Here is a 56,617-nt window from a genome sequence, read left to right as displayed (position 1 = left end):
TGGCCGCCCGCCCGTACGGGATCTTGGCGGCGTCCACGACCCGAACGTTCGGCGGCAGCTCGTCCAGCAGTTGCATGGGGCCGAGCCGGTCGACCACGACGACGTCGGCCAGCGACAGCAGCCGACGGCCCCGCACGGTGATCAGCTCGGGATCGCCGGGACCGCCGCCGACCAGGGCGACGCCGCCCTCCCGGGGCTTCTCGGGGAGATCGGCCACGGACCCGGTGCGCAGCGCGGTGAGCACGCCGTCGCGCACGGCGGCGGAGCGCCGGGGCTGCCCGCCGGACAGCACACCGACCAGCAGGCCGTCGTGCTCGCCGACGGCCGGCGTGACGGCGCTGCCCTGGTTGCCGGCGTCGGACCGCACGCAGAAGATCCGGCGGCGCTCGGCCTCGGCGGCGACGGCCTCGTTGACCTCGGTGACCTGGGTGCAGGTGACGACGTACCAGGCAGCGTCGAGGTCGCCGTCGGCGTACGGCCGCTGGTGCCAGGTCAGCTCGCCGGCGTCGGCCATGCCCTGCACGGCCGGGGTGACGTGCGGCGCGATCACCTCGACGGCGGCGCCGGACGCGACCAGCCGGGGCAGCCGGCGCTGTGCCACGGTGCCACCACCGACGACGACCACGCGTCGTCCGGTGAGGTCGAGTCCGACCAGGTAGTGCTGCTCAACGGACATGGCTGTCAGCCTGCCATGCGTCGACCAGCGCGTTGACCACGGAACCGGCGATGGCCGCCCCGCCCCGCTCGGTGGCCGAGCTGGCCGCCGGCAGCCCGGAGCGCCGCAGCGCCGCCTTGGCGTCGACCGAGCCGACGAAGCCGACCGGGATGCCGATCACCAGCGCCGGCCGCAGCTCACCGACGGAAGCCAGCCGCAGCACCTCCTGCAACGCGGTCGGCGCGTTGCCGACGGCCCACACCGCGCCGTCGGGAAAAGCCTTGGCCGCCAACCGAATTCCGGCGGCGGACCGGGTCGTGCCCGCGGCCTTGGCCAGCTCGGCGACGCCGGGCAGGTCCAGCCCGATCACGGCCTCGCGGGGCGCGACGGCGGCGGCGAGCATGCGCACGTCCACGATCAGCGGCCCGCCCGTCCCGAGGGCGTCCCGGCCGGCGGCCAGGGCCGCCTCGTCCAACACCAGGTCCCCGAGCCAGGTCGGGTCGGCCGTGGTGAGCATCACCCGCTCCACGACGGCGCGGGTCAGCGGCGGCAGGTGCCCGGTGTCCACCCGGGACCGCAGTACTGCGAGCTGGTCGGTCACACAGCCCAGGATTTCACGACGATCAGGACTTCACGACAATGTGGGCGGCCCGGGGGTGGTTGAAGCAGGAAGCGCCGACTGTGCCGTAGCCCTCACGGATGTACACCGTGCCGGCGTGCTCGATGGAGCCGTCGGCGCAGGTGACGTCCATCGAGAACGTCCCGGTGCCGCGGCACCAGCCGGTGGCCGAGGTGGCGTCGATCCGGGTGCCGCAGTCGTGCAGTCCAGTGGCCCCCCAAGCCATCTCGGTGGAGCCCACTCCGGCGGAGGCCAGCATCAGGGCGGCGACCATCAGCGTCCTCACTCCGCCTCCATCTCCACGAGCTTGCGCTCGCCGGTGGGCTCGGGCGCCGGCTCGGCGGCGGCCCGCGCGAACAGGCTGGGCCGCATCACGAACACCACGGCGGTGATCGCCGCACCGGCCACGAAGGACACCAGGCACAGCACGAACATCTGGCCGAACAACCACATCATCAGGCACTCCTGGTCTTGTCCACGACCACGCCGTTGCCGAACAGCCGCTGCAACAGCTTGGCGGTGTTGGACTTGTGCTGGGCGTCGGGCAGCACGCCCTCCATCACCACCTGACCGTCCACAACGGACACCTTGACGTCCGCGCCCGGCTCCAGCGTCAGCACGGAGACCAGGGCGGCGGCCGCGGTGGTGGTCATCGCGAAGTCGGTGCCGGGGCTGGTCGAGGTGTGGTCCACCAGCGGGCGGCCGTGCGCGTACTCCCCGACCACGTGCAGGAACTGCTTGCGCCAGGTGTCCTGCTGCGTGGTGCCGGCGATCACGACCTGCTTGTCGTCCACCGAGATGGTCAACGGCCCCAGCGCCGGCTCACGGGCACCGACCGTCCGCACGCCGGGCAGCGCCTGCACGGTCTTCTCGGCGTCGGGGATCCGCTCGAACGGCACCCCGACCAATGTCACGTCCCGGCCGCTCACCACCACCGTGCCGTTGCCGGCCAAGGCTTTGGTCGACTCGGCGGAGATCTGCCGCTCGATGTCGCCGCCCTGCACCACCAGGCCGACCAGGGCCAGCACGGCGGGGACGGCGACGGCGGACGTCAGCCAGTACCGGGTCCAGGGGCGCACAGTCCGTGTTTACCGTCGACCGGACGCCGCCGGGCCCAGGCTGGCCGACAGTTCACCCGGCCGTGCGACGCTACGGCCGGATCCGCGCCGCCGCCACAGTGACGTTGTCGCTCTTGGCCTTGGGCACCACGAGTTCCACCGCCCGGCCCTCGGCCATCTGGGTCGCCGCGTGCAGCGCGGCCGCCTCGGCCACGCTGGGGGTGCCGGTCTCCCGCTGCACCACCGGGCTCGGGTTGGGCACGGCCACCGTGGACAGCGTCTCGGCCGGATAGGTGAGCAGCTCCGGCGGGTCCTCACCGACGCTGCCCTGGCCGTGCCAGAAGTTCCAGTCCTCCAGGGCCTGGAGCACGCCGGCCTCATGGGCCTTCAGGTCGATGCTGGCGAACGCCCGCACCGCCCGCAGGTCCAGCCCGAAGTCCCACTCCAGCATGGACAGCACCGAGGTGACCTCGTCGCCGGACACGCCCTTGGACGCGCCCAGGCCGACCACCAGGGTGCGCGGCACGATGCGCAGGATCTCGCCGTCGGTCACGTGGCCGCCGACCCGGTCGTCGATCACGACCGTCCACCGCGCGCCGCCGCCGGCCTGGCCGACGTTGTCGGGCATCGACGGCAGCTCAAAGCCCATCGGGTTGAGCAGCCGGATCGGCTCCCCGTTGAGCATGGCCGCCGCGCACTCGGCGATGTCACCGTCCACAGTGGCGTCGAGCTGGTCGACCAGCTGCTCCAGCACCGTGTCGCCGGTGTTGTCGCTGCCGGCGGACTGCACCATGGTCACACCGAGCACCTCGGCGATCCGGTCGGCCAGCGCGTTCGCGCCGCCGGAGCTGCCGCCAGCCAGCACCACGACAAAGCCCTCGGTGACGCAGACGACCGCGGGCGAGGACTCGTCCTGCACCAGCATCGGGGCGATGGTCCGGACCGCCGCGCCGGTCGGCATCAGCAGCACGGCCGAACCCATCCGGTTCCACATCCGGTGCACGGCCTGGTGCACCGGGCCGTCGGCGACCACGGTGTCCCGGCCGAGCCGCGCCGACAGCTCGACGGCGACCTGGCGCTGCTCCTCGTCGATGGCGAACAACCCGATCATGACCGCACTCCCCACACCACCGTCACCGGGTTGACGGCCGACAACCGGCTCGACCCGTCGGGCAGGTCGGCCAGCCGGGAGGCCGACAGCTGCACGCCCTCGACCCGGTAACCGCTGTCCCGCAACGCGTCCCGCGCCGGCGCGACCCGGTCCACCGCCGCCAGCGACACCACGATCCGCGGCGCGCCGACGCTGGCCGCCGCCCGCACCACCTTGGTCCCGCCGCCGCCGACGAAGATCGCGTCGGGCAGGGGCAGGCCGTGCACCGCGGCCAGGAACTCCGCCTCCACCACCCGCACGTCCACGCCGTGCGTGGTGACGTTGGCGATGATTCGCACGCACTGCACCGGATCCCGCTCCACCGCGACCACCGCCGCGCCGAACCGAGCGCACTCCACCGCCACCGAGCCGGATCCCGCGCCCACGTCCCAGATCAGGGTGCCGGGCGCGGGCGCGAGCCGGGCCAGCGCCACCGCGCGGACCTCGGCCTTGGTCACCATGCCGTCGCGGTGCGCGAACTCGTCCTCCGACAGCGCCCAGCCGGCCGTGCCGGGCAACGGCTCGCCGCCGGCCAGCCAGCCGCGCGGCGCGACGGTGTCCGGATCAGCAAGGCACAGCACGACATTCGGCTCGCGCCAGGTCCGCTTCGCGGCGTCGGCGGCGTCCACAGTGGACACGACCTCGTCGCCGCCGATGTCCTCGGCCACGACCAGGGTCCGCCGCCAGCCGCCCAGCCCGGCGCCCAGCTCCGCCGGCCCCGCACCGGGCGCGGTGAGCACCGCGACCGCCGGCCGGGCCCGGCAGACGTTGAGCGCCTGCCGCAGTCCACGGCCGTGCGCGCTGACCACGGTGATGTCGTCCCACGGCCGGCCGACCAGCGCGGCCAGCCGCTGCACGCTGGACGGGGCCGGCACCACCTGCGGCCGAATTCCCTTGTCCCGCAACGCCCTGAGCACCCCGAAGTAGCCGGGGTCGCCGGAGGCGAGCACCACCGCCGGCCCATGCTCGGCGGTATGCGCGGCCAGCGCCTCCAGGGCCTTGCCCAGCGCCCCCAGCTCGATGGTGGTGGCCCCGTTGCGGACGTGCAGATCCAGGTGCCGACGACCGCCGACGACCAGGGTCGCCTTGTCCAGCAGTGCCTCGCCGCCCGGCGGCAGCGCGGCCCCGTCCACCCCGATCACGGTGATCGTCATCAGTTCACCCGCTCTTGCGTGTCCTCTTCGCCTGCGTGTTACGTGCCTTGGCCGCCGGCTTGGCCGCCGAGGGCTTGTCTGGCCCAAGCTTGTCAGCACGGGCGGTGGTCCGCGGCGGCTGCTTGATCGCGGCCGGGGAGACGGCCACCTTCTCCGGCTCGGGGGCCGGCATGTCCAGCGTCGTCTGGTCGACGTCGGGCTTGGCCACGGTCTTCGGTGCCGCCGGCGCCTTGGTCCGGGCGTCGGCCTGCCAGCTGTGCACGGCCCGCCACGCGGCCTGCGAGGTCTCCCCCGTGGACTGCGCCGGCACTTCGCTGCGGGCCGCGGCGATGCGGTTGGTGCGGCCGGCCCGCGCCGACCACGACGTGCGGCGGGCGGCGCGCTCGCCGGTCGGCTCCGCGGCCTCCTCCACCGGCTCGGCCGCGTTCTCGGCGCGGCGGTAGCGGGCCTTGGTGCCCGGGGCCATCGCCTTGCCGACCAGGAACAGCGTGTGCCGCCACAGCTTGCGCTGCTTGACGGTCGCCTCCAGCTCGCCGAGCGTGGTGTTCAGCAGCAGCTCGTCCGGCCAGGTCGTCTTGTACGCGACCACGACCGGGGTGTCCTCGGCGTAGCCGCCCTCGGTCAGCTCCTCGACCAGCTGCCCGGTGCGGGCGGCGGCGACAAAAACACCCAGGGTCGCGCCGTGCCCGGCGAACGCCCGGATCTGGGTGGCGTCGGGCAGCGCGGTGGCGTCCACCCGGGTCAGGATCAGCGACTGGTCGCTGTCGGTCAGCTCGCGGCCGACCGCGGACACCGCCGCCGACACCGGCGACACGCCCGGCACAATCTCCGTCTCCACGCCGATCCGCCGGCAGGCGTCCACCTGGTCCCGCACCGCGCCCCACAGCACCGGGTCGCCGGTGATCATCCGGACCACCTTGAGCCGATCCCGCGCGGCCCGGCGGAACAGCTCCACCAGATCGTCGGAGGCGGCCCGGGACAGGTCGATCAGCTCCGCGTCCTCGCGCACGTGTTCGCGAACGCACTCGGCGTCCACCAGGCTCGGGGCCCAGACGACCACGTCGGCGTCGGCCAGCCGGCGCGCGCCGCGCAACGTGATCAGATCGGCGGCGCCCGGACCCGCGCCGACGAAAGACACCAAGCCCGACTTCACAGTTGCTCCCCTCTTCCGCCACGGGGCGGAAGGATCACCACGGTGGACAAGTACGGCGCAGCAACCGACCCGTCCACTTCAGACAGGGGGAGCACCCGTGCCTGCTGTGTGCCGAGATGCTCGGCGTACACCGAGCGGTCCAGCGCCCCGGCGGCTTCGATCTCGGCGCGCAGCTCGTCGAGTCGTCGTCCGCCCTTGTAGGCGACGACCGTACCGCCACCCCGCAAGGCGGCCCGCAGCCCGGTCACCTCTCGGGTCACGGGCACCAGCGTGAGCGACTCGGCGCCCTCCACCAGATGGAGTCCGGCGGCGCTGGCGGCCGCCTGCATCGCGGTGATTCCGGGGCTGAGGACCACTTCCACCTCGGGCAGCAACCGCCGAACGGTGGCCGCCAGATAGGTGAAGGTGGAGTAGATCGTCGGGTCGCCGATGGTGGCGAACACCGCGCTGCCACCGGTTTCGCGCAGGTGGTCGGCGACCGCGTGCCCGGCGGCGTCCCACAGTTCGTTACGACGTTGTTGTGAACCGCGCACGTCGTCGTTCAGCGCGAACACCAGTCGTGCCACCGGGGCGTCGGCCGGCAGGTGCGCGCGGACCACGGCCTCGGACCGACCCTCCTCGTCCGGCGACATGACCGGCACGAAGACCTTGCTCGCCGCCTGGAGCTCCCGGAGTCCGGCCAGCGTGAGCAGTTCCGGGTCGCCGGGCCCGACACCGAGTCCGACCAGTCTCACTTCGTGCACCTTTCGACGAACCGGCGGATGGCCTGCGGGGCGGCGGCCGGGTGGGTGTGCAGGTAGGACGCGTGCACGCCGCCGTGCACGAATCCCTCGGGCTCCGCGCCGCGCCAGCGCCAGGCCGGCTGGACGCCGTGCCGGGGCGTGACGGCCGTGCGGTGGAACTCGTGGCCGGTCACCCGGTCCCCGATCGAGTGCAATGTTGACTCGACCGGGGCTAGAGCATCCCGGTAGCCGAGGGTGAGTCGGGAAGTCATGGCCGCGGTGGCGTCGAGCACCCCACACATGGGACGACCGTCCAACTCCTTGGCCAGATAGAGCAGCCCGCCGCATTCGGCGTGCACGGGCGCGCCGGCACGGGCCAGGTCGGCGACTTCCCGGCGCAGCGAGTCGTTGGCCGACAGCTCGGCGGCGTGCTGCTCGGGAAAGCCGCCCGGCAGCACCAGTCCGGCGGTGCGGTCGGGGAGTTCCTTGTCCCGCAACGGATCCACCACGGCCACCTGGGCACCGGCGGCGGCCAGCAACTCCACGTGTTCGGCGTACCCGAAGGTGAAGGCCGATCCCCCGGCCACGGCGACGACCGGATTTCCCCGCACCGGCTCGACCTCCGGCCGCCACGGCTCGGCGGTCACTTCCGGCGCGGTGGCGGCCAGGGCGCTGATGGCATCGAGGTCCACGCTGGCGGCCACGGCGTCAGCCATCGCCTCAACTGCTTGCACAGCAACGGATCCGTGCTCGGCTGCGGTAACGAGGCCGAGATGTCGGGAGGGGACGGCCAACCCGTCGGATCGGCGGATCACCCCCAGCACGTCCAGGCCGATCTCACCGCACGCGTCAGTGAGCACTTCCTCGTGCCGCTCGGAGCCGACCTGGTTGAGGATCACCCCGGCCAGCCGGATCTTGGCGTCGTAGCTGCGAAATCCGTGCAGCAGCGCGGCCAGGCTGCGGCCCTGCCCCCGGCCGTCGACCACCAGCACCACGGGGGCTTGCAGCAGCGCGGCGACATGGGCGGTGGAGCCGAAGCTCACCGAAGACCCGCTTGCGGGGTCGAGCATCGATCCGGTGCCGATGCGGCCGTCGAACAGGCCCATCACGCCCTCGATCACGGCGATGTCCGCGCCCCGGGAGCCGTGCCGGAACAGCGGGGCGATGCGCTCCTCGCCGACCAGCACCGGGTCCAGGTTGCGGCCGGGCCGGTCAGCGGCCAGCGCGTGGTAGCCCGGGTCGATGTAGTCCGGGCCGACCTTGAACGGGGCCACCTTGGTTCGGGCACCCCGACCGCCCCGCTTGCGCAGGGCGGCCATCAACCCGGTGGCCACCGTGGTCTTGCCGCTGCCCGAGGACGGGGCCGCGATCACCAGCCTGGCTACCACTCGATCCCCCGCTGGCCCTTCTGGCCGGCGTCCATCGGATGCTTGACCTTGGTCATCTCCACCACCAGGTCGGCCGCGTCCACCAATGCCTTCGGGGCGTCCCGGCCGGTGATCACCACGTGTTGGAAGCCGGGCCGGTCGCGCAGCGTGGACACCACCTCGTCGACGTCGATCCAGCCCCACTTCAGCGGGTACGTGAACTCGTCGAGCACGTAGAGGCCGTGCTCCTCGGCGGCCAGCCGGCGCGCGATCTCCCGCCAGCCCTCCAGCGCCGCTGCGGCGTGGTCCTCGTCAGTTCCCGGCTTGCGGGTCCACGACCAGCCCTCGCCCATCTTGTGCCACTGCACCGGCCCGCCCTGGCCGGTGCGCTCGTGCACCTCGCCCAGCGCCCGGAACGCGGCTTCCTCCCCGACCTTCCACTTCGCCGACTTCACGAACTGGAATACGCCGATGGACCAGCCCTGGTTCCAGCCGCGCAGGGCCAATCCGAAGGCGGCGGTGGACTTGCCCTTCATCACGCCGGTGTGCACGACCGTCAGCGGCCGGTTGCGGCGCTGCTTGGTGGTCAGACCGTCGGCCGGGACGACTTCCGGCTTTCCCTGTGGCATGTCAGGCCGCCCTCGTCGCTCGCACCACACCGGCCATCTGCTCGGCCGACAACTGCTCCAGCCGCAGGCACACGCCGCCCAGGGCGGAGGCCAGCTTGTCGGCGAGGCCGAGCCGCACCGGCCCGTGCTCGCAGTCCACCACCACCGCGGCGACGCCGTCGGCCGCGAGCATCGCCGCCGCCTTGAGCGAATCCTGCACGGGGTCGTGGCCCGGGCGCGCGGAGGTGGCGCGGCCGTCGGTGACGACGACCAGCAGCGGCCGCCGCCGCGGGTCCCGTAGCCGCTCGACCGTCAACACCTTGTGGGCCTTCAGCAGTCCGTCGGCCAGCGGTGTGCGGCCGCCGGTGCGCAACTGGCGCAGCCGCGCCACGGCAGCGTCTACGGAGGACGTCGGCGGCAGCGCGACCTGCGCGTCGGTGCCGCGGAACGTCACCACGCCGACCTTGTCCCGGCGCTGGTAGGCGTCCCGCAGCAGGGACAGCACCGCGCCGCTGACCGCCGACATACGCTGCCGCGCGGCCATCGAGCCGGAGGCGTCGACGGCGAACAGGACGAGGTTGCCCTCCTTGCCCTCGCGCACGGCCAGCCGCAGGTCCTCGCCCTTGAGCCGCAGGCCCGCGCCGTCACGGCCGCGAGCGCGCTGGTGCGGGGCAGCGGCCGTCACCGTGCCGACGAGGTGCAGACCGTGGCCGTCCACAGTGGATGAACGGACCGTGCGGCCGCTGTGCGCCCGCGCACGGGAGCGCCGGCCCGGCGCACCCTCGCCAACGCCGGGCACCTGCAACAGGCGGGCCTTGAACGCCGGCGACGGGGCGGACGGGGCCTGCTCCTTGGGGGCCTTGCCCTCGCCCTGCTGCTGTTGCGATTGTTGTTGCGGTGCCTCGGAATCCGGTGGAGTCTCGCCGCCGTCCGGGTCGTCGTCGGGGTCGTCGTCGAGCTCCGCCGCCGCTTGTTGCATGGCGTCCTGGAGCTGCTGCTCGTCCATGCCAGGCTCGTCGAACGGGTCGCGCCGGCGGCGGTGCGGCAGCGCGAGCCGGACCGCGACCTCCACGTCCTCCTCCGTCACGGTGTTCGCGCCGCGCCACACGCAGTGCGCGGTGGCCGTACGCGCGACCACCAGGTCGGCCCGCATGCCGTCCACCTCGAACGCCGCGCAGACGGCGGCGATCCGGCGCAGCTCCGTGTCCGGCAGCACCGCGCTCGCCAGCTCCGCCCGCGCCTTCACGATGCGTGCGGCCAGCTCCGCGTCGGCCTCGGCCCAGTCGGCGGCGAAGCCCGCGGGGTCGGCCTCGTAGGCCAGCCGGCGGCGGATGACCTCCGTGCGCGTCGCCACGTCACGTGAGGCCAGCACCTGCACCGTGAGGCCGAAGCGGTCCAGCAGCTGCGGCCGCAGCTCGCCTTCCTCGGGGTTCATCGTGCCCACGAGCAGGAACGACGCTGCGTGCGACACCGACACGCCCTCGCGCTCCACGTGCGCACGCCCCATCGCCGCGGCGTCCAGCAGCAGGTCCACGAGGTGGTCGTGCAGGAGGTTGACCTCGTCCACGTACAGCACACCGCGATGCGCCGCGGCCAGCAGGCCCGGCTGGTACGCGCGTACGCCCTCGGTCAGCGCCCGCTCCAGGTCCAGCGAGCCGACGAGGCGGTCCTCGGTGGCCCCCACCGGCAGCTCCACCAGCCGCGACGGCCGGCGATCGCTGGCTGTTCCGTCTGACCTGGACGCATGCGGGCCGTCCGGGCAGTCGGGGTCGGGGTTGGCCGGGTCGCAGCCGAAGCGGCAGCCCGGCACGACGTCCAGGTCCGGCAGCAGTGCGGCCAGCGCCCGCACGATCGTCGACTTGGCGGTGCCCTTCTCGCCGCGCACGAGCACGCCGCCGATCGCCGGGTGCACAGCGTTCAGCAGTAGCGAGAGCCGCAGGTCTTCGTGCCCAACGACGGCAGAGAACGGGAAGCGAGGCGCCATGCCAGGTCCTTCCTCGGGTGTCCACGCCCGGGTCGGTCGGACGAGGGGCCGAGTTCCTGGCTCCCGGGCAGCGGCACTGAAGAACCGCGGCCAGGTCACAGTGGCGGGACCGTCCCGGACTCGCACCGGGTTCCTCGCGCACACCTCGCTGTCGGCGGGCAGTCTAGTTGGATCCCCGCCGGCAGCGAGGTGCCGAATCAGCCGTTGAGCAGGGCGTGGGCCAAGTCCGTGAGGGTGCTCACACCGGCCGTGGGCCCGTCCGGCGTCGTAGTCGTCACGGACCGGTCGACGCCCAGCACGCCGGCGATGATCGCCGTCTCACCGACCATGGCCGCCTTGCGCGGGTGGTAGGGGGCGGCGGCCAGCAGGTCGAGCGACTGCCCCTGGATCCACGCGTTGCCGCCGGCGCACGCGTCGTGCCCGAGCGACGGCCCGTACGTGTCGACGAAGGTCGCGCCGACGGCCCTGGCCGCGTTGGACGCCGCCGTGTTGAGGGCCCGTTCGATGCTGTCCAGGTACGCGTAGTCGCCGTCGGCGAACGGCAGCACGTCCGGGCAGGTGCCGGTGGCCGGCGCGATCCGCGGGTAGCCGATGACCAGCACCTTGGCGTGCGGGGACCGCTGGTGGATGCCCTGCGCCACCGCGGTCACCTTGGTCTGGGTGTCGGCGATGTCGGCCAGCAGGGTGTCCTGGCCGTTCACGGTGAAGTGCGCCTTGCACGGCGCGCCGTGCGGATCCGAGGCGCGCAGCCCAGGGCAGGTGCCGACGACGGTGCCGAACACGCTGTCGTCGTTGCCGCCGATGCCGACCGTGACGAGGTCGGTGTTCGCGCGCAGGGCGTTGAACTGCGGCGGGTTCGTGCCGAACAGCGGCACGCTCTGCGACTTGGTCATGTTGGTGGTGTCCGCGCCGCCGCAGCTGACGTCGGTGAAGCTGCTGACGTGCAGGGTGGCGGCGAGCAGCGACGGATAGTTGTTGGTGGAGCGCCCGCACCCGATCGGGTTCAGGCGCATGAACGGGATGAACGGTCCGGAGGTGTACGAGTCGCCGAGGGCGACGTAGCGGGCGTAACCGGGCGTGGCCGCGGCGGCGGCGCCCGTGCCTACGGTGACCAGGGATGTGACGACGACAACCGCGGCTGTGAGCAGGCGGCGCAGGGTCATGGCTCCTCCACGCTGAGCAGCAAAGCGACCGCCCAGTGTGGTTCGAACAGGTCAGCGCCGGTCAATCACCCAACACGCTCGACGTGAGGGCCCGCACGTTCACCCTGAGTGTCTCCTCGCCGCCCGGCACCACCATCTCGCTGCGCATGCTGCCGACGATCACCTTGGCCAGGAACTGCGCGTCGGACTCCGGCCGGACCTCGGCGATCAGCACCGCCAGCTGGTCCAGCCAGGGCGGCGGCCCGACGCAGTCGGACTTCTCCATGGTGGCCATCAGCGGCCGCAGCCGCAGCACGATCAGCTCGAACATCTCGTCGACCAGCCGCAGCGCCCGCTCCCGGGCCGGCACCGACTCGTCCGTGGCCCGCGCCCGCGCCCCCTGCCACCACGCCTCGGTCCGCTCGCCGACCACCGCCCGGATCAGGCCGTCCCGATCGCCGAAGCGCCGGAACAGCGTGCCCTTGCCGACGCTCGCGGCGGTGGCGATGGCGTCCATCGACACCCCTGGTCCGTGATGGCAGAACAGGTCGCCGGCGACCTCGAGGATCACGTTGTGGTTGCGCGCGGCGTCGACTCGCATGTGCGTATTGTGCCTCTTGACATAACCGGACCGACGGTCCGTAGGATGTGTCCCACAAACGGACCGCTGGTCCGATCCTAGTGCGCAGGGGGCTCCCATGAAGGCAGTGCGTCACCACCGGTTCGGGCCGCCCGAGGTGCTGGTGTTGGAGGAGGTACCGGACCCGGCGCCCGGCCCCGGCCAGTTGCTGGTTCGGGTGGCGGCGGCCGGGATCAACTACGCGGACGTGCTGATGCGCGGGGACGCGGGGCCGTCGGCGCGGTTCCGACCCGTGATCGAGCTGCCGGTGACGCCCGGCCTGGAGGTCGCCGGCACGGTGCTGTCCGCCGGGCCGGACACCGACACCGCCCTGGTCGGTCGGAAGGTGACGGCCTTCGTGCCCAACGGCGGCTACGCCGAGCTGGCGCTGGTGCCGGCCGCCGGGGCGGTGCCCGTGCCGGAGGGCCTCGACGACAACCGGGCGCTGGCCCTGTTGAGCCAGGGCGCGACCGCCGTCGGCGTGATCGACGCGGCGGCGCTCACCGCCGAGGACACGGTGCTGGTGGAGGCGGCCGGCGGCGGCATCGGCTCGCTGCTGGTGCAGCTGGCGGTCGCTGCCGGAGCCACCGTGGTCGCCGCCGCCAGCAGCGAGGCCAAGCTGGACGTCGCCCGCCGGTTCGGGGCCCACCGGGTCGTGAACTACAGCGAAGCCGACTGGGCCGGCCAGGTCGGGCCGGTCACCGTCGTGCTGGAGACCGTCGGCGGCAAGACCGCCACCGAGGCGCTACAGCTGCTTTCCGGCCCCCGCCCGCGGATCGTGCTGTACGGCTTCGCCTCCGGCACGCCGGCCGAGTACACCGCCGCGGACCTGTTCGCCGCCGGGGCGACGCTGATCCCGTTCAGCCTGGGTCGCAACCCCGAGCTGTTGCCGGACCTCAACCGCCGGGCCCTCGACCTCGGCACCGCCGGCCGGCTCTCGCCGGTGATCGGGGACGTCCGGCCGCTGGCCGAGGCGGCCGCGGCCCACCGCTCCTTCGAAGACCGCACCGCCGTCGGCAAGATCATCCTCACGCCTTGAGTCAGCGCTGGTCGGCGACCACGGCCAACGCCGGGTGGGCCGGCGGGGTCAGGCCGTCCACGGTGATGCCGCCGTGCTGGATCAGCGGGGCGTGCGCGTTGGCCGCCGCCGGGAAGCTCAGCGTCGGCGCGGACACCTTGTCCAGGCGGGCGCGCTGCTCCTCGGTGAGCGTCACGTCCAGGGCGGCGACGTTGGCGGTGAACTGGTCCAGGGTGCGGGCGCCGATGATCGTGGAGGTGACGCCCGGCCGGCCCTGCACCCAGGCCAGGGCCACCGCCGCCGCGCTGACGCCGAGCTCCGCGGCGACCTCGTTCACGGCGTCGATCACCACGTACTCCTCGGCGGTCGGCGGCTGGAAGTAGCCGTTGTTGCCGCGGGCCGTGGTGGTCGGCTTCGAGCTGGCGTACTTGCCGGACAGGAAGCCGTTCTTGAGCGGGCTCCACGGCAGCACGCCGATGCCGAGGTGCTGCGCGGCCGGGATCAGCTCACCCTCGGAGGTCCGCTCCAGCAGCGAGTACTCCAGCTGCATGGCGGTGATCGGCACCCACGACCGGAACTTCGCGGTGACCGACGCCTCGGCGACCTTCCAGGCCGGCAGGTCCGACAGGCCGACGTAGCGGATCTTGCCGGCGGTCACCAGGTCGTCCAGGGTGCGCATGGTCTCCTCGATCGGCACCCGCGGATCGAAGTTGTGCACCCAGTACAGGTCGATGTAGTCGGTTCGCAGGCGCCGCAGGGAGTCCTCCAGCTGCCGCATGATCCCCTTGCGCCCGACGCCGCCGCCGTTGGGGTCGCCGGGACGGAGATTGCCGAAGAACTTGGTGGCCAGCACCACGCCGTCCCGAACCCCCGGGTGGGCGGCGAAGTAGTCGCCGATGATCCGCTCGGAGTGGCCGGCGGTGTAGATGTTGGCCGTGTCTATGGAGTTTCCACCCCGGTCGAGGTAGGCGGCGAGGATGTCGGCCGACACCTCGGGGCTGCTGCCCCAGCCGAAGTCCTCGCCGAAGGTCATGGTGCCCAGGGTGAAGGGGCTGACCCGCAGGCCGGACTGTCCGAGGGTGACGTACGAGTCCAGCGACATGACACACGCTCCCGTTGTCTGATCCAATCACTTGCACTTTCCATTCCAGCAGCGGTTGCCCATGGCTCCTAGACCGATCAGCTCCGGACGTTGCACGATCTGCTCAAGTTTGCTGCTATGGAGATGTGCGGACCACGTTGCGCGAACTGACCGACCGGATCACCCGGCTACATGCGAGGACCACTCGGCCGGTGTGGATCGAGGGCATGACGGTGCACGTCACCACCTCCACCGCGAACGGATCCGGCGGTGTCATGCGGCCGGTGCTGGCCCTGGTCGCCCAGGGCGCGAAGCAGACCACCCTGGCCGACCGGGTCTACGAGTACCGGGCCGGGCAGTACCTGGTGGCCTCGGTCGACCTGCCGGTGCTGGGCCGGATCACCGAGGCCAGCCCGGCCCGGCCGTTCGTGGCCATGGGCCTGCCGCTGCGCAAGTCGGTGATCACCGAGCTGCTGCTGGAGACCGGCGGCGGGGCCGGCGACGACGGTCTGGACAGCGGCATCGGCACCGCTGACGCCGACGAGGAGCTGCTGGACGCGGTGGTCCGGCTGCTGCGGCTGTTCGACCGGCCCCAGGACTTCGCCGTGCTGGGGCCCGGGGTGGAGCGGGAGATCCACTGGCGGCTGATGAACGGCCCGCACGGGGCGGCCATCCGCCGCATCGGCATGGAGGACAGCCGGGTCTCGCTGGTCGGCAAGGCCACCCAGTGGATCGCCCGCCACTTCGACCGGACCATCCGCATCGCCGACCTGGCCGACGAGGTGGGGGTCAGCGTGGCCACCCTGAACCGGCACTTCCGCGCGGTGACGGCGATGAGCCCGTTGCAGTACCAGAAGCAGCTGCGCCTGCAGCAGGCCCGGCTGCGGCTGATCGCCGAGCCCGAGGACGTGGCGGCCGTGGGCTACGCCGTCGGGTACGAGAGCCCGTCGCAGTTCAGCCGGGAGTACCGGCGCATGTTCGGAGAGCCGCCGGGCCGGGACGTGTCGCGGATCTCCGAGGTGGTGGTTGAGGTCGGGGCCTAGGCCTGATGCGAGACTGCTGCGCGTGACGCCCAGCAACCCTGACGCAGTGTTCGACTGGATCGACGCCCGGGCTCAGGCCCGGCAGGAGGCCGGACTGGCGCGTCAGCTCCGTCCCCGCGCGGCCGGTTGGGACGCCCTGGACCTGGCCAGCAACGACTACCTGGGGCTGTCCCGGGACAAGCGGGTGGCGGGGGCGGCCGCGGCGGCGGCGCTGAAGTGGGGCGCGGGGTCGACCGGGTCACGCCTGGTGACCGGGTCCACCGAGCTGCACACCGAGCTGGAGCTGGAGCTGGCGTCCTTCTGCGGCATGCAGGCGGCCCTGGTGTTCTCCTCCGGGTTCATGGCCAACCTGGCCGCGGTGGCCGCGCTGACCGGCCCGGGCACGGCCATCGTGGCCGACAAGCTGATCCACGCCTCGCTGATCGACGGGACCCGGCTGTCCAAGGCCGACGTCGCCGTGATGGGGCACTGCGACGTGGCCGCCGTGACCAAGGCGCTGGCCACCCGCAAGCACGAGCGGGCGCTGGTGGTCACCGACTCCGTGTTCTCGGTGGACGGCGACCTGGCCCCGTTGTCCGAGCTGTCCGAGTCCTGCGGCAAGCACAACGCGGCGCTGCTGGTCGACGACGCGCACGGCTTCGGGGTGATCGGTGACGAGGGCAAGGGCGCGGTGCACGACGCCGGCCTGGCCGGTGCGCCCAACGTCGTCATGACGGTGACGCTGTCCAAGTCCCTGGGCGCCCAGGGCGGGGCCATCCTCGGCCCCCGCCGGGTGATCAAGCACATGATCGACAGTGCCCGCAGTTTCATCTTCGACACCGGCCTGGCCCCCGGCAGCGCCGCCGCCGCGCTCACGGCTCTGCGGGTGCTGAAGGAAGAGCCGCAGCTGGCCGGGCAGGCCCGGCAGAACGCCCTGGAGCTCACCGACCGGCTGACCGCCGCCGGCCTGCGGGTCAGCACCCCCACCGCCGCCGTGGTGTCGGTGCAGGCGCCGTCCCCGGAGGCCGCCGTGACGTGGGCCAACGACTGCCGCACGGCCGGCGTGGTCGTCGGCTGCTTCCGCCCGCCGTCGGTGCCGGACCAGATCTCCCGCCTGCGGCTGACCGCCCGGGCCGACCTGTCCACCGCCGACCTGGACCGCGCGGTCGACGTGATCACCCGGACGGCACCGGGGCGCTGACTAGGTCGTCAGGCAGAGTTCGGCGTAGTCGCCGACGAAGCTCGCGCACCACCGGGCACCGGCCGCGTGGTCACCCTTCCAGGCGACGCTGTACTCGCCGGGCCCGACCCGCACCATGCCGGTGAAGTTGTCGGGGCCCCACACCGAGAACGCCGCGCCACCGGTCGGCAACGCGGCGGTGCCGCGCATACCGACCTCGACGACGTCACAGCTGAGCAGGGCTCGCTTCACGCTCAGCTCGAAGTAGGCGTTCGAGACGGAGTCGGGGCGACAGCCGATCGCGGCCTGCGCCGGCGGGGCGACGGTGCACAAGACCACGCCGGCGATCACCGTCGACACGGCCAGGAGTCTGCGTGGCATGGGGTCCTCCGTGAACTCGGCGTTTCGAATCCACGGATCGACGCTAGTCAGCGGCAAACACCGCAGGTATCACACGACCGATCGGACTCTTCCGAGTGACCCTCACCCAGACCGACGCATGGTGATGTGCGGGATGCCGTCCTCCACGAACTCCTCGCCCTGCTCGACATAGCCGTAGCGGGCGTAGAAGGCCTTCACCTCGACCTGGGCGTCCAGCACGCTCGGCGCGGAGCCGACCTCGGCCACCACGGCCTCCATCAGACGGCCGGACAGGCCGTTGCCCCGGGCGTTGGCGGCGGTGCAGACGCGGCCGATCCGGAACTCGCCGCCACTGTCCTCCAGCAGGCGGAGCGTGGCCAGCACCCGGCCCTCGTCGTCGGCGAGCCAGAAGTGCCGGGTGCCGGGCTCCAGGTCACGGCCGTCGAGCTCCGGGTACGGGCACTTCTGCTCGACGACGAAGATGTCGGTCCGCAGCCGCAGCAGGTCGTACAGCTGGGCCGGCGTGAGATCGGCGGCCCAGGCGCGGTGCAGGGTGGCGTGCAGCGTCATGCCCCCGTCGTATCACGCGCCCAGCTGGGCCGACACCTCGTCGCGGTAGTTGACCAGCCGGGTGTACACGCCGGGCTTGCCGGCGCGGGCGCAGCCGTCGCCCCAGGACACCACGCCCACCAGCCGACCGTCGACGACCATCGGCCCGCCGGAGTCGCCGGCGCACGCGTCGCGGCCGCCCTGCGGGTAGCCGGCGCACACCATGCTGCCGGCGTCGAAGTCGGACTCCTCGCTGGCGCACGTCTGGTCGGACACCACCGGCACCTGCACCGACTTCAGCGTCGGTGACGGCGGGGCGGTCTCGCCGACCCGGCCCCACCCGAGCACCGTCGCGACCACGCCGGGCTGGTAGCCGGAGGTGTCGCCGTCGGCGACGAGCGGCAGCGTCCGGTAGGCCACGGACCGCGTCAGCGTCAGCACGGCGACGTCGTGCCCGGTGCCGACGTCGCGGAAGCTCGGGTCGGCCCACACCGAGGTGACCCGCAGCTGCTGGCCGTCCCGGGTGCGCAGGTCGGTGCGGCCGGCCACGACCCGCAGCGAGGACGGCGACTTGGTGGTCATGCCGCCGGTGGCCAGCGCCTGGGTCACGCAGTGCGCGGCGGTGACGACCTTGGTCGGGGCGACCAGCGTGCCGCCGCAGAAGAACTGGCTGCTGTCGGTGGTGATCGCGACCACCCACGGCGTCGTGGTGGTGCTGGCGTCGTCGCCGCCGACGATCCGCGGCGACGCTGTGCCAGAGGGGGCCGTCGCCGCGTAGGCGGGGGTGGCGAGCAGCAGCAGCGAGGCGAGGACGGCGGCCGACCGCCGGACATGGGCCAAAGAGCATCGACTTGGCACGGCGAGCACTCCTACGGGGACGGGGAGGCCACAGACCGTAGCCGATCAGCAACGACGGGTGGAGCGCGATCGAGATCACTCACCCGAACGTGTCAGGGCCGTAAATCTTCCCGTTAAGATCCCATAAGTACGAAGAATCATCCGTCAGCGCGCCTGACGACGGGCGTTTGTTCTGCTACGCCCCGCTTGGACCGGAGTTTTGCCGTGACGTTCGACACCAGCACCCTGCCCGCCTTCCTGCTCGCCAGCCTGGTCGTGGTCATCACGCCCGGCATGGACGCGTTCCTGCTGCTCAGGACGTCTTTGCGGGCGGGCACCAGGGCCGGCCTGCGGGCGTTGGCCGGCGTGCACACGGCCAGCGCGGTGCAGATCGCCCTGGTCGCCTCCGGCCTGGGCGCGCTGCTCGCCGGTTACCCCGCGTTGCTCCAGGTGCTGCGCTGGCTCGGGGCCGCCTACCTGGCCTTCCTCGCCGCGCAGATCGTGCGCGGGCTGATCAGGCCCCGCCCGGCCGAGTCGGACGAACCGGTCGTCGTGGCCCATCCGTTCCGGCAGGGCTTCCTGTCCAACCTGATGAACCCGAAGATGCTGCTGTTCTCCCTGGCGTTCCTGCCGCAATTCATCGGATCGGGTGACGCCGTGCTCCAGCTCGGGGTGCTCGGCGCGCTGTTCCTGGTGCTGGCCGCGTGCTGGGAGGCGACCATCGTGCTGGCCGCCGGCCGCATGTCCCGCCGGCTGAAGCGCCGCGGCGTGACCACCGCCCTGGACGCCGTCTCGGCCGCCGCGTTCCTGACCATCTCGGTCGGGCTGGTGCTGGCCTAGCCGCAGAGCGAGATCGTGTTCCCGGCGCCGTCCACGCACGGGATGTGGCCGTAGTTCTGCATCGCGGTCTTGGCCGTGTCGCCGGTCATGAAGGTCAGGAACGTGGAGATCAGCGAGCCTTCGGCCGGGATCCCGTAGCTGTAGAAGTACTCCACCGTCCAGAACGGGTACTGGTTGTTCTTCACCGACTGCGGGTCCGGCCCGTAGCCGTTCAGTTGCACCTGCTGCACGTTCTGGTACTTCGTGGTCTCGGCGCTGGAGGTGGCCGACATCTCGGCGTAGCCGATGGCCCCCGGGTTGGCGTTGACCTGGCCGAGCACGTCGCCGGTGGACTGCATCTCGCACCGGGTCGCCGGCGAGGCCGGCAGCCCGGGATCGCGGTCCACGCAGTTGTACGAGTCGGCGGGCGGCTCCGGGGCGTTGTCCAGCAGCTTGCGGTCGAAGGTGCTGCGGGTGCCGGAGTCCGTGCCGCGGCTGACGATGGCGATCGGCAGGTTCGCGCCGCCGACCGCCGACCAGTTGACCACCTGCCCGCTGTAGATCTGGCGCAGCTGGTCGGCGGTGAGCGAGTGCACGCCGGCCGCCTTGTTCACCACCACCGAGAAGATGATCACCGCGATGGCGTGCGGCACCAGCTGCTCGTTGCCGGACTCGGCCCCGTCGGACATGGCCAGCTGGCCGGTCCGCACCTTCACGTTGTCCCGGCCGTTGGTCGCCAGGTCCAGCACGCCCTGGTGGCTGCCGGTGGGATGGCCGGTCGGGTTCACCGACACCGTCGCGCCTGGGCAGGCCGCGTGGTAGCTGGTGGCGACGTCGGTCTCGGCCTGCTGGAACGCGGTCGACCCGGACACGACCAGCGCGCCGTTCGCGCAGGCCGCCGCGGGCGTCGGGACCGGGGGCGGGATGAGCACCAGCGCCAGCACCACGATCAGCAGGAAGACGGTGGCCAGCGTGCCGGACACCAGGGCCAGCCGGGTCGCGCTGGTCGGGCCGATGCCGGCGGTCTCCCGCAGCAGGCCCTCCTTCTTGCCGTTGATCAGCTCCGCCGCGCCCTTGACCCCGTGGTCCTGCCCTTCCAGCAGCACCACCATGCGGAAGCGCACGCCCTGGTTGAAGTTCATCCTCGGTAACTTCAGCCAGTTGTCCCCGGCCTCGCTCGCGTCGAAGGTGAGCACTTCCTCGCCGGGCAGCGGCGTGTTGTCCGGGCCGCTGCCCAGCAGCGCGTTGCGCAGCCCCTCGTCCACGTCGCTGAGTTCGACGCCGACGACCTTGCGCTCGCCAAAGGTGAGCACCGCCGGCCGGACGTAGTCGTCGGGTCCGATGGTCAGGCCGCTGTCGTTGCTCACCCGCACCACGACCACGCTGGCCTCGTGCACGTCGCGGGTCCGGCCGTCCTGGGTCCGCCGGACCACCAGCCGGGCCTGGTTGTGCTGGAGGTTCTGGCGCAGCGGCGGGGAGTCGATCGGCTTGTCCAGGTGCACGCGGTAGCTGATCCACCGGTGTGGGCTCGGCCACAGCACCCGGATGGTGTTGATCACGGCGGTGATGCCGGTGACGGCCGAGACGATCGCCGGGATCACCACCGACCAGACGTACACGGACACGTCGTGAACTCCCTGCGCGAGGGCGTCGGTGAGCGACGATCATGGCTCTTCGCGCTCGCGCGGGCCGACCTGTTCACGGCAAGTTCGGCCTGGATTCGCCCGGTGTTGGGCGTGAACGACCGCGACGCCCGCCCCCGGTGCGGGGACGGGCGCCACGGCCTCCGGTCAGCCGGTCAGCTCGGCTTCGATCGCCGGCTCGTACGCGGCGACCCTGGTGTAGACGCCGTAGTAGCCGGGTCGGGCACAGCCCTCGCCGAACGACGTGATGCCCACCAGCTCGCCGTTCATCTCCAACGGTCCGCCGGAGTCGCCCTGACAGCTGTCGACGCCGCCCTGCGGATAGCCCGCGCACACCATCGCCGTGGCGCGGTACTCCGAGTACGACTTCGCACAGTCGGCGTCCGAGGCCAGCGGCACCGACGCCCGCATCAGGTACTGCGACACCGGGCCCGACTCCTTGGTCCGGCCCCAGCCGAGGACCGTGGCCATGGCGTTGGGCTGGTAGAGCGACGCGTCCTTGGCCAGCGGCAGCGGCGGCACGTTCACCGGGCGGCTCAACGTGATCACCGCGAAGTCCGACCCGCCGGTCGGGTCGCCCCGATAGTTCGGCGACGTCCACACCGACGTGGCCGTGACGGCCCGGCCGGCGGTGGTGGACTTGTCCTCACGGCCGACGACCACCCGCAGGTTGTCCGCGCGCTCGTCGGTCATGCAGTGCGCCGCGGTGAGCACCTTGGTGGCCGCGACCACGGTGCCGCCGCAGAACTGGAACCCGGTCGCGTCCGTCAGGTAGACGGCCCACGGGAACTCCACGATGCTCGCCCGTTCGCCGCCGACGATGCGGGGGGAAGCGACCGCCGGAGCGGCGGCGGCGAGGGCGACTAAGACGGCGGCCACCACGGCGAAGCGGCTTGACCTGGAGATTCGCATACCAGCAACGGAACCGTTGGATCCGTGTGTGGACAAGCAAAACAACTCGGCGGGGTGTCACACGAAAGGCGTTGACGGCCCCTCGTGACCGGGTCTACCTTGACTCGTGACCGGATAAGAAATCTGGTCACGAGTCAAGGGGGTCGGGCATGCCCGGGCGGGACGACGAGCGCGGCGAGCGGATCCTGGACGCCGCCGCCGAGCTGGTCCTGCGCTGGGGCTACAAGCGCGTGACCATCGAGGACGTCGCCAAGCACGCCGGCATCGGCAAAGGCACCGTCTACCTGCACTTCCGCAACCGCGCCGAGCTGTTCCTGAGCGTGCTGGTGCGGGAGTCGGTGGCGATGACCGCCGACATGCTGGACGCGCTGCGGCGGGATCCGGTGATGATGCTGCCGGCCGAGCAGGCGCAGATGGTCTACCTGGGCCTGATGAAGCGGCCGCTGCTGCGGGCCATGTTCGTCCGGGACGTGGATCTGCTGGGCGACCTGGCCGTGGATCCGGCCATGCAGCCGCTGCGCCGGGTGAAGGTCGACCTGTTCGGGGACCTGTTCCAGGTGCTGCGCGAGCACGGGCTGGTCCGCACCGACCGGGACCTGGAGGGCCAGCGCTTCCTGCTGACCGCCGTGCAGACCGGGTTCTACCTGGCCCGGCCGGTGCTGGGACAGCTCGGCGAGGAGCACGACGACCAGGCCACGGCCGAGCTGCTGGCCCACACCATCCGCGAGGCGCTGCACACGCCCGGCCCGCCCGATCCCGAGGTGCTCGCGGCGCTCGCGCCCAAGGTGACGGCGATGTTCGCCGACTTCCACGCGGCGCTGGCCGCCACGGTCCACGGCACACCGCCGCGCGACTGACCCACAACAAGAGGTTCAGCTAGGGGGAATCATGACCACCACGGCCAAACCCACTCTTCAGGACTTCCTCGACTTCATCGAGGGGCACCGCAAGCAGGGGCAGGTCGTCTACTCCGAGAAGCAGCAGACCTGGCTGGTGCTCGGCCACCCCGAGGTCAACGAGGTGCTGTCGGAGCCGCACGTGTTCGGCTCCGACATGTCCGAGTTGGTGCCGCTGCAGGAGGAGATGGCCCTGTTCCAGAAGGGCAACTTCATCTCGATGGACGACCCGCGGCACCGGCAGCTGCGGGGCATGGTCAGCCAGGCGTTCACGCCCAAGTTCGTGGCCGGCATGGAGCCGGCGATCCACGACCTGACCGTCGAGCTGCTCGACGCCGCCGGCAACGACTTCGACCTGGTCGACGCGCTGGCCTACCCGCTGCCGGTGATCGTCATCGCCAACCTGCTCGGCATCCCGACCTCGGACCAGCCGGTGTTCCGGCGCTGGGCCGACACCCTGCTGGACCGGGACGTCCCGCAGGACAAGCCGCTCGACGAGATCCGCGCCGAGGCGCTGGCCGCGGTCACGCCGGTGATGCGCGAGATGAACGAGTACTTCCGCGACTTCATCAAGGACCGCCGCCGCAACCCGGGCGACGACCTGACCAGCAAGCTCACCCTGGTCGAGGAGGAGGGCAAGCGGCTGGACGACGAGGAGATCATCGGCTTCGTGGGCCTGCTGCTGCTGGCCGGCCACATCACCACCACCGCCACCCTCGGCAACAGCATCCTCACGTTCCATGAGAACCAGGACGCCATCGCCGAGGTCCGCCGGGACCTGTCGCTGCTGCCGGCGGCGATCGAGGAGGTGCTGCGGCTGCGCACCCCGTTCCCGCGGGTGGCACGCGTCACCAAGCAGGAGACGCGGCTGGGCGGGGTCACCATCCCGGAGAAGCAGTTCGTGCTGCCGTTCCTGACCGCGGCCAACCGGGACGCGCGGGTGTTCCCGAACCCGAACCAGTTCGACCTGCACCGCGACCCGAACCACCACGCGACGTTCGGCAAGGGCATCCACTTCTGCCTGGGCGCGCCGCTGGCCCGGCTGGAGGCAAGGGTGGCGCTGAAGATCATGCTGGAGCGCTACGCCGACATCCAGGTCGACGAGGAGAAGGTCGAGGAGCGCAACCCGTTCGCCATGGTGGCCGTGACCAAGCTGCCACTCGTGGTGCGGCCGGTCTGACCAGTTCGTGGCCGATACTGTCGGCGTGGAACGCGATGTGCTCGGTGAGGACTACGAGGTACTGACGCTGCCGCTCGGCGCACTGCCGGCCGGTACCGGACCAGGAGGCGACAACGTCGCCCACCTGGTCCGGTACCGCCCTGAGAAGCACGGGGCCGAGAAGGCGGTCAACGGGGCCCTGCTCTACGTGCACGGCTTCACCGACTACTTCTTCCAGAAGCACGTCGCCGAGCACTTCGCCGCCCTTGGCTACGACTTCTACGCCGTGGACCTGCGGGCCTACGGCCGGTCGCTGCAGCCGGGGCAGCTGCCCAACTTCGTCACCGACCTGAGCTACCACTTCGAGGAGCTCGACGCGGCGGCCCGCATCATCCACGACGAGGACGGCCACAGCCGGCTGACCGTGATGGGCCACTCCACCGGCGGCCTGATCGCCATCATGTGGGCCCACGAGCGCCGTGACGACAACGTGCTGGACGCGCTGGTGCTCAACAGCCCATGGGTGGATCTGGCCGAGAACTGGTTCCTGCGCACCATCGGCACCCGGGCGGTGGACCTGCTGGGCAAGGTCAGCCCGACCGCCGTGGTGCAGAAGGGGCTGGAGAGCCCCTACGGCCTGAGCCTGCACCGGGACGACAACGGCGAGTGGGAGTTCAACACCGACTGGAAGCCCACCAGCGGCTTCCCGGTGCGGGCCGGCTGGCTGCGCACGATCCGGCGCAACCACGCCCGGCTGCACCGGGGGCTGGACGTGCGGGTGCCGGTGCTGCTGCTGCGGTCCTCGCACAGCCTGCTCAAGGGCAAGGCCTGGACGCCGGAGGCGATGCGGGCCGACACCGTGCTGGACGTCGAGCACATGGCCAGGTGGGCGGCCAAGATCGGGCCGCAGGTCACGGTGGTGGCCATCGAGGGCGGCATGCACGACCTGTTCCTGTCCGCGCCGGCGGTGCGGGAGCGGGCCCTGGCCGAAATCGACAGCTGGTTGGCGGGTCTGCATCCGGGGGACCGGCTCGTAGAGTGATGGCCATGAGCACGGGACCCAAGCTGCGCGTCGCGCTGGAGGACATCCCCGCGTACCTGCCGGGCAAGCCGGCGGTCGGCGGGGACGGTGCTCCGGCGTTCAAGCTCTCCTCGAACGAGAACCCCAACCAGCCGCTGCCCAGCGTGCTGGCGGCGATGGAGCGGGCGCTGCGCGGCTTCAACCGCTACCCGGACATGGGCTGCTCGCAGCTCATCCCGGCGATCGCGGCCCGGCTGGGCGTGCCCGAGTCGCACGTGGCCACCGGCACCGGCGGCGTCGGCGTGATCCAGCAGGTCATCCAGGTGGTCTGCGACGACCGCGACGAGGTGGTCTACCCGTGGCGGTCGTTCGAGGCGTACCCGATCGTCACGCAGATGGTCGGCGCCCGGTCGGTGCAGGTGCCGCTCACCCCGGACGAGCACCACGACCTGGACGCGATGGCGGCGGCGATCACCGACCGGACCCGGCTGGTGATCCTGTGCAACCCCAACAACCCCACCGGCACCGCGATCCGGCGGGCCGAGCTGGAGTCGTTCCTGGACCGGGTGCCCGGCGACGTGCTGGTGCTGATCGACGAGGCGTACCGGGAGTTCGTCCGCGACCCCGAGGTGCCCGACGGCCTGGAGATCTACCGGGACCGGCCGAACGTGGTGCTGCTGCGCACCTTCTCCAAGGCCTACGGCCTGGCCGGGCTGCGCGTCGGCTATGCCGTCGCGCACGAGCCGGTGGCCACGGCGCTGCGCAAGGTGGCCGTGCCGTTCGGGGTCAGCCAGCTGGCCCAGGACGCCGCCATCGCGTCGCTGGCCGCCGAGGCCGAGCTGTTCGAACGGGTGGAGCACATCACCAAGGAGCGCGGCCGGGTGCTGGACGCGCTGCGCGACCAGGGCTGGCCGGTGCCGGCCGCCGAGGGCAACTTCGTGTGGCTGCGGCTGGGCGAGCGGACCATGGACTTCGCGGCGCGGGCGCAGGCCGCCGGCGTGGTGGTGCGGCCGTTCGCCGGCGAGGGCGCGCGGATCTCCATAGGCGAGCCCGAGGGCAACGACCTGTTCCTCGGAGTCGCCGAAGCCTTCCGATCTTGATCTGTCACGCTGGTCCCCATGCTCGCTCGTCTCGGTGCGCTGATCGGCGCGTTCCTGCTGGCACTGCCGGCCGCCGGCCAGGCGGCGCCGGTGGCGCCGGCGCCCGCCATCAAGTGGATCACTGAGGCCTCCGCGACACTGGACCACTGGTACGACGCCGCCGACGGGCGGTACCGCACCACGAACTGGTGGAACTCGGCCAACGCGCTGCGGGCCCAGCTGGTGGCGTCGGCCTTGCTGGGCAACAACCTCGGGCCCGAGCGGGCCGCCAACACCTACAACCAGAACATCGGCAACTGGTTCCGCAACGACTACTACGACGACGAGGGCTGGTGGGGCCTGACCTGGGTGCAGGCCTACGACCAGACCGGCGAGCGGAAGTACCTGGTGCTGGCCGAGTCCCTGTTCACCGACATGGCCGGCGGCTGGGACCTGCACTGCGGCGGCGGCATCTGGTGGTCCCGGGACCGTAATTACAAGAATGCGATTCCCAACGAGCTGTTCCTGTCGCTGGCCGCCGCGCTGGCGCTGCGCACCGACGGGCCGGCCGCGGCCAACTACAAGCAGTGGGCGCTGCTGGAGTGGGACTGGTTCGCGCACACCGGGATGATCAATGCTCAGGGACTGGTCAACGACGGCCTGACCGAGGACTGCAAGAACAACGGCCGCACCACGTGGACCTACAACCAGGGTGTGGTGCTGGGCGGGCTGGCCGACCTGTACCGGCTGACCGGGGACCGCAGCCTGCTGGCCGCGGCCGGCTCGCTGGCCACGGCGGCGATGACCAAGCTTTCGGATGCGAACGGTGTGCTGCGCGAGCCGTGCGAGGCGATGCACTGCGATGTGGACCAGACCCAGTTCAAGGGGATCTTCGTGCGCAACCTGGTGGCGCTCAACGAGGTCCAGCCGTCCAGCGTCTACACCGCCTTCGCCGTGCGCAACGCCCTGGCCGTGTGGAAGTCGCGCAACCACAGCAACCAGCTCGGTCTGTTCTGGAGTGGACCGTTCGACGTGGCCGACGCCAGCCGGCAGAGCTCGGCGCTGGACTGCCTCAACTCGGCCATGCAGTTGAGTTGAGTTGATCCGCCAGTCAATTCTGGCTCTACTGAACTGATTTCCGCGTCAGTGCACGATGAGCCGCGGTCGGTTCACGATCGCCCGCGTCAGTTCACGATGGGCTGTGTCAGCGTGTCGACGGTGTCCGGCGGCGGCGACTCGGCGCTGCGCTGCGCCGGAACCGGTGTCGGCTCGGCCCGGTTGATCACCACGACGTTGGCCATCGGATCGACCTGCTCGTTGAGCATCGGCGACAGCGAGCGGGCCACCGCCTTGAGCCGGCGAAGTCGGCGCGCCGCCAGGAAACCGATGAACCGCGGCGAGGTCAGCCACCAGCCCAGCAGCAGGGCGGCCGCGGCGGTCGCGGCCAGCACCATCAACTCCACCCGCACGGCGCACCCCCTTCCCCAGCGACGGACGACCGGAGCGCTATCTGGTACGGCGTCCGGCGTCCGCGGGTTCACCGCCACCGTGCGGCGGCGGCGAACTCGCGTCGGCGTCTCCTGTCATTAAAGGACCTTCCGGGCCGAAATGCCCGCGAAGTCACCGGTCTGGGGTCAAACGGCGAGGATTATTCCTCCAACTGGCCTTCCAGCTCCAGATAGACCGTGCGCAGTTGGTCGAGAATGGTCTCGTCCGGTTGCGACCACAGTCCCCGATCGGCTGCTTCCAGCAGGCGCTCCGTCACGCCGCGCAATGCCCAGGGGTTGGACTTGCGCATGAAGTCCTGGACTTCCTTGTCAAAGACGTACGATTCGGCAAGTTGAGCGTACATCCAGTCGTCGACGACACCGGCAGTCGCGTCGAATCCGAACAGGTAGTCCACAGTGGCCGCCAACTCGAAGGCCCCCTTGTAACCATGTCGACGCATGGCCGATATCCAACGGGGGTTGACAACGCGGGCCCGAAACACGCGCTTGGTCTCCTCGCCGAGCGTGCGGGTGCGCACCGCGTGCGGCACCGCCGAGTCGCCGACGTAGGCCGCCGGGTTGTCGCCGGTGAGCGAGCGCACCATCGCGACCATGCCGCCGTGGTACTGGAAATAGTCGTCCGAGTCGGCGATGTCGTGCTCGCGGGTGTCCACGTTCTTGGCCGCCACCTGGATCCGGCGGTAGGCCGTCTCCATGTCGCCGCGGGCCTGCGCGCCGTCCAGGCCCCGGCCGTAGGCGTAGCCGCCCCAGGTGGCGTAGACCTCGGCCAGATCGGCGTCGTCGCGCCAGTTCCGGGAGTCGATCAGCGGTAGCAGGCCGGCGCCGTACGCGCCCGGCTTGGAGCCGAAGATCCTGGTGGTGGCGCGGCGCTCGTCGCCATGTTCTTCCAAGTCCCGGCGGAAGTGGGCGGCCACGTAGTTGTCCTCGTCGGACTCATCCAGCCGGGCCACCGCGGCGATGGCGTCGTCCAGCACCGCGACCACGTGCGGGAAGGCGTCCCGGAAGAAGCCGGAGATACGCACCACCACGTCGATCCGCGGCCGGCCCAGCTCGGCCACCGGCACGATCTCGAAGCCGGTCACGCGGCGGGACGCGTCGTCCCACACCGGCCTGGCGCCCAGCAGCCACAGCAGTTCCGCGATGTCGTCGCCCTGCGTCCGCATCGCCGAGGTGCCCCACACCGTCAGGCCGACGCTGCGCGGCCACTCCCCGGTGTCCGCACGATGCCGGGCCAGCAACGAATCGGCCAGCGCGGAGCCGACGTCGAACGCGTTGCGGGACGGAATCGCCTTGGGGTCGACGGAATAGAAGTTGCGGCCAGTGGGCAGCACCGACACCAGGCCGCGGGTCGGCGAGCCGGACGGGCCGGGCTCGATGAACCGGCCGTCCAGCGCCCGCAGCACGTTGCGGATCTCGTCGGTGGTCCGGGCCAGCCGCGGCGCCACCTCGTCCCGGGCGAAGCCGAGCACCTTCTCCACGCTCTCGACCCGTTGCCCCAGCACGGTTTCCACGATCCCGTCGGTGGCCCAACCGTTGTCGTGCACGGCCGTCACCAGCCGGCGGGCCAGCTCCTCCAACAGGTCCACCACGTCCGCGCCGGTCTGGGCCGGGCCATCGACCAGTTCGGACAGTCCGGTGGTGGCCTCGACGCGGACGCCCGGGTCAGCCAGCAGCGCCTCCTCGTCCAGTCCGAAGTGGACGGCCAGCGCGGCCCGCAGCCCGGTGATGGCCCCGACCTTGCCGCCGAACACCTGCCGGGCCCGCAGCACGGCCAGCACGTCGTTGACCAGCTCCTCACCCTCCGGCGCCCGGCCGAGGATGTGCAGGCCGTCCCGGATCTGCACATCCTTGATCTCGCAGAGGTAGCCGTCGATGTGCATGACGAAGTCGTCGAAGTCCTCCTCGCCGGGGACCTCGGCCTGGTGCAGGTCGTGGTGCAGCTTGGCGCTGGTGACCAGTTCCCAGATCTGGCCGCGCACGGTGGCCAGCTTGGTCGGGTCCAGCGCCTGCACGGTGGCGTACTCGTCGAGCAGCTGCTCCAGCTTGGCCATGTCGCCGTAGGTGTCGGCGCGGGCCATCGGCGGGATCATGTGGTCCACCACAGTGGCGTGCGCGCGGCGCTTGGCCTGCGTGCCCTCGCCCGGGTCGTTCACGATGAACGGGTAGATCATCGGCAGGCTGCCGAGCACCGCGTCCGGCGCGCAGTCGTCGGCCAGGCCCAAACCCTTGCCCGGCAGCCACTCCAGCGTGCCGTGCTTGCCCAGGTGCAGCACCGCGTGCGCGCCGAACTCGTGCTCCAGCCAGCGGTAGGCGGCCAGGTACTGGTGCGAGGGCGGCAGGTTCGGGTCGTGGTAGATGGCCACCGGGTTCTCGCCGAAGCCACGCGGCGGCTGGATCATCAGCATCACGTTGCCGAACCGCAACGAAGCCACGTAGATCTCGTCGTCGGTGACGTAGAGCTGGCCCGGCGCGGCGCCCCAGTGCTCGGTGACGCCGTCCCGGAAGGACTGCGGCTGCGCGTCGAACCAGGTCCGGTAGGTGGCGGCCGGGATCTTGATGGCCGCGCCGGACATCTGCTCCTCGGTCAGCCAGTCCACGTCGTGCCCGCCGGCCGCGATCAGCCGGTGGATGAGCGTGTCACCGTCCAGAGTGGACACGTCGAGGCCGCCGAGGTCGTAGCCCTGCTCGGCCATGCGGCGCAACAGGATCACCGCCGAGGCCGGCGTGTCCAGGCCGACCGCGTTGCCCACCCGGGCGTGCTTCGTCGGGTAGGACGACAGCACGATCGCGACCTTCTTGTCCTGGTTGGCCAGATGGCGCAGCTTGGCCAGCCCCACCGCCGTGCCGGCGACGCGGGCGGCCCGCTCCGCGTCGGCCACGTACACGGGGATGCCGTCCGGGCCGTTCTCCTTAAAGGAGAAGGGAACCCCGATCAGCCGGCCGTCGAACTCCGGGATCGCCACCTGCATCGCCGCGTCCATCGGCGTCAGCGCCGCGTCCGAGGCCTGCCACGTCGCCCGTGAGGACGTGAGACAGAGCCCCTGCAGAACCGGGATGTCCAGCTGCGCCAACGCGCCCGCGTCCCAGGCATCCTCGTCGCCACCGGCGCTGGCGTCCGCCGCCACCGCCCCGCCGGCCGCCAGTACCGTGGCCACCACCGCGTCGCAGCGACCCAGCACCTCCAGCAGGCCCTCCGACTCGTCGCCGGCCAGGCCGCGCAGGGAGCCGCAGAACACCGGCAGCACGTTGGCCCCGGCCGCCTCCACCGCGTCGGCCAGCGTGTCCACGAACGCCGTGTTCCCGGCCAGCGCGTGCGCCCGGTAGAAGACGATGCCCACCGTCGGCTTGCCGTCCTCGTGCCCGCGCTGGCCGTGCACGCCGTAGACCGGGGTGCGCACCGGCGGCTCGAAGCCCTCGCCGGTCAGCAGCACTGTGTCGGACAGGAAGCTGGCCAGCTGCCCCAGGTTGGCCGGGCCACCCTCGACCAGGTAGGCAAGCGCTTGCGTGGCCACGCCGGCCGGCACCGTGGAGGCCGCCATCAGCTCCGCGTCCGGCGTCGCCTCACCGCCGAGGCACACCACCGGCCGACCGCTGGCCAGCACGGCGTCCAGGCCCTCCTCCCAGGCCCGCCGGCCGCCCAACAGCCGCACGATCACCAGGTCGGCGGTCTGGAGCAGCCCCGGCAGCTCCTCGACCTCCAGCCGGGCCGGGTTGCCCACCGTGTAGCCGGCGCCGCTGGCCCTGGCCGCCAGGAGGTCCGTGTCTGCCGTCGAGAGCAGCAGGACGCGCGAAGTCATCAGCCGTACCCTCCTCGGGGTCCCGCGCCCCGGGTAGAGACATCACGGCCGGTGGTGGAGTGTCTGGCTTTCACAGTGGCGCGACCGCCCCGGACTCCCACCGGGTTCCTCGCTCCCACCGCCGTCTGGTCGGTTGAGTTTATGCGGCCAACCGATGCTTGGAATGCTCCCTTCCTCACGTTGAACGTCAGGAAAGGCGCTTTCACAACGGTCAGGGCTTGCGCCCGACGCCGCCATACGATAAGTGCACCTTGCCCTCGTGCTCCTCGCTCCACTCCGAGCGCCACTGGCGCACCGGCACCACGCCCGGCGGCAGCAGGTCCAGGCCGGTGAAGAACTTGGCCACCTCGCCATAGGGCCGCGGGCGCAGCTGGGCGCTGATCTGCCGGTAGATGCCCTCGACCTGGCTCACCGCCCCCAGCTGGTCCTCCGGCACGAAGTCGACGGTCGCGTGGGACAGGGCCAGGTAGCTGCCCGGGGCCAGCGCGTCGTGGTACGCCTCGACCAGGCCCTGGGGGTCGTCGGCGTCGGGCAGGTAGTGCAGCACGGCGATGGCCACCAGCCCGACCGGCCGGGAGAAGTCGATCATTTCGCGGACCTCGGGCAGGTCCAGCACCGAGTCGGGGTGGCGCAGGTCCGCCCGCACCGAGGTGACCAGCGGGTTGGCGCCGAGAATGGTCCGGCTGTGGGCGACCGCGATGGGCTCGTTGTCCACGTAGACCACGCGGGCCTCGGGGGCCAGCCGGTGGGCGATCTCGTGCACGTTGCCCACGGTCGGAATGCCGGAGCCGAGGTCGAGGAACTGGTCGACGCCGGCCTCGACCAGCGCGGTGACGGCCCGGCGCAGGAACGACCGGCTGGCCCGCATGCCGTTGGCCACCTCGGGCATGGCCTGCGCGGCCTGCTTGGCGGCCCGCCGGTCCACCGCGAAGTTGTGCGCCCCGCCCAGGAAGTAGTCCAGGATCCGGGCCGGGTTCGGGCGGTCCAGGTCGACGTCGGCCGGTATCCACCGAGGACGGTGCATCGGCGCGACCCCTTCCCCCGAATTCACCCGATCGTGTTAATGGTGCGGGTGGGGTTGCCCACTGTCCACCTCGCCCGGGTCACGAACGAGCAGGCATTTCATCGTGTCGCAGCGCGTTGCACCCGATGGCCCAACCCGCACGGGCACGGTTGGCGGTCACGCACGGTGACAAATGCTGATCGCCATCAGCGAACGCAAGTTCGGGAACACATCCAAGCTCCAGTTGGTTGAGCCAATACGACTCAACCTTGGAGGAAGACGTGAGCGAAACACTGGCACTCCCGGTGCTCCCGCTGGACGACGTGGTCGTGCTGCCCGGCATGGTGGTGCCGGTCAAGCTCGCCGACGCGGAGATCCGCGCCGCCGTCGAGGCCGCGCAGGCCGGCGACACCGGGTCGAAGGTGCTGCTGGTGCCCCGGTTGGAGGGCAAGTACGCGAAGGTGGGCACGCTGGGGGTGATCACCCAGATCGGCCGGCTCCCCGGCGGTGAGCGCGCGGCCGTGGTCCGCGGCACCGACCGCGTGCGGATCGGCACCGGCACGACCGGCCCCGGCGCGGCCCTGTGGGTGCAGGCCGAGGTCCAGGACGAGCCGCCGGTCGACGACGCGACCCGCGAGCTGGCCAAGGAGTACCGCACCCTGGTCACCTCGATCCTGCAGCAGCGGGGCGCGTGGCAGGTGGTGGACTCGGTCCAGGGCGTCGACGACCCGTCGGCACTGGCCGACCTGGCCGGCTACGCCTCCTACATCACCGACGAGCAGAAGATCTGGCTGCTGGAGACCGTGGACGTCCGCGAGCGGCTGGAGAAGCTGCTGGCCTGGGGCCGTGAGCACATGGCCGAGCTGGACGTGGCCGAGACGATCCGCAAGGACGTCAAGGAGGGCATGGAGAAGCAGCAGCGGGAGTTCCTGCTGCGCCAGCAGCTGGCGGCGATCCGCAAGGAACTCGCCGAGCTGGACGGCAAGCCGGCGTCCGAGGAGCAGGACTACCGGGCCCGGGTCGAGGCGGCCACGCTGCCGGAGAAGGTGCACGAGGCCGCGATGGCCGAGGTGGACAAGCTGGAGCGCACCTCCGAGCAGTCCCCCGAGGTCAGCTGGATCCGCACCTGGCTGGACACGGTGCTGGACATCCCGTGGAACGAGCGCACCGAGGACGCCTACGACATCAAGGGCGCGCGGGCGGTGCTGGACGCCGACCACGCGGGCCTGGACGACGTGAAGGAACGGATCATCGAGCACCTGGCGGTGCGGCGTCGCCGTGAGGACAAGGGCCTCGGTGTTGTCGGCGGCCGGCGCAGCGGCGCCGTGCTCGCCCTGGTCGGCCCGCCCGGTGTCGGCAAGACGTCGCTGGGCGAGTCGGTCGCGCGGGCCATGGGCCGCAAGTTCGTCCGGGTGGCGCTGGGTGGCGTCCGGGACGAGGCCGAGATCCGCGGCCACCGGCGCACCTACGTCGGCGCGCTGCCCGGCCGTATCGTGCGGGCCATCAAGGAGGCCGGCTCGATGAACCCGGTCGTGCTGCTGGACGAGGTCGACAAGGTCGGCTCCGACTACCGCGGCGACCCGACGGCGGCCCTGCTGGAGGTGCTGGACCCGGCGCAGAACCACACGTTCCGGGACCACTACCTGGAGGTCGAGCTGGACCTGTCGGACGTGGTGTTCCTGGCCACGGCCAACGTGCTGGAGTCCATCCCCGGCCCGCTGCTGGACCGCATGGAGCTGGTCCGGCTGGACGGCTACACCGAGGACGAGAAGGTCACCATCGCGCGTGACCACCTGCTGGCCCGCCAGCTGGAGCGGGCCGGTCTGACCACCGAGGACGTCACCGTCAAGGACGACGCGCTGCGTCGGCTGGCCGCGGAGTACACCCGGGAGGCCGGGGTCCGCGACCTGGAGCGGTCGATCGCCCGCGTGCTGCGCAAGGCGGCCGTGGACGACTCGAAGCTGCCGCTGACGGTGGGCGCCGACAACCTGCCGGACTTCCTCGGCCGGCCGCGGCACACCCCGGAGTCGGCCGAGCGCACGGCGGTGCCGGGCGTGGCCACCGGTCTCGCGGTCACCGGCGTCGGCGGCGACGTGCTGTTCGTCGAGGCCTCGCTGGCCGACCCGGAGACGGGTTCGACCGGGGTGTCGCTGACCGGGCAGTTGGGCGACGTGATGAAGGAGTCGGCGCACATCGCGCTGAGCTACCTCCGTTCGCACGGGGCCGAGCTGGAACTGCCGGTCGGCGACCTGAAGGACCGCGGCGTGCACGTCCACGTGCCGGCCGGCGCGGTGCCGAAGGACGGCCCGAGCGCCGGTGTCACGATGACCACGGCCCTGGCGTCGCTGCTGTCCGGTCGACCCGTCCGCTCGGACGTGGCGATGACCGGCGAGGTGTCGCTGACCGGTCGGGTGCTGCCCATCGGCGGCGTCAAGCAGAAGCTGCTGGCGGCGCACCGGGCAGGCATCACCACTGTGTTGCTGCCCAAGCGGAACGAGCCGGACCTGGACGACGTGCCGGCCTCGGTCCGGGAGCAGCTGGAGGTGCACCTGGTGGCGGATGTCCGGGAGGTGCTGGGCATCGCGCTCCAGCCGGTCAACGCGCCGGCGCTGAGCGTCTGAGCTAACTGAATGCCGCGTGGCCCGCGTCTCCTCCGCGGGCCACGCGGCTTTCTATGCCCGCCAACACACAGCGCAGTCCAAAGGCGAATTGCTCGTCGTAGCTGAGGTCCTCGGCCTCGATCATCCGGCGCAGCAGGGCGGGGTAGGCTCCGCTGTCCACGACGACCTCCCGCACATACGGGGAGACCGCCGCGCGGAACTCGTCCTTGTTCATTCCGCTGCGGCGCACGGCTTCCAGCTCCGACAGCTCGGCCAGCACGGCCCCGTGCACGTAGTTCGAGACGACGCCCAGCAACGCCGCGGCGACCGTGACGTCCTCGGTCGCACCGGCGGCGGCCAGCATCGCGAAGTTGGCCGTGCGCAAGGCATTCGGCCCCAGCGGAGCCCGGCCGCCCAGCTCCGTGGCCAGCCAGGGATGGCGCAGCATCGTCTCCCGCATGCCCTCGGCGATCAGCGTCAGGTCGGCCTGCCAGTCGCCGGACGGCTGCGCGGGCAGCTCGCGCTCGCCCTGCACGGCGTCGACCATCAGCTCCAGCAGTTCGTCCTTGTTCGTGACGTAGCGGTAGAGCGAGGTGGTTCCGGTGCCAGCCTCAGTCGCCACCCGGCGCATGGTCAGCGCCGGTGTGCCCTCGGCGTCGGCGATCCCGATCGCGACGGCGACGATCTGCTCGACGCTCAGCGCCTGGCGGCGGCGCTGCTCGGCCAGTCGCGTCCAGACCAGCGTGAAGTCCCGGGGCATGGCGCCCAGCCTACTAAGTGGGTACAGTGTTCCCAAGACGGGAACGTCGTTCCCATTCTGGAGGGGGCTCACATGGAGGTAGTGATCGTCGGCGGCGGCACGGTCGGCCTGTGCACCGCCGTGTTCCTGGCCCGACAGGGTGTTTCGGTGCGGGTGCTGGAACGCCGGCCCACCGTGTCGGACCATCCGCGGGCCTTCGGCCTGAACCCGCGGTCGGCGGAAATCGCGCGGCAGGCCGGCATGACGTTCGAGGACGACAACCTGATGCGTGGAGTCGCCACCGGGCCGAGCCTGGCCGAGCTGACCCCGCTCACCGGCCGGATCGAGCTGCCCGAGATCGGGCCGGCGAGGCTGGGCCACTGCCCGCAGGACCGTCTCGACCGGTCGGCGCTGGCGCTGGCCCGGGAACTCGGCGCGCGGGTCGACTTCGGCAAGGAAGTCGTTGGCGTGTCGGACACCGTGCTCACCACCGCCGACGGCGAAACCGTCGAGGCGGACTACGTGATCGCCGCCGATGGGGCGCGCAGCCGGGTCCGGGAGCTGCTCGGCATCGGGACCACCGGCCCCGGCGTGCTCGGCAACCACATGCTCAACGTGCTGTTCCGGGCCCCGATGCCGGCACCCAAGTACTCGATGTCCGTGCTGCGCAACGAGAACGCGTCGGGGATCCTGATGAACGTCGACGCCGGCGACCGGTGGATCTTCCATGTGCCCGGCGGCGATCCGGCCCAGTCGGCCGAGGAGTTCCAGCGGCTCATCCGGGCCGCCACCGGTCTGCCCGACCTGGACGTCGAAGTGATCAACATGCTGCCCTGGGCATCCACCGCCTGGGTGGCGGAGAAGTTCCGGCACGGCAACGTGTTCCTCATCGGCGACGCCGCCCATGTGGTGCCGCCGACCGGCGGCTTCGGACTGAACTCGGGCGTCGCCGACGGCCACAACCTGGCCTGGAAGCTCGCCGCCGGCGGCGACGCGCTGCTCGACACGTACGACATGGAACGCCGGCCGGTGGCCCAGTTCACCATGGAGCAGAGCCTGATCCGCGGCGAGCACCGGGAACTGCACTGGGATCTCAGTCCCGCCCGGGCCGCCGACCGGGCGGCCGTCGGCATGGCCAACGCTCTCGTGGTGATAGCCGGCTACCGCTACGACTCCCCCGCCGTCATCGGCGCGGAACCGGTGCCGTCACTGGAGGATCTCACCCTCGACGGCACCCCCGGCAGCCGCATGCCGCACCTCTGGGTGACCCCGGGAACGTCCACATTGGACCTTGTCGACGGCTTCACCCTGCTGACCGGGACCAAGGCCGACGGCTGGCTCGCCGCCGCGGCCGAGGTCGGCATCCCGGCGCACGCCGTCGACAGCTGGGCCGACGCCGCCGGCATCGACGAGAACGGCGCCGTCCTGGTCCGCCCTGACGGCTTCGTCGGCTGGCGCACCGCAGGCGAGGGCTCCGCCCTCGACCTCCGGCAAGCCCACAACCACCTGCTCTGCCGCTAACCCCCGCGAGTCCCGCTCTCGGGCAACCGAAATACGAGTTCGGAATTCGACACATGGCTGCCTGAGAGCGGGACTCGCGGGGCTTGGGTCAGCTGGCCTTGGTGGCCAGCTCCGGGTAGTCGACGTCGGTCAGCTGCACCGAGACGTCCCACAGCTTGCCGGCCAGGTCCTGGTCGTAGGCCGCCTTGATGTAGCGCTGCACCACCGGAAACCCGCGGGAACCGCCGAAGGCGTGCGGGCCGTAGTACTGGCCGCCCTGCGCGCCCGGGTCCACCGCCGCACGCAGCGCCGGCAGCGCGCCGCGGGCGGCCGGCTGGCCGAGGATCGGCGTGATGATCCGCATGATCACCGCGTACAGGCCGCCCCCGCCCAGCTGCGGGCCGCTGTACTGGAGGTCCGTCGCCGCGTAGCCCGGGTGCGCGCCGACGCTGAGCACGTCCGCACCCGCCGCCCGCAGCCGGCGGTCCAGCTCCACCGTGAAGATCGCGTTGGCCAGCTTCGACTGGGAGTAGGCCGTGTTCGCGCCGTAGCGCCGCTCGGACTGCAGGTCGGCCAGGTTGATCCGACCCATCTGGTGCATCGTGCTGCTCAGCGTCACGACCCGGCTGCCCGGCTTGCTCAGCAGCCCCGGCAGCAGCAGGCCGGTCAGCGCGAAGTGGCCCAGGTGGTTGGTGCCGAACTGGAGCTCGAAGCCCTGCCTGGTGGTCTCCCGGCGGGGCACCGCCATCACGCCCGCGTTGTTCAGCAGCAGGTCCAACGACGGCAGCTCGGCCGCCAGCTTGCGCACCGAGTCCAGGTCAGCCAGATCCAGCGACACCAGCTCCAGGTTCTCCGCCGGGGCCAGCTGGCGGAGCTTCACCATCGCCGCCTCCCCGCGCTGCGGGTTGCGGGCCGCCACGTAGACGTGCGCGCCGTGCTTGGCCAGTTGCAGCGCCTCGTGGAAGCCGAGGCCCGCATTGGCGCCGGTGACCAGCGCCGTCCGTCCGGTCTGGTCGGGGATGTCGGCTTCGGTCCAGTGCTGTGCCATGGCGTGTCTCCGGATATCGGGGCCGTTTGAGGCCAGTATGGCACTGAGTGTCAGCTGTGTCATCCGATGCCCTCGGTTACACTCAGAGACATGACGGAGGGGTTGCGGGCACGGGCCCGGCTGGCCATGCGCACCGAGATCGCCGAGACCGCCTTCGCCCTGTTCTGCCAGCGTGGCTTCGAGCAGACCACCGTCGACGAGATCGCCGAAGCCGCCGGCCTGTCCCGCCGCAGCTTCTTCCGCTACTTCCCCAGCAAGGAAGACACCGTCTTCGGCCTGCTCTACGACCTCGGCGAAGAACTCGCCGCCGCCGTCTCCGCACGGCCTGCGTCCGAACCTCCGTGGACCGCCCTGCGCGCCGCCTGCTCCGTGCTGCTCACCCCCATGCTGCACCGCACCGACGACGCCATGGCCCTCATGCGCCTCATCAACGACACCCCCTCGTTGCGCGCCCGCCACCAGGACAAGCAGGACCGCTGGCGCGGCCTGCTCATCCACGCCCTCACCGCCCGCTCCGTCCCCCCGCTCCAGGCCGACGTCCTGGCCAGCTCCGCCCTCGCCATCTTCGACGTCGTCTGCCGCCAGTGGCTCGCCGTGGGCCCCACCGCCGAGCCCGCCAAACTCATGGACGAGGTCTTCGACTTGTTGACAACCACGACCTGATCACCGGTTGTCCACATGTCGATCTTCTTCAAAACCAGAAGCCCCGCTGCTCGATAGACTGGCAGCGGGGCCGGCCCCCAGGGACGGGCGGGGGTTGTTGTTCAGGCGAGGAAGTCCGGCAGCGGGACCGGGGTGAGGCCGTCCTGCTTGGCGCGCTTAATGAAGGCCGTGAAGTCCTCGACGAAGGTCTTGCGGAAGTGCATCAGCACGATATCGCCGGCCTTGAGCTTGTTGCCGGCCTGGAACTGCACGACACCGTCGTTGACGGCGGCGGTCCACAGGACGACGGCCTTGAGGCCGCAGTCGGCGGCGGCCCGCTGGGTGTCGGCGTTGTAGTTGCCGAACGGCGGGCGGAACAGGGTGGGGCGCGTGCCGAAGGCCTTGACGAAGTCGTCGGAGTCGTCGCAGATCTCCTTCTTCTGCGCGGCGTACGACATCTTGGCCAGGTTGGGGTGGGTCACGGTGTGGTTGCCGATGACCAGGTTGTCCTGGTCCTGCAACTGCTTGAAGTACTCTTCGTGCCCGCGCACGTACTGCTGGTTGAGGAACAGCGTGGGCCGCGCGCCGGAGTCCTTGATCAGTTGCAGGGCATGGGGATCCTGCACGGCGCCGTCGTCGATGGTGATGAACACGTACGGCTTGCCGGCGGTGTCGATGTGGCGGACGACCGGAGCCTTGCCACCGACGGTGGCGGGCGCGTGGGCCTGGACGGTGCCGAACGGGTAGGGCTGTTCGGCCGACGGCAGCGGCGCGACGGTGGTGGTGCTACTGGGCGGAGTCGGACTGCTACTGGTGGTGTCAGGAGTCATGCCCGCGACGGAACGCTCGGTGCCGGCTTCACAGCCGGTAAGCAGGGAACCCGCGACAATGGCCGCGACTGCGACAATCCAGGCACGCATGTACAGAACCTTCCGCCCCGTTAGTGAGCATCACTCGAACCAGTGACGCACGGTTGGGTGACAAGGTTGCACGATGTGGCGAATTGCTCCGGACTAGGGTTGCCGTGACAACCCCGCGTCACGGAGGCCACACCATGAGTCTCGACCGCCCCGTCAAGCCGGACCCCTACGAGCTGTTGCCCGCCGCCGGCACGTTCGAGGTCACCTCCAAGGACGTCACGGACGGCCATACGTTGCCCAACGCCCAGGTGTTCAACGGCTTCGGCGTCAGCGGCGACAACGTCTCACCGCAGCTGAGCTGGTCCGGTTTCCCCGCGGAGACCAAGAGCTTCGTGGTGACCTGCTACGACCCGGACGCCCCCACCCCGTCCGGCTTCTGGCACTGGCTGGTGGTGAACATCCCGGCCTCGGTCACCGAGCTGCCCACCGGCGCCGGGGCCGGCGACGACTCGCTGCCGGCCGGCGCGTTCCACACCCGCACCGACTTCGGCACCGCCAACTACGGCGGCGCGGCTCCGCCCCAGGGCGACCAGGTGCACCGCTACTACTTCGTGGTGCACGCGGTGGACGTCGAGCAGCTGGAGGTCACGCCGGACGCCTCGCCCGCGTTCGTCAGCTTCAACCTGGCCTTCCACACCCTGGCCCGCGCGATCATCACGCCGGTCTACTCGCACTGACGATTCCATTACACCGAGGGTGGCCGTGGGAATCCCGCGGCCACCCTTCCTGTTTGATGGGTACGTGCGGCACTTCGACTTGGTGGTAATCGGCACCGGATCCGGCAACTCGATCGTCGACGAGCGCTTCGCCGACTGGGACGTGGCGATCGTCGAGAAGGGCGTGTTCGGCGGCACGTGCCTGAACGTGGGGTGCATCCCCACCAAGATGTTCGTGCACACCGCGGACGTCGCGGCCACGCCGAAGGGCGCGGCCCGGCTCGGGGTGGACGAGCAGCTGCTGGGGGTGCGCTGGCCCGAGATCCGGGACCGGGTGTTCGGCCGGATCGACCCGATCGCCGCCGGCGGCCGGCGCTGGCGCAAGGAGGGCAACGCCAACGTCACCGTGTACGAGGGCCAGGCCCACTTCGTCGGCCCCAAGACTCTCGACACGGGAACGGGCGAAACGATCACCGCCGACCGGTTCGTGATCGCCGCCGGCTCGCGGCCGATCGTGCCGGACGTGGCCGGCATCGAGGAGGTTGGCTTCCTCACCAACGAGGACGTGATGCGCCTCGACGAGCTGCCCCGCCGGATGATCGTGCTGGGCAGCGGTTTCGTGGCCACCGAGTTCGCCCACGTGTTCTCCTCCTTCGGCGTCGAGGTCACGGTCGTGGCCCGCTCCGGCGCGCTGCTGCGGGCCGAGGACGAGGACGTGTCGGCCCGGTTCACCGAGCTGGCGTCGAAGAAGTGGGACGTGCGCCTGAACGCCAAGGCAGTCCGCGTCGAACGTGTCGAAGACGGCACGATCCGCCTGCACCTGGAAACCCCGCGTGGCGCGGAGGTCGTCGAGGGTGACGTGTTGCTGGCCGCGGTCGGCCGAACACCCAACGGCGATCTGCTCAACGTCGAGGCGACCGGCGTCACGGTGGAAACCGACGGCCGGGTCGTGGTCGACGAGAAGCAGCGGACCGTGGTCGACGGCATCTGGGCGCTCGGCGACGTGAGCTCGCAGCACCAGCTCAAGCACGTGGCCAACCACGAGGCCCGGATCGTGCAGCACAACCTGCTGCACCCGGACGAGCCGATCGACGCCGACCACCGCTTCGTGCCGCACGGCGTGTTCTCCTCGCCGCAGATCGGCGCGGTCGGCCTCACCGAGCAGGAAGCCCGCGAGCGTGGCCTCCGATACGTGACGGCCAGCCAGGACTACGCCGACATCGCCTACGGCTGGGCCATGGAGGACACCACCGGCTTCGCCAAGCTGATCGCCGACCCGGCCACCGGTCAACTGCTCGGCGCGCACATCATCGGCCCGCAGGCCCCGACCCTGATCCAGGTGATCATCCAGGCCATGAGCTTCGGCATCAGCGCCCGGGAACTGGCCCGCGGTCAGTACTGGATCCACCCGGCCATGCCCGAGCTCCTCGAGAACGCCCTCCTGAAGCTCCCCCTGGACTGAGTCTTTGCCGCGCGTTCCGCGCGGGGCGAGGCCGCTCGTGACCGGTGCCTTCCTTGGCCGGATTTAGATCGCCGCGTCGGCGTTGGGTGGTGGGGCGCGTCGGGTGCGGCGATCGAAATCCGGCGACAGTCCAGGCACCGGCGCGGCCTCGCGACACTCAGATGTACCGCGGGCGGCCGATGATGGCGCCGAGGGTGGCCTGGGCGGCGAGGATGCCCAGCACCAGGATCAGCGGCACCGTCCACGAGCCGAGCCAGCCGTAGACCAGGCCGGCCAGGAACGGGCCCCAGGCGGCGATCAGGTAGCCGAAGCCCTGGGACATGCCGGACAGCTGCGTGGTCTCGGCCGATGTCCGGGTGCGCAGCGCCATCATGGTCAGCACCACCGGGAAGATCGACATGCCGGCGCCGAGCAGCAGCGCCCACAGCAGCGGCACGGCGGTCGGCGCCAGCAGCAGGCCGAGCACGCCCAGCACCGGCAGCACGGTCAGGCCGATCATCACCCAGGACTGGGACCGCAGCCGGGCCGCGAGCGTCGGCACGACCAGGTTCAGCGGCACCGAGACGACCATGGTGACGCCCAGCAGCACCCCGGCGGCGTCCCGGTCGATGCCGGCGGCGCGCAGGATCTCCGGCAGCCAGCCCATGATCACGTACGCGTAGGTCGACTGCACCGCGAACAGCACGGTGAACACCCAGGCCATCGGCACCCGCAGCAGGTTGCGCGGGGTGTGCTGGGTGCGGCCTTCGGTGACGACCTCGGTGTCCTTACGGGCGCCGATCAGCCACACCGCCAGCGCCAGCGCGGCCGGAATGGCCCACGCGGCCAAGGCCGGTCGCCAGCCGCCGGCGGCGGTCTCCAGCGGCGGGGTGGCCGCCGCGGCGATGGCGCTGCCGGCGGCCATGGACGCGCTGTAGAACCCGGTGATGAGCCCCAGTCGGTTCGGGAAGGATTCCTTCACCACCACCGGCACCAGCACGTTGCACACGGCGATGCCGGCGCAGGCGACGAACGTGCCGCCCAGCAGCAGCCCCGGACCGGCCAGCACCCGGACGCCGAGGCCGACGGTGAGCACGCCCAGGGCGACGGCGATGGCCGGGCCGCCGCCGAGCTTGCGGGCCAGCCAGGGCGAGAGCAGGGCCGCTAAGCCGAAGCAGATGGACGGGGCGGCGGTCACCGCGCTCGCCCATGCGGACGTGGCCGTGAGCCCATGCTGGACGTCGCCGAGCACCGAGGACAGACTGGTCACGGAGATGCGGAGGTTGGCCGCCGCCAGCGTGACCGCAACCGCCAGCAGGGTGGTTCCGGCCAGCACGGCGTGTCGCGAGCGCGGCGTCGTTGCCGGCTCAAGCAAATGCGCTGTCTGCTTGCTTCGGATGGCACTCTGGTCGGCTGACGGAGTTCGGTCCGGCGCGCGATGCTGGGTCGTCACTGTCACACTATGACAAACGTAGGATGTCCGGACGAGAGGATGACCCCGTGCCGTTGGCCACTACTCGCCGAACTGGCCTCGTGGACCAGGTAATCGAGCAGATGCGAAAGGCGATCTCGTCCGGGGAGTGGCCCGTCGGCCAGCGCATACCCGCCGAGCCCGAACTGGTCAGCGCCCTGGGCGTGGGCCGCAACACGGTCCGCGAGGCGGTCCGCGCGCTGGCCCACGCCGGCCTGCTGGAGGTCCGCCAGGGCGACGGCACCTTTGTTCGGGCGACGAGCGAACTGTCCGGCGCGGTACGCCGTTTGGTCGGCGACGAACTGCGCGAGGTGCTGGAGGTGCGCCGCACCCTGGAGGTGGAGGGCGCGCGGCTGGCCGCCAAGCACCGAACACCCGACGAGGTGGCCGCGCTGGAGTCGCTGCTGGCCGAGCGCAACCGGGCCGCCGCCGAGGAGGCGTGGGAGGCGATGATCGAGAAGGACACCGCCTTCCACCTGCTGATCGTGCAGACCTCGCACAACGCGCTGCTGACCGAGCTGCACCGCGGCCTGACCGAGGTGGTGCGGGCCAGCGTGGCCGCGACGGTGAACATCTCCCCCCGCGAGTCCGGGCAGATCTCGCACGACGGCATCCTGGACGCGGTGCGGGCCGGCGACCCCGATCGGGCCGCCCGCGAGGCCGGCTCGTTCCTCGACGAGCTGCTGGAGCGGCACACCGCCGAACGGGCCTGACCGGCGAGGTCCTACGATCGGGCGCGCAAGGGCAATGATCGTGCCGTAGACCTGCTTATGTGAGGTTCTCGATGGACGTCCGCAGTTCCAGCCTGTCCCGCCGGGCCGCGCTGACCGGTCTGGGTGGGGTGGCCCTGCTTGCCGCGGCGGCCTGCTCCCCGAGCAAGGAGGCGACCTCGACGCTGCCGGCCGGCCAGGCGCCGCCGGTGCCCACGAGCGACCCGAGCGCGTCGATCGCCGAGCAGCGCAAGATTATCGACGGCCTGGACAAGCAGATCATCGAGCTGCTCAAGCAGCGGGGTGCGGCGGCCGCGACGGTGCAGAAGATCCGCACCTCGACCGGCGGCCAGCAGACCGACACCTCCCGCGAGCAGGAGGTCATCTCCACCTACACGACCGGCCTCGGGGCCAACGGCGCCTCGGTGGCCAAGGCCATCATCGGCGCCGACGGCGGCACCTCGGCCAGCGGCTCGGCCACGGCGACCAGCACCACCGCCACGTCGACGTCCCACTGAGGCACCTAGTCGAGCGCAGGAGCCCCCGGCGGCAGCACAGGCAGCCCGCCGGGGGCTCCTCGCTCGATCAGGGCCAGTAGCGCGTCGGTGTCGAGGTGTTCCTCGACCAGGTCGCCGAGCAGGTCCAACTGGGCCTCCCGGGCGGCCGCGAACGAAAAGTCGGGCGCGGCCCGGAAGCCGTCGCGGCCGGCCGTGGCCGCCGCCCAGCGCAGGAACTCGCGACGGAAGCCGTCGTTCTCCAGCAGGCCGTGCCAGTGGGTGCCGAGCACCGGGCCGTCCACGACGCCCTCCACGTCGCCATCGGACAGTTCGATCAGGCCGTCCAGCCGGGCCGCCCGGCGGACCACCCGGCCGTGGTGGATCTCATAGCCGGTGACCGCGTGGCCGAACGCCTTGCCGGCCGGCCGGGTCAGGGTCTTGTCCGGGGCGAACGCGATCTCGGTGTCCAGAAGTCCGAGTCCCGGCACGTCGCCCGCGCCGGACTCGACGTCGTCGGCAATGGTCTGGGCCAACATCTGGAAGCCGCCGCAGACGCCCAGCAGCGGCAGTCCGCGCCGCGCATGCAATCGAACAGCATCGGCCAATCCGGTGCGCCGCAACCAGTCCAAATCGGACACCGTCGCCTTGGATCCCGGCAGCACGACCAGATCCGCGTCGGCAAGGCGTGAGGGCTCGGTCACGAAGCGCACCGAAACCCCGGGTTCGCCGGCCAGTGCCTCCATGTCGGTGGCGTTGGAGATGCGAGGCAACCGCACAACCGCCACCCGCAGCCACTGGCCGCCCACCGGCGGGGCCGGACGGCCGATCACACCATCGGCCACATAGGACAGCGAGTCCTCGGCGTCGAGCCAGAGATCATCGCGCCACGGCAGCACTCCGTACACCGGACGGCCGGTCAGGCCGCGCAGCTGGCGCAGGCCCGGCTCCAGCAGGGCCGGGTCGCCGCGGAACTTGTTCACGACAAATCCGGCAATCAGGGCCTGGTCGGCCGGCTCCAGCAAGGCCACTGTGCCGAAGAGATGGGCGAAGACCCCGCCCCGGTCGATGTCGCCAACCACCAGAACTGGCAGGTTCGCGGCCCGCGCGAGCCCCATGTTGGCGATGTCGGTGGCCCGCAGATTGATCTCAGTGGGTGAACCTGCGCCTTCACAGATAACGGCATCAAACTCCATTCGGAGGTCCGCAAGGGCCGTTTGGGCGATCACGGACAGCTCACGTTTCCGGTCCCGATAGGACATCGCGCTGACCTCGCCGACCGCCTTGCCCAGCACCACCACCTGCGAGCTGCGGTCGCCGCCGGGCTTGAGCAGCACCGGGTTGAAGCGGACGCTGGGCTCCAGCCCGCAGGCCGCCGCCTGCACCGCCTGGGCCCGGCCGATCTCGCCGCCCTCGATGGTGACGGCCGAGTTGTTGGACATGTTCTGCGCCTTGAACGGGGCCACGCGCACGCCCTGGCGGGCCAGCCAGCGGCAGATGCCGGCGGCCAGCACGCTCTTGCCGGCGTCGGATGTGGTGCCGGCGACAAGCAGTGCGCCCAAAGTTCCCTCCCCGGTTCGGTTCACTGCCATCATCCACTCCATGCCTGCCGTTGTTCTCGTCCACAGTCCCTATCTCGGCCCGGCGAGCCTGCGCCCGCTGGCCGATGCCCTGGCGGCGGGCGGCATCGAGTCGTGTCTGGTCGACCTGCGTGTCACGGTCAGCGCGGCGCCGGTGCACCAGCGGCTGATCGGCGCTTTCGCCGACGCCATGGACGAAGTGGAGCTGGCCGAGCCGGCCGTGCTGGTCGGACACAGCGGGGCCGGCCCGCTGCTGCCGGCGTTCGCCGCCGAGCTGGACGAGATGGTGGCCGGCCTGGTGTACGTGGACGCCGAGCTGCCCACGCCCGGCCGCAGCTTCCGGGAGCTGCATCCCGGCCGGTTCGCCAAGCTGCGGGCCTCGGCCCGGGAGGGCCAGCTGCCGCGTTGGTCAGACTGGTTCACGCCGAACCCGTTGGCAGAGCTCGTTTCCGACGACGCGCTGCGGGCCGAGATGACCGACGAGGAGCCGGAGGTGGCGGTCGAGTTCCTCAAGGAGCAGCGGCCGTCGGCGGAATGGGACGGCCCCAGCGGCTACCTGCTGCTGACCGACGCCTACGCCGAACATGCCGCCGCGGCAAGGGAACTGGGCTGGCCCGTGCGTGAGCTGGCGTCCAACCACCTGGCCCCGGCCACCGACCCGGACCCCGTCGCCGCCGCTTTGACCGACCTGGTTGGCGACCTAGAATAGGTGACAGCCGTCATCTAACAGGAGGTGCGCCATGGGTCGTGTGTCACAGGCGCAGGCGCAGGAGAACCGGGCTCGGGTGGTCGCCGCCGCCTCCCGGCTGTTCCGGGAGCAGGGCACCGATGTCAGCGTCGCGGACGTGATGAAGGCCGTCGGGCTGACCCATGGCGGCTTCTACAAACAGTTCGCCTCCAAGGAAGCCCTTGTCGCCGAGGCCACCACTCTCGCCTTCGACGAGCAGCGTGAACTCCGGGCCCGCCAGGACGAGGCCCATGCCGGCCGGCGCGAGGACGCCCGCCAGGGCCTCATCGACTGGTACCTGTCCGCCGAGCACCGCGACTGCCCCGCCGACGGCTGCCCCTCCGCCGGCCTGGCCGCCGACATGGCCCGCGACGACGACGCGCAGACCCGCCACATCTACGCCGATGGCGTGCGGGAGTTCGCGGACTGGCTTGCCACGGAAGGAAAGGACGACGGCCTGGCCCGCCTCGCCACCCTCGCCGGCGCCATCCTGCTCGCCCGCGCCACCGAGGGCACCCCGCTGTCCGACGAGTTCCTGACCGCCGCCCGCCAGGCCCTCTGACCACACACCCCTCTCCCCACCTGAGTGGCTCACTTGCCGCACAAGCCAAGTGAGCCACTCAGGCCGGATCGACTCCTGCCGCCCACCGAGACACCCCTCACACCCCACCTTCCCTCTTGTCTCAATTAGATGTCATCCATAATCTAATCACGAGACCTGAGGAGGCCCGACCATGACCAGCTACGTGACCGCCGAGACGCGGACCGTGCCCGCCGGCAACGGGGTGGACTACGCCTACCGGAGCGTGGGCGAAGGAACGCCTTTGGTGCTGCTGCAACACTTCCGCGGCAACCTGGACAACTGGGACCCGGCGCTGGTGGACGCGCTCGCGCCGGCCCGCCGGGTGATCACCTTCGACAACACCGGAGTGGGGGCGACGACGGGCCGCACGCCGAACACGGTGGCGGCGATGGCCGACGACGCGGTGGAGTTCATCGACGCGCTGGGCCTGGAGCGGGTGGACCTGCTCGGCTTCTCCCTGGGCAGCTTCGTGGCCCAGGAGATCGCCCTGCACCGCCCGGATCTGGTCAACCGGATCGTGCTGGCCTCCTCGGCGCCGCGGGGCGCGAGCGGCATGCACGGCTGGCACCCGGACGTCATCGGCGCGGTGGGCGGCCGCGAGACCTCGGCCGAGCAGTACCTCGGGGTCTTTTTCGCCGGCACGCCAACGAGTCTGACCGCCGGCCAGGAGGCGGCGGGCCGCATCTTCGGTGGGCGGACGGAGAACCGCGACACCGCCACCAACTGGCAGACCCGCCAGGCCCAGTACGACGCCGTGACCCAGTGGGGCATCCCCGACCACGCCGGACTCCAACGCCTGCAAGCGATCACGCAGCCGGTGTTCGTCGCCAACGGCGACAGCGACCCGATGATCCCGCCGCGCTACTCCCACCTGCTGGCCGGCCTGCTGCCCGACGCCCGGATCAAGATCTACCCGGACGCCGCGCACGGCTTCCTTTTCCAGCACCACAAGGAGTTCGCCGCCGACGTGGCGGAGTTCCTCGCCGCCTGAGCGCCGACGCATGTGAGTGGCTCATGTGACTTCCAAAGGTCACATGAGCCACTCACGTGAGCGGAAGAAGCAGGAGCCTCAGGGCAGGGTGAGGATCTCCGCGCCGGTGTCGGTCACCACGATGGTGTGCTCGAACTGGGCCGTCCACTTGCGGTCCTTGGTGGTGACCGTCCAGTTGTCGGGCCAGATGTCGTACTCGATGGTGCCGAGGTTGATCATCGGCTCGATGGTGAAGGTCATGCCCGGCTCCAGCTCGGTGGTGACGCTGGGCTCGTCGTAGTGCAGCACCACCAGGCCGCTGTGGAAGGAGCGGCCGATGCCGTGCCCGGTGAAGTCGCGCACGACGCCGTAGCCGAAGCGGTTGGCGTAGGACTCGATGACCCGGCCGACCACGTTGAGCTGCCGCCCGGGCCGCACGGCCTTGATGGCCCGCATGGTCGCCTCGTGGGTGCGCTCGACCAGCAGCCGGGCCTCCTCGCTGACCTCGCCGGCCAGGAAGGTGGCGTTGGTGTCGCCGTGCACGCCGCCGATGAAGGCGGTCACGTCGATGTTGACGATGTCCCCGTCCTCGATCACGGTCGAGTCCGGGATGCCGTGGCAGATCACCTCGTTCAGCGAGGTGCAGCACGACTTGGGGAAGTTGCGGTAGCCCAGCGTCGACGGGTACGCGTCGTGGTCGCACAGGAACTCGTGCACCACGGCGTCGATGTGGTCGGTGGTGACGCCGGGGGCGACCGCCTTGCCGCCCTCCTGCAACGCCTGCGCGGCCAGCTTGCTGGCCACCCGCATCGCCTCGATGATCTCCGGCGGCTGCACCCACGGGTCGGTGCTGCGGGTGGGCGCCGGCTTGTCCACGTACTCCGGACGCGGAATGTGGCTGGGCACGGGTCGCCGGGGAGTCAACTCACCGGGCTTGAGAGCGGCACGCACGGGCATGCCCACCACCCTACGACCTGGCCCCCGCACCGGGCGCAGGGAAGGGGGCTTTCCCTGCGCCCAATGCAGGGAAAGCCCCCTGCCCAGCAGTCGGTCTTCTCACTTCACCGCGCGCAGGAAGTTGCCGGCGGCGACCACGGCCGGCGTGGAGCTGTCCGCGCCGACCAGCAGCACCGCGAACGCCAGGTCGCCGCGGTAGCCGACGAACCAGCCGTGCGAGTGGGTGCCGTCGCCGAACTCGGCGGTGCCGGTCTTGCCGGCCACGTCGGGAATGTCCTTGATGGCCCGGGCGGTGCCGTCGGTCACCACGGCCCGCATCATCTGCCGCATCGAGTCCAGCACCGGCCCCGGCACCGGCTGCTGGGCCGGCGTGTTGACCTTGGTCTCGGAGCCGCGGATCAGCACCGGCGTCGGGATCGAGCCCTTCACCACGGTCCCGGCCACCAGCGCCATGCCGAACGGGCTGACCTGGTCCTTGCCCTGGCCGAAGCCGTCCGAGGCGCGCTCCAGGGTGGACGCCGGCACCGGCACCGACCCGGTCAGCGTGGTCACGCCGGGCACCGTGAAGTCGGCCCCGATGCCCATCTGCTTGGCCGTGTCGGCCAGCTGCTGGCTGGTCAGCTGGTCGGCGGCGAGCTGAGAGAACGTCGTGTTGCAGGACTGGGCGAACGCGGTGCGCAGCGGCACCGTGCCCAGGTCGAACTGGTTCTCGTTGGGGATCACGCGGCCGTCGATGGTGATCTTGCCGGGGCAGGGTTGCGGAGTGTCCACAGTGACCTTGCCGGCCTCCAGCGCCGAAATGCCCGTGACGATCTTGAACGTGGAGCCGGGCGGGAACTGGCCGGTCAGCGCGATCAGGCCCTGCGCGTCGGCCGGCCCGTTCTGGGCCACGGCCAGGACCTCGCCGGTGGACGGCTGCAGCGCCACGATCGCCGCCGCCTGCGGCACGGTGGCCAGTGCGGCCTGGGCCGCGGCCTGGTCGGCGGTGCCGATCGTGGTGGTCAGCGACTGCGCGGCCGTCGGCTCCTTGCCGGCCAGCTCGGTGACCACGTTGCCGGCCGCGTCCTCGGTGACGACCTTCCACCCGCCCGCGCCCGCGACCTGGGCGTTGACCGCGGCCTTGAGGCTGGACAGGAACTGCGGGCCCAGCGACTTGTTCTGGGCCACCAGCTGGTTGCTGGTGGGGAAGGTCACGCCGGGCAGGTCGTGGATCTGCGCCTTGACCGTCTGGTAGTCGGCGTCGCGCAGGTTGAAGACGTTGTACGCCTGGCCGTCCGGTGTCTTGGTGGCGCCGTCCACGATGGACTGCGCGGTGATGGTGTTGTCGAACTTGTTCAGCGCCGCGGCCAGCGCGGTGGCCACAGCGTTCAGGTCGCCGGCCTGCTTGCGGTCCAGCGAGATGCTGATCACCGGGGTCGGCGCGAGCAGCGGCGCGCCGTCGCGGTCCAGCACCGGGGCCGGGTCGGGCAGCAGCGTCTGCAGCACCAGCGACTGCTGCGCGGACAGCTTCGGGTGCACGTCCTCGGGCTGCCAGTGCACCTTCCAGTCGCCGCTGGACTGAGTCATGGCCAGCGAGCCCTGGTAGGTCCAGGCCCGGTCCTTGCCGAGCTGCCAGCTCGCGTTGAACGGCACGGTGGCGTTGTCGCCGTTGGGCGGCTGCGAGGCGGTCGCGGCCAGCGTCACCCCGGTCGGCTTGAGGGCCGTGCGCACCTTGTCCAGCAGCGCCTTGGACGCGTTGGCGTCGTCGGTGAGCTGCGCCGCCGCGGCGGTGTCGCCCTTGGCGAAGTCGGCGAGGAAGTTCTTGGCGATGTCGTCCTGGCTCGGCTTCGACTCGAACAGTCCGCACGCCCCCAGCGGTAGGACCAGTGCGAACGCGATCGCCAGCGGCAGCTTTCTCGGCACGGCCGCAGTATGCCAACCGACCCCGGCAAATTCGCGTGATTTGGCCGTTCGACTCTCAGAACAACACCGTGGCGTACCGGCCGACCTCCGAGAAGCCGATCCGGCGATAGGCCGCCCGCGCGGGCGCGTTGAACCCGTTGACGTAGAGGCTGGCCGTGCGGCCCAGGCCGCGCACCAGCCGGTCGGCCACCGCCGCCGTGCCGCTCGCACCCAGGCCCTGGCCACGGCGGTCCGGGCGCACCCACACACCCTGGATCTGGCCCACCGACGCCGACAGCGCACCGATCTCGGCCTTGTAGACGACCTGGCCGGCCTCGAACCGGGCGAACGCGCGGCCGCCGGCGATCAGCTCCGCGACCCGGGCCCGGTAGCCCGCGCCGCCGTCGTCCAGCCGCGGGTCGACGCCCACCTCCTCGGTGAACATGGCCACCGCGGCCGGCAGGTAGATGTCCAGCTCGTCCTGCCGGACCGGGCGGACCAGCGGGTCCGGGGTGACCGTGGGGCCGCCGCGCATGGCCAGCAGCGGCTGGTGCGGCCGCACCTCGCGGGCCGGACCCCACACCGGTTCCAACTCCTGCCACAGCCCCATCACCAGGTCGGCCGGGCCGACCAGGGAGGAGCACATGCGGTGGCGGCGCAGCGCGCGGTCGGCGAAATGCCGCAGCGCGGCGCGATTGCCGGACAGCGGGATCAGGTTCGGGCCGGAGAAGCACAGGCCGGTCAGCTTGCCGTTGCGGGCCGGGCGGCCCTCCATGCCCCACAGCTCGCCGCCCAGCCGCCACGGGTCCGCGCCGGCCACCTCCACGCGCGCGGCGACCATGCAGGACGCGACCGGGTCCTCGGCGAGGACTGCGCGCACCGCCGACACGTCACGGTCGTCGAGCACCCGTGCCCCGGCAAGCCTCAACACGCTTCCCAGCCTGCCAGATAACGCAGGCAACCTGCGCGCATGAGCACCCACTTAGCGGATCTTAGGCACCGGGGCAGACGACACGGGCGACGCCCTGCGGCGCCGCCCGTGTGATCGAGCGAACTCAGGATGCGGTGACGACCGGTGACGCGCCGTCCACCGGCTCCATGTCCTCGGCGATGCGCATGGCCTCCTCGATCAGGGTCTCCACGATCTGGTGCTCCGGCACCGTCTTGACGACCTGGCCCTTGACGAAGATCTGCCCCTTGCCGTTGCCCGAGGCCACACCCAGGTCGGCCTCGCGGGCCTCCCCCGGACCGTTGACCACACACCCCATCACCGCGACCCGCAGCGGCACCTCCATGCCCTCCAGACCGGCGGTGACCTCCTCGGCCAGCTTGTAGACGTCCACCTGCGCGCGGCCGCACGACGGGCAGGACACGATCTCCAGCTTGCGGGGACGCAGGTTGAGCGACTGCAGGATCTGCGTGCCGACCTTGATCTCCTCCACCGGCGGCGCCGACAGCGACACGCGGATGGTGTCGCCGATGCCCTGGCGCAGCAGCGCCCCGAACGCCACCGCGGACTTGATCGTGCCCTGGAACGCCGGGCCGGCCTCGGTCACCCCCAGGTGCAGCGGGTAGTCGCAGGACTCGGCCAACAGCTCGTAGGCCCGCACCATGACCACCGGGTCGTTGTGCTTGACCGAGATCTTGATGTCGTGGAAGTCGTGCTCGGCGAACAGCGACGCCTCCCACAACGCCGACTCGACCAGCGCCTCCGGGGTGGCCTTGCCGTGCTTCTGCAGCAGCCGCGGGTCCAGCGAGCCGGCGTTGACGCCGATGCGGATCGGCGTGCCGTGGTCCTTGGCCGCCTGCGCGATCTCGCGGACCTTGTCGTCGAACTTCTTGATGTTGCCCGGGTTCACCCGGACCGCGGCGCAGCCGGCCTCGATCGCGGCGAACACGTACTTGGGCTGGAAGTGGATGTCGGCGATGACCGGGATCGAGGACTTCTTCGCGATCGCCGGCAGCGCGTCGGCGTCGTCCTGGGACGGGCACGCCACCCGCACGATGTCGCAGCCGGCCGCGGTCAGCTCCGCGATCTGCTGCAGGGTGGCGTTCACGTCGGCGGTGAGCGTGGTGGTCATGGACTGGACCGAGACGGGGAAGTCACTGCCGACGCCGACCGAGCCGACGTGCAGCTGCCGGGTCCGCCGCCGCTCGCTCAGTACGGGAGGAGGCGTCGCAGGCATACCAAGGCTGACAACCATGCTGATCCATTCAGATCGACGGGGCCTTCTACGCCTACAACTTACCGTCTGAACGGTCCAGCAGGCGCACCACGGCTACGTGACGCTACGAACGGACACGTAGCGTCACCACCAGTTCGACCCAGCGTTTACAGATGAATCGGATTCACAATGTCCGCGGTGATGGCCAACAGGGTGTACGCGCCACCCACCAGCACCAGCAGATAGGTCAGCGGCAGCAACTTCATGTAGTCGACCGGGGCGCCGGCCGGCTTGCCCCGCCACTTGCGCACCGCGTCCCGCACCCGCTCGTACAGGTTGACCGCGATGTGCCCGCCGTCCAGCGGCAGCAGCGGCAGCAGGTTGAACACGCCGACGAAGAAGTTCAGGTTGGCCAACAGGATCACGAAGAACCACCACAGCCCGAGATCGGCCGCCTGGCCGCCGATCAGGCTGGCGCCGACCACGCTGACCGGGGCGTTCGGGTCGCGCTGGCCGCCGCCGATGGCGTTGATCAGCGCCGGGATCTTCGTGGGCAGCGCCTTGAGGCCCTCCCACACGTTGCCGAACAGCTGCCCGGTGAACTCCCCGGTCGCGCCGAAGGCGGCGATCGCGCCGTAGGTGATGGTGCTGGACGGCGACATGCCGATCGCGCCCACCGGCCCGGTCGGGTCGTTGGCGCCCAGCGGCTTGGTCGGGTCCAGGATGCGCTGCACGGTGGCCACGTCCACGGACAGCGTCAGCTGCTGGCCGCCCCGGTCGACCACGAAGGGCGTCGGGCCCTTGGCGTCACGGGTGACGTTCACCATGTCGTTGTAGGTCGGCGTGGCCTTGCCGGCGACCGACAGGATCTGGTCGCCGGGCTGCAGGCCGGCGGCCTTGGCCGGGGCCGGGTCGCTCGCCGTGCAGGGGCTGTAGTTGCCGGTGGCCGGATCCTGGGTGGCCTGCGCGCACTGGCTGATCTGGCCGACGATCGGCAGGTTCTGGGTGTTGGGCAGGCCCAGCGTGACCGCCGCCACGTACAGCACGATCAGGCCGATCATGAAGTGCGTGATCGAGCCGGCGGCCAGCACGATGACCCGCTTCCAGGTCTTCTGCCGGTAGAAGGCGCGCGGCGCGTCCTCCGGCGCGACCTCGTCCAGCGCGGTCATGCCGACGATCTCGCAGAAGCCGCCGGCCGGGATGACCTTGAAGCCGTACTCGGTCTCGCCGCGTTTGAACGACCAGATCTTCGGGCCGAAGCCGATGAAGTACCGGGTCACCTTCATGCCGAAGGCCTTGGCCGTCAGCAGATGGCCGAACTCGTGCAGGGCGACGGAGATGCCGATGCCCAGCGCGAACAGCACCACACCCAGGACGTACAGCACCTTATCTAGTCCCTTCCCGAACCGACCGGCCGCGCGACCAGCTCGCGCGCTCGCGCGCGGGCCCAGTCCTCGGCAGCCAGCACCTCGGCCACATCGGCGGGTTCCCCGCGCCACTGGTCGGCTTCGGTGAGCACCCGGTCAACAGTGTCCACGATGGAAGTGAAGGCAGCGTTGCCCGCCAGGAAGGCGGCCACCGACTCCTCGTTGGCCGCGTTGTAGATCGCCGGCAGGCAGCCGCCGGTCCGACCGGCCGAACGGGCCAGCTCCACCGCCGGGAACGTCTCGTTGTCCAGCGGCTCGAAGGTCCAACTGGCCGGGCTGGACCAGTCGCAGGCCTTGGCCGCGCCGGCGACCCGGGCCGGCCAGCCCAGGGCCAGCGAGATCGGCAGCCGCATGTCCGGCGGGGAGGCCTGGGCCAGCGTCGAGCCGTCCACGAAGGTGACCATGGAGTGGATGATCGACTGGGGGTGCACGACCACGTCGATGCGGTCGTAGGGCACGTCGAACAGCAGGTGGGCCTCGATCAGCTCCAGGCCCTTGTTGATCAGGGTGGCCGAGTTGATGGTGATCACCGGGCCCATCGCCCAGGTCGGGTGGGCCATCGCCTTCTCGACCGTCACGTCGGCGAGGTCGGCGCGCTTGCGGCCGCGGAACGGGCCGCCGGAGGCCGTCAGCACCAGGCGGGCGACCTCCTGTTCGGAGCCGCCGCGCAGGCACTGGGCCAGCGCCGAATGCTCGGAGTCCACCGGCACCAACTGGCCCGGCTTGGCCGCCTTGAGCACCAGCGCGCCGCCGGCGATCAGCGACTCCTTGTTGGCCAGGGCCAGCCGGGCGCCGGTGGCCAGGGCCTTGAGCGAGGGCTGCAGGCCCTGCGAGCCGGGCAGGCCGTTGAGCACGACGTCGACCGGTGTGGAGTCGATCAGCTCCTCGTTGGACTGCGGGCCGGCCAGCAGGCGGGGCAGCCGGAACTCGCCCTTGTCGTAGCCGCGGCGCTGGGCCTCGGCGTACAGGGCGAGCTGCACGTCCTCCACCGCCGTCGCCCTGGTCACCGCGACCGCCTCGACGCCGTGGTCGAGGGCCTGGCGGGCCAGCAGGGTCGGGTCGGAGCCGCCGGCGGAGATGCCGGCCAGGTGGAAGCGGTCTCGGTTGGCGGCGATGACGTCAAGGGCCTGGGTGCCGATCGAGCCGGTCGAGCCGAGCACGAGCACCCGCGGGTTCGCGGTGTCCATCACGACCATTCTCGCCGATTCCGGGCGGTCGGGAACAGCACAGTCGGATGATAACGAGTTGGTAAAAGGTGCGTGATGATCGTCCGCCGGGGTACATCTGTGTGGCGTACGGACCGGACAGACCGGCCGTGAGTAAAGGAGCGTGACCCTGTGGGCATCATCGCGTGGATCGTGCTCGGCCTGATCGTCGGCATCATCGCCAAGGCGATCATGCCCGGCCGCGACGGCGGCGGCATCATCCTGACCGCGGTGCTCGGCATCGTCGGCGGCTTCCTCGGCGGCTTCATCGGCCGGACCCTGTTCAACGTCAACCTCGGCGGCTTCTTCGACCTGCGCACCTGGCTGCTGGCCATCCTCGGCGCGGTCATCGTGCTGGGCGTGTTCCGACTGCTGCGCGGCAACCGGTCGCGCTCCTAGTCCCTCGCCGGACGGCGTGCCCGGCGGGCCACCCGCCTGGGCGCGCCGTCACCCCCGTATGCGACCATGGAGGGCGTTCGGACCCTCGTCAGACCAGGAGCGATCGTGGCGTCTTCGGAGTTGGAGAAGCGTCCGGGGAGCGTCGTCGACCCGCACGACGAGCCGTCGGTGGAGTGGGGCTGGCACGGCACCTTCCCCAAGGGCATCCGGATCGCCGGCTGGCTGACCGCCGTGGCCATGCTGCTGATGCTGATCGGCAACCACCGCGGGCACATCGAGGACATCTACCTCATCGCCACCGCCGCGGTGATCGTGATCGCGCTCATCGTCGACCGCATCCGCAGCCGCACCGCCTGGCGTCGCTGACCATCCCTTGGGATGGGCGGA

At 71.1% G+C, this 56,617-nt stretch carries 55 protein-coding genes and 1 riboswitch (1 of these 56 running past the window's edge); of the genes, 21 read left to right on the top strand and 34 right to left on the bottom strand.

The genetic code is table 11. The annotated features are described in order from the left end of the window. From cobA to JJ691_RS46760, 14 genes are all read right to left on the bottom strand, one after another. Positions 1–676: the 5' portion of a uroporphyrinogen-III C-methyltransferase gene (cobA, locus tag JJ691_RS46825; RefSeq protein WP_211765824.1), read on the bottom strand. The gene continues 539 nt to the left of window position 1, outside the view; 676 of the gene's 1,215 nt are visible here — the first part of the coding sequence; the start codon lies at positions 674–676; its stop codon lies beyond the left edge, outside the window. After that, the gene (locus JJ691_RS46820) at positions 666–1,256 is read right to left on the bottom strand and encodes a precorrin-8X methylmutase (RefSeq protein WP_249227473.1); all 591 of its coding nucleotides are present in this window, start codon (positions 1,254–1,256) and stop codon (positions 666–668) included. Before JJ691_RS46820 ends, cobA begins: the two co-directional genes overlap by 11 nt. A 22-nt stretch (positions 1,257–1,278) precedes the next feature. Further along, positions 1,279–1,560, bottom strand: a complete 282-nt coding sequence (locus tag JJ691_RS46815; RefSeq protein WP_211765823.1) for a hypothetical protein — start codon at positions 1,558–1,560, stop codon at positions 1,279–1,281. Beyond that, positions 1,557–1,730 carry a hypothetical protein gene (locus JJ691_RS46810; RefSeq protein ID WP_211765822.1) on the bottom strand — a complete coding sequence of 58 codons (174 nt, stop codon included), beginning with the start codon at positions 1,728–1,730 and terminating at the stop codon, positions 1,557–1,559. The genes JJ691_RS46815 and JJ691_RS46810 overlap by 4 nt, the downstream gene beginning before the upstream one ends. Then, positions 1,730–2,353 carry a hypothetical protein gene (locus JJ691_RS46805; RefSeq protein WP_211765821.1) on the bottom strand — a complete coding sequence of 208 codons (624 nt, stop codon included), beginning with the start codon at positions 2,351–2,353 and terminating at the stop codon, positions 1,730–1,732. Before JJ691_RS46805 ends, JJ691_RS46810 begins: the two co-directional genes overlap by 1 nt. Before the next feature lie 70 nt (positions 2,354–2,423). After that, positions 2,424–3,443 (bottom strand): cobalamin biosynthesis protein, encoded by a 1,020-nt coding sequence (locus JJ691_RS46800; RefSeq protein ID WP_211765820.1) that lies wholly within the window; start codon positions 3,441–3,443, stop codon positions 2,424–2,426. Next, on the bottom strand, positions 3,440–4,636 hold the full coding sequence (cbiE, locus tag JJ691_RS46795; protein ID WP_211765819.1) for a precorrin-6y C5,15-methyltransferase (decarboxylating) subunit CbiE: 1,197 nt from the start codon (positions 4,634–4,636) through the stop codon (positions 3,440–3,442). The genes JJ691_RS46800 and cbiE overlap by 4 nt, the downstream gene beginning before the upstream one ends. A 4-nt stretch (positions 4,637–4,640) precedes the next feature. Beyond that, positions 4,641–5,789: a cobalt-precorrin-4/precorrin-4 C(11)-methyltransferase gene (locus JJ691_RS52765; protein ID WP_249227472.1), complete on the bottom strand. Its 1,149-nt coding sequence runs from the start codon at positions 5,787–5,789 to the stop codon at positions 4,641–4,643. Next, positions 5,786–6,523, bottom strand: coding sequence for a precorrin-2 C(20)-methyltransferase (gene cobI, locus JJ691_RS46785; protein ID WP_211765818.1), 738 nt, complete (start codon positions 6,521–6,523; stop codon positions 5,786–5,788). Before cobI ends, JJ691_RS52765 begins: the two co-directional genes overlap by 4 nt. Beyond that, a complete protein-coding gene (locus JJ691_RS46780; protein ID WP_211765817.1) occupies positions 6,520–7,899 on the bottom strand; it encodes a cobyrinate a,c-diamide synthase in 1,380 nt (459 codons plus the stop codon). Before JJ691_RS46780 ends, cobI begins: the two co-directional genes overlap by 4 nt. Further along, positions 7,893–8,507, bottom strand: a complete 615-nt coding sequence (gene cobO, locus JJ691_RS46775; protein ID WP_211765816.1) for a cob(I)yrinic acid a,c-diamide adenosyltransferase — start codon at positions 8,505–8,507, stop codon at positions 7,893–7,895. Before cobO ends, JJ691_RS46780 begins: the two co-directional genes overlap by 7 nt. 1 nt (position 8,508) lies before the next feature. Beyond that, positions 8,509–10,470 (bottom strand): putative cobaltochelatase, encoded by a 1,962-nt coding sequence (locus tag JJ691_RS46770; RefSeq protein WP_211765815.1) that lies wholly within the window; start codon positions 10,468–10,470, stop codon positions 8,509–8,511. 50 nt (positions 10,471–10,520) lie between these two features. After that, positions 10,521–10,606, bottom strand: a riboswitch (cobalamin riboswitch). Positions 10,607–10,667: 61 nt separating this feature from the next. Beyond that, positions 10,668–11,633, bottom strand: a complete 966-nt coding sequence (locus tag JJ691_RS46765) for an SGNH/GDSL hydrolase family protein (RefSeq protein WP_211765814.1) — start codon at positions 11,631–11,633, stop codon at positions 10,668–10,670. Positions 11,634–11,694: 61 nt separating this feature from the next. Then, positions 11,695–12,213, bottom strand: coding sequence for a TetR/AcrR family transcriptional regulator (locus JJ691_RS46760; RefSeq protein WP_211765813.1), 519 nt, complete (start codon positions 12,211–12,213; stop codon positions 11,695–11,697). A gap of 97 nt (positions 12,214–12,310) precedes the next feature. Here JJ691_RS46760 and JJ691_RS46755 point away from each other — a divergent pair, with 97 nt between their 5' ends. Next, positions 12,311–13,270 carry a quinone oxidoreductase family protein gene (locus JJ691_RS46755; protein WP_211765812.1) on the top strand — a complete coding sequence of 320 codons (960 nt, stop codon included), beginning with the start codon at positions 12,311–12,313 and terminating at the stop codon, positions 13,268–13,270. Position 13,271: 1 nt separating this feature from the next. Here JJ691_RS46755 and JJ691_RS46750 read toward each other — a convergent pair whose 3' ends face one another. Beyond that, a complete protein-coding gene (locus JJ691_RS46750; RefSeq protein ID WP_211765811.1) occupies positions 13,272–14,351 on the bottom strand; it encodes an aldo/keto reductase in 1,080 nt (359 codons plus the stop codon). A gap of 125 nt (positions 14,352–14,476) precedes the next feature. Between JJ691_RS46750 and JJ691_RS46745 the strand changes: the two genes are divergently transcribed. Continuing rightward, positions 14,477–15,373 carry an AraC family transcriptional regulator gene (locus JJ691_RS46745; RefSeq protein WP_249227471.1) on the top strand — a complete coding sequence of 299 codons (897 nt, stop codon included), beginning with the start codon at positions 14,477–14,479 and terminating at the stop codon, positions 15,371–15,373. Between the two features lie 22 nt (positions 15,374–15,395). Further along, the gene (locus JJ691_RS46740) at positions 15,396–16,553 is read left to right on the top strand and encodes an 8-amino-7-oxononanoate synthase (protein WP_249227470.1); all 1,158 of its coding nucleotides are present in this window, start codon (positions 15,396–15,398) and stop codon (positions 16,551–16,553) included. Here the strand turns inward: JJ691_RS46740 and JJ691_RS46735 are convergent, their stop codons facing one another. The 3 genes from JJ691_RS46735 to JJ691_RS46725 form a co-directional block, all read right to left on the bottom strand. After that, positions 16,554–16,913 (bottom strand): hypothetical protein, encoded by a 360-nt coding sequence (locus JJ691_RS46735; protein WP_211765810.1) that lies wholly within the window; start codon positions 16,911–16,913, stop codon positions 16,554–16,556. A gap of 102 nt (positions 16,914–17,015) precedes the next feature. Beyond that, positions 17,016–17,462 carry a GNAT family N-acetyltransferase gene (locus tag JJ691_RS46730; protein ID WP_211765809.1) on the bottom strand — a complete coding sequence of 149 codons (447 nt, stop codon included), beginning with the start codon at positions 17,460–17,462 and terminating at the stop codon, positions 17,016–17,018. A 12-nt stretch (positions 17,463–17,474) separates the two neighbouring features. Further along, positions 17,475–18,299 (bottom strand): S1 family peptidase, encoded by an 825-nt coding sequence (locus tag JJ691_RS46725; protein ID WP_211765808.1) that lies wholly within the window; start codon positions 18,297–18,299, stop codon positions 17,475–17,477. Positions 18,300–18,503: 204 nt separating this feature from the next. Here JJ691_RS46725 and JJ691_RS46720 point away from each other — a divergent pair, with 204 nt between their 5' ends. Beyond that, positions 18,504–19,118, top strand: coding sequence for a LysE family translocator (locus JJ691_RS46720; RefSeq protein ID WP_211765807.1), 615 nt, complete (start codon positions 18,504–18,506; stop codon positions 19,116–19,118). Here JJ691_RS46720 and JJ691_RS46715 read toward each other — a convergent pair. Further along, on the bottom strand, positions 19,115–20,722 hold the full coding sequence (locus JJ691_RS46715; protein WP_211765806.1) for a PstS family phosphate ABC transporter substrate-binding protein: 1,608 nt from the start codon (positions 20,720–20,722) through the stop codon (positions 19,115–19,117). The two genes, JJ691_RS46720 and JJ691_RS46715, sit on opposite strands and share 4 nt — an antisense overlap. 165 nt (positions 20,723–20,887) lie before the next feature. Then, on the bottom strand, positions 20,888–21,652 hold the full coding sequence (locus JJ691_RS46710; protein ID WP_211765805.1) for a S1 family peptidase: 765 nt from the start codon (positions 21,650–21,652) through the stop codon (positions 20,888–20,890). A 149-nt stretch (positions 21,653–21,801) separates the two neighbouring features. Here JJ691_RS46710 and JJ691_RS46705 point away from each other — a divergent pair, with 149 nt between their 5' ends. Genes JJ691_RS46705 through JJ691_RS46685 form a run of 5 tightly spaced genes read left to right on the top strand, consistent with a single transcriptional unit; the run spans position 21,802 to position 26,905 of the window. After that, a complete protein-coding gene (locus tag JJ691_RS46705) occupies positions 21,802–22,509 on the top strand; it encodes a TetR/AcrR family transcriptional regulator (RefSeq protein ID WP_211765804.1) in 708 nt (235 codons plus the stop codon). 31 nt (positions 22,510–22,540) lie between these two features. After that, the gene (locus tag JJ691_RS46700; RefSeq protein ID WP_211765803.1) at positions 22,541–23,728 is read left to right on the top strand and encodes a cytochrome P450; all 1,188 of its coding nucleotides are present in this window, start codon (positions 22,541–22,543) and stop codon (positions 23,726–23,728) included. Between the two features lie 25 nt (positions 23,729–23,753). Next, entirely contained in the window at positions 23,754–24,749 is a 996-nt protein-coding gene (locus JJ691_RS46695) for an alpha/beta hydrolase (protein WP_211765802.1), read from the top strand. 5 nt (positions 24,750–24,754) lie between these two features. Then, positions 24,755–25,828: a histidinol-phosphate transaminase gene (gene hisC, locus JJ691_RS46690; protein ID WP_211765801.1), complete on the top strand. Its 1,074-nt coding sequence runs from the start codon at positions 24,755–24,757 to the stop codon at positions 25,826–25,828. 18 nt (positions 25,829–25,846) lie between these two features. After that, a complete protein-coding gene (locus JJ691_RS46685) occupies positions 25,847–26,905 on the top strand; it encodes a glycoside hydrolase family 76 protein (RefSeq protein WP_211765800.1) in 1,059 nt (352 codons plus the stop codon). A gap of 86 nt (positions 26,906–26,991) precedes the next feature. Here the strand turns inward: JJ691_RS46685 and JJ691_RS46680 are convergent, their stop codons facing one another. From JJ691_RS46680 to JJ691_RS46670, 3 genes are all read right to left on the bottom strand, one after another. Further along, on the bottom strand, positions 26,992–27,276 hold the full coding sequence (locus JJ691_RS46680; RefSeq protein ID WP_211765799.1) for a hypothetical protein: 285 nt from the start codon (positions 27,274–27,276) through the stop codon (positions 26,992–26,994). A 179-nt stretch (positions 27,277–27,455) separates the two neighbouring features. After that, positions 27,456–31,112 carry a cobaltochelatase subunit CobN gene (cobN, locus tag JJ691_RS46675; protein WP_211765798.1) on the bottom strand — a complete coding sequence of 1,219 codons (3,657 nt, stop codon included), beginning with the start codon at positions 31,110–31,112 and terminating at the stop codon, positions 27,456–27,458. A gap of 211 nt (positions 31,113–31,323) precedes the next feature. Next, positions 31,324–32,136, bottom strand: a complete 813-nt coding sequence (locus tag JJ691_RS46670; RefSeq protein WP_211765797.1) for an SAM-dependent methyltransferase — start codon at positions 32,134–32,136, stop codon at positions 31,324–31,326. 260 nt (positions 32,137–32,396) lie between these two features. Between JJ691_RS46670 and lon the strand changes: the two genes are divergently transcribed. Continuing rightward, entirely contained in the window at positions 32,397–34,736 is a 2,340-nt protein-coding gene (gene lon / locus JJ691_RS46665; RefSeq protein ID WP_211765796.1) for an endopeptidase La, read from the top strand. Between the two features lies 1 nt (position 34,737). On the opposite strand, the gene JJ691_RS46660 is transcribed toward lon, so the two are convergent. Continuing rightward, positions 34,738–35,475, bottom strand: a complete 738-nt coding sequence (locus JJ691_RS46660) for a TetR/AcrR family transcriptional regulator (protein WP_211765795.1) — start codon at positions 35,473–35,475, stop codon at positions 34,738–34,740. A gap of 72 nt (positions 35,476–35,547) precedes the next feature. Here JJ691_RS46660 and JJ691_RS46655 point away from each other — a divergent pair, with 72 nt between their 5' ends. Then, complete coding sequence (locus tag JJ691_RS46655; protein ID WP_211765794.1) at positions 35,548–36,975, top strand: FAD-dependent oxidoreductase; 1,428 nt, start codon at positions 35,548–35,550, stop codon at positions 36,973–36,975. An 88-nt stretch (positions 36,976–37,063) separates the two neighbouring features. Here the strand turns inward: JJ691_RS46655 and JJ691_RS46650 are convergent, their stop codons facing one another. Further along, the gene (locus JJ691_RS46650) at positions 37,064–38,002 is read right to left on the bottom strand and encodes an oxidoreductase (RefSeq protein WP_211765793.1); all 939 of its coding nucleotides are present in this window, start codon (positions 38,000–38,002) and stop codon (positions 37,064–37,066) included. Between the two features lie 90 nt (positions 38,003–38,092). Here JJ691_RS46650 and JJ691_RS46645 point away from each other — a divergent pair, with 90 nt between their 5' ends. Further along, complete coding sequence (locus JJ691_RS46645) at positions 38,093–38,665, top strand: TetR family transcriptional regulator (RefSeq protein ID WP_211765792.1); 573 nt, start codon at positions 38,093–38,095, stop codon at positions 38,663–38,665. 101 nt (positions 38,666–38,766) lie between these two features. Here JJ691_RS46645 and JJ691_RS46640 read toward each other — a convergent pair whose 3' ends face one another. Next, positions 38,767–39,564, bottom strand: coding sequence for a polysaccharide deacetylase family protein (locus tag JJ691_RS46640; protein WP_211765791.1), 798 nt, complete (start codon positions 39,562–39,564; stop codon positions 38,767–38,769). Between the two features lie 134 nt (positions 39,565–39,698). On the opposite strand from JJ691_RS46640, the gene JJ691_RS46635 reads away from it, so the two are divergent. Together JJ691_RS46635 and JJ691_RS46630 are read left to right on the top strand one after the other, a co-directional pair. After that, positions 39,699–40,241: a kinase inhibitor gene (locus tag JJ691_RS46635; RefSeq protein WP_211765790.1), complete on the top strand. Its 543-nt coding sequence runs from the start codon at positions 39,699–39,701 to the stop codon at positions 40,239–40,241. A gap of 64 nt (positions 40,242–40,305) precedes the next feature. Next, complete coding sequence (locus JJ691_RS46630) at positions 40,306–41,682, top strand: mycothione reductase (RefSeq protein WP_211765789.1); 1,377 nt, start codon at positions 40,306–40,308, stop codon at positions 41,680–41,682. A gap of 157 nt (positions 41,683–41,839) precedes the next feature. Here the strand turns inward: JJ691_RS46630 and JJ691_RS46625 are convergent, their stop codons facing one another. Then, positions 41,840–43,036 carry an MFS transporter gene (locus JJ691_RS46625; RefSeq protein WP_211765788.1) on the bottom strand — a complete coding sequence of 399 codons (1,197 nt, stop codon included), beginning with the start codon at positions 43,034–43,036 and terminating at the stop codon, positions 41,840–41,842. A 125-nt stretch (positions 43,037–43,161) separates the two neighbouring features. Between JJ691_RS46625 and JJ691_RS46620 the strand changes: the two genes are divergently transcribed. Next, the gene (locus JJ691_RS46620) at positions 43,162–43,845 is read left to right on the top strand and encodes a FadR/GntR family transcriptional regulator (protein WP_211765787.1); all 684 of its coding nucleotides are present in this window, start codon (positions 43,162–43,164) and stop codon (positions 43,843–43,845) included. A 59-nt stretch (positions 43,846–43,904) separates the two neighbouring features. Next, the gene (locus JJ691_RS46615) at positions 43,905–44,360 is read left to right on the top strand and encodes a chorismate mutase (RefSeq protein WP_211765786.1); all 456 of its coding nucleotides are present in this window, start codon (positions 43,905–43,907) and stop codon (positions 44,358–44,360) included. A 5-nt stretch (positions 44,361–44,365) separates the two neighbouring features. Here JJ691_RS46615 and JJ691_RS46610 read toward each other — a convergent pair whose 3' ends face one another. Then, positions 44,366–45,898 (bottom strand): cobyric acid synthase, encoded by a 1,533-nt coding sequence (locus tag JJ691_RS46610; protein WP_211765785.1) that lies wholly within the window; start codon positions 45,896–45,898, stop codon positions 44,366–44,368. A gap of 40 nt (positions 45,899–45,938) precedes the next feature. Between JJ691_RS46610 and JJ691_RS46605 the strand changes: the two genes are divergently transcribed. From JJ691_RS46605 to JJ691_RS46595, 3 genes are all read left to right on the top strand, one after another. Further along, positions 45,939–46,625 (top strand): alpha/beta fold hydrolase, encoded by a 687-nt coding sequence (locus JJ691_RS46605; protein ID WP_211765784.1) that lies wholly within the window; start codon positions 45,939–45,941, stop codon positions 46,623–46,625. 31 nt (positions 46,626–46,656) lie between these two features. Then, a complete protein-coding gene (locus JJ691_RS46600; protein ID WP_211765783.1) occupies positions 46,657–47,205 on the top strand; it encodes a TetR/AcrR family transcriptional regulator in 549 nt (182 codons plus the stop codon). A gap of 172 nt (positions 47,206–47,377) precedes the next feature. Beyond that, positions 47,378–48,217 (top strand): alpha/beta fold hydrolase, encoded by an 840-nt coding sequence (locus JJ691_RS46595; RefSeq protein WP_211765782.1) that lies wholly within the window; start codon positions 47,378–47,380, stop codon positions 48,215–48,217. 78 nt (positions 48,218–48,295) lie between these two features. On the opposite strand, the gene map is transcribed toward JJ691_RS46595, so the two are convergent. The 6 genes from map to dxr all read right to left on the bottom strand — a co-directional run bounded on the left by map (position 48,296) and on the right by dxr (position 55,813). Then, on the bottom strand, positions 48,296–49,153 hold the full coding sequence (map, locus tag JJ691_RS46590) for a type I methionyl aminopeptidase (RefSeq protein ID WP_211765781.1): 858 nt from the start codon (positions 49,151–49,153) through the stop codon (positions 48,296–48,298). 99 nt (positions 49,154–49,252) lie between these two features. Next, positions 49,253–51,055 carry a penicillin-binding transpeptidase domain-containing protein gene (locus JJ691_RS46585; RefSeq protein WP_211765780.1) on the bottom strand — a complete coding sequence of 601 codons (1,803 nt, stop codon included), beginning with the start codon at positions 51,053–51,055 and terminating at the stop codon, positions 49,253–49,255. A gap of 55 nt (positions 51,056–51,110) precedes the next feature. Further along, positions 51,111–51,965 carry a GNAT family N-acetyltransferase gene (locus JJ691_RS46580; protein WP_211765779.1) on the bottom strand — a complete coding sequence of 285 codons (855 nt, stop codon included), beginning with the start codon at positions 51,963–51,965 and terminating at the stop codon, positions 51,111–51,113. Between the two features lie 124 nt (positions 51,966–52,089). Further along, the gene (gene ispG, locus JJ691_RS46575) at positions 52,090–53,238 is read right to left on the bottom strand and encodes a flavodoxin-dependent (E)-4-hydroxy-3-methylbut-2-enyl-diphosphate synthase (RefSeq protein ID WP_211765778.1); all 1,149 of its coding nucleotides are present in this window, start codon (positions 53,236–53,238) and stop codon (positions 52,090–52,092) included. 128 nt (positions 53,239–53,366) lie between these two features. After that, positions 53,367–54,584, bottom strand: coding sequence for a M50 family metallopeptidase (locus JJ691_RS46570; RefSeq protein WP_211765777.1), 1,218 nt, complete (start codon positions 54,582–54,584; stop codon positions 53,367–53,369). A 5-nt stretch (positions 54,585–54,589) separates the two neighbouring features. Further along, positions 54,590–55,813 carry a 1-deoxy-D-xylulose-5-phosphate reductoisomerase gene (gene dxr, locus JJ691_RS46565; protein WP_211765776.1) on the bottom strand — a complete coding sequence of 408 codons (1,224 nt, stop codon included), beginning with the start codon at positions 55,811–55,813 and terminating at the stop codon, positions 54,590–54,592. Positions 55,814–55,963: 150 nt separating this feature from the next. On the opposite strand from dxr, the gene JJ691_RS46560 reads away from it, so the two are divergent. Together JJ691_RS46560 and JJ691_RS46555 are read left to right on the top strand one after the other, a co-directional pair. After that, complete coding sequence (locus JJ691_RS46560; protein ID WP_211765775.1) at positions 55,964–56,230, top strand: GlsB/YeaQ/YmgE family stress response membrane protein; 267 nt, start codon at positions 55,964–55,966, stop codon at positions 56,228–56,230. 105 nt (positions 56,231–56,335) lie between these two features. Further along, positions 56,336–56,596, top strand: a complete 261-nt coding sequence (locus JJ691_RS46555) for a DUF2631 domain-containing protein (RefSeq protein ID WP_249227469.1) — start codon at positions 56,336–56,338, stop codon at positions 56,594–56,596. Positions 56,597–56,617 lie beyond the last annotated feature (21 nt).

It is taken from the genome of Kutzneria sp. CA-103260, from assembly GCF_018263855.1.
GTDB lineage: Bacteria > Actinomycetota > Actinomycetes > Mycobacteriales > Pseudonocardiaceae > Kutzneria.
This window is presented reverse-complemented; position numbering and strand designations above follow the sequence as displayed.

Excerpts from the sequence above, each read along its gene's own strand:
- JJ691_RS46810 (WP_211765822.1), bottom strand. The coding sequence starts at position 1,730 with ATGATGTGGTTGTTCGGCCAGATGTTCGTGCTGTGCCTGGTGTCCTTC.
- JJ691_RS46800 (WP_211765820.1), bottom strand. The coding sequence starts at position 3,443 with ATGATCGGGTTGTTCGCCATCGACGAGGAGCAGCGCCAGGTCGCCGTC.
- cbiE (WP_211765819.1), bottom strand. The coding sequence starts at position 4,636 with ATGACGATCACCGTGATCGGGGTGGACGGGGCCGCGCTGCCGCCGGGC.
- cobO (WP_211765816.1), bottom strand. The coding sequence starts at position 8,507 with ATGCCACAGGGAAAGCCGGAAGTCGTCCCGGCCGACGGTCTGACCACC.
- JJ691_RS46770 (WP_211765815.1), bottom strand. The coding sequence starts at position 10,470 with ATGGCGCCTCGCTTCCCGTTCTCTGCCGTCGTTGGGCACGAAGACCTG.
- JJ691_RS46765 (WP_211765814.1), bottom strand. The coding sequence starts at position 11,633 with ATGACCCTGCGCCGCCTGCTCACAGCCGCGGTTGTCGTCGTCACATCC.
- JJ691_RS46760 (WP_211765813.1), bottom strand. The coding sequence starts at position 12,213 with ATGCGAGTCGACGCCGCGCGCAACCACAACGTGATCCTCGAGGTCGCC.
- JJ691_RS46755 (WP_211765812.1), top strand. The coding sequence starts at position 12,311 with ATGAAGGCAGTGCGTCACCACCGGTTCGGGCCGCCCGAGGTGCTGGTG.
- JJ691_RS46750 (WP_211765811.1), bottom strand. The coding sequence starts at position 14,351 with ATGTCGCTGGACTCGTACGTCACCCTCGGACAGTCCGGCCTGCGGGTC.
- JJ691_RS46735 (WP_211765810.1), bottom strand. The coding sequence starts at position 16,913 with ATGCCACGCAGACTCCTGGCCGTGTCGACGGTGATCGCCGGCGTGGTC.
- JJ691_RS46730 (WP_211765809.1), bottom strand. The coding sequence starts at position 17,462 with ATGACGCTGCACGCCACCCTGCACCGCGCCTGGGCCGCCGATCTCACG.
- JJ691_RS46710 (WP_211765805.1), bottom strand. The coding sequence starts at position 21,652 with ATGCGAATCTCCAGGTCAAGCCGCTTCGCCGTGGTGGCCGCCGTCTTA.
- JJ691_RS46705 (WP_211765804.1), top strand. The coding sequence starts at position 21,802 with ATGCCCGGGCGGGACGACGAGCGCGGCGAGCGGATCCTGGACGCCGCC.
- JJ691_RS46700 (WP_211765803.1), top strand. The coding sequence starts at position 22,541 with ATGACCACCACGGCCAAACCCACTCTTCAGGACTTCCTCGACTTCATC.
- hisC (WP_211765801.1), top strand. The coding sequence starts at position 24,755 with ATGAGCACGGGACCCAAGCTGCGCGTCGCGCTGGAGGACATCCCCGCG.
- JJ691_RS46685 (WP_211765800.1), top strand. The coding sequence starts at position 25,847 with ATGCTCGCTCGTCTCGGTGCGCTGATCGGCGCGTTCCTGCTGGCACTG.
- cobN (WP_211765798.1), bottom strand. The coding sequence starts at position 31,112 with ATGACTTCGCGCGTCCTGCTGCTCTCGACGGCAGACACGGACCTCCTG.
- JJ691_RS46670 (WP_211765797.1), bottom strand. The coding sequence starts at position 32,136 with ATGCACCGTCCTCGGTGGATACCGGCCGACGTCGACCTGGACCGCCCG.
- JJ691_RS46660 (WP_211765795.1), bottom strand. The coding sequence starts at position 35,475 with ATGCCCCGGGACTTCACGCTGGTCTGGACGCGACTGGCCGAGCAGCGC.
- JJ691_RS46655 (WP_211765794.1), top strand. The coding sequence starts at position 35,548 with ATGGAGGTAGTGATCGTCGGCGGCGGCACGGTCGGCCTGTGCACCGCC.
- JJ691_RS46650 (WP_211765793.1), bottom strand. The coding sequence starts at position 38,002 with ATGGCACAGCACTGGACCGAAGCCGACATCCCCGACCAGACCGGACGG.
- JJ691_RS46645 (WP_211765792.1), top strand. The coding sequence starts at position 38,093 with ATGACGGAGGGGTTGCGGGCACGGGCCCGGCTGGCCATGCGCACCGAG.
- JJ691_RS46640 (WP_211765791.1), bottom strand. The coding sequence starts at position 39,564 with ATGCGTGCCTGGATTGTCGCAGTCGCGGCCATTGTCGCGGGTTCCCTG.
- JJ691_RS46635 (WP_211765790.1), top strand. The coding sequence starts at position 39,699 with ATGAGTCTCGACCGCCCCGTCAAGCCGGACCCCTACGAGCTGTTGCCC.
- JJ691_RS46605 (WP_211765784.1), top strand. The coding sequence starts at position 45,939 with ATGCCTGCCGTTGTTCTCGTCCACAGTCCCTATCTCGGCCCGGCGAGC.
- JJ691_RS46600 (WP_211765783.1), top strand. The coding sequence starts at position 46,657 with ATGGGTCGTGTGTCACAGGCGCAGGCGCAGGAGAACCGGGCTCGGGTG.
- JJ691_RS46595 (WP_211765782.1), top strand. The coding sequence starts at position 47,378 with ATGACCAGCTACGTGACCGCCGAGACGCGGACCGTGCCCGCCGGCAAC.
- map (WP_211765781.1), bottom strand. The coding sequence starts at position 49,153 with ATGCCCGTGCGTGCCGCTCTCAAGCCCGGTGAGTTGACTCCCCGGCGA.
- ispG (WP_211765778.1), bottom strand. The coding sequence starts at position 53,238 with ATGGTTGTCAGCCTTGGTATGCCTGCGACGCCTCCTCCCGTACTGAGC.
- dxr (WP_211765776.1), bottom strand. The coding sequence starts at position 55,813 with ATGGACACCGCGAACCCGCGGGTGCTCGTGCTCGGCTCGACCGGCTCG.